General features: G+C 64.7%; 56 protein-coding genes, 1 tRNA gene and 1 pseudogene (1 of these 58 only partly in view). 21 read left to right on the top strand and 37 right to left on the bottom strand.

What is annotated here, in order from left to right; genetic code table 11:
- The 3 genes from J6525_RS25135 to J6525_RS25145 form a co-directional block, all read right to left on the bottom strand.
- On the bottom strand, window positions 1-410 hold the 5' portion of the coding sequence (locus J6525_RS25135) for an ArnT family glycosyltransferase (RefSeq protein WP_376708560.1). 1336 nt of this gene lie to the left of the window's left edge; only the first 410 of its 1746 coding nucleotides appear in the window; the start codon lies at window positions 408-410; the stop codon falls past the left edge of the window.
- Between the two features lie 82 nt (window positions 411-492).
- Window positions 493-2604 (bottom strand): penicillin-binding protein 1C, encoded by a 2112-nt coding sequence (gene pbpC, locus J6525_RS25140; RefSeq protein ID WP_512699760.1) that lies wholly within the window; start codon window positions 2602-2604, stop codon window positions 493-495.
- An 83-nt stretch (window positions 2605-2687) separates the two neighbouring features.
- Window positions 2688-7895 (bottom strand): alpha-2-macroglobulin family protein, encoded by a 5208-nt coding sequence (locus tag J6525_RS25145; protein ID WP_225646708.1) that lies wholly within the window; start codon window positions 7893-7895, stop codon window positions 2688-2690.
- A gap of 288 nt (window positions 7896-8183) precedes the next feature.
- On the opposite strand from J6525_RS25145, the gene J6525_RS25150 reads away from it, so the two are divergent.
- A tRNA-Arg gene (locus tag J6525_RS25150) sits at window positions 8184-8260 on the top strand.
- Between the two features lie 204 nt (window positions 8261-8464).
- Here J6525_RS25150 and acuR read toward each other — a convergent pair.
- Window positions 8465-9097 carry an acrylate utilization transcriptional regulator AcuR gene (acuR, locus tag J6525_RS25155; protein WP_092083915.1) on the bottom strand — a complete coding sequence of 211 codons (633 nt, stop codon included), beginning with the start codon at window positions 9095-9097 and terminating at the stop codon, window positions 8465-8467.
- A gap of 128 nt (window positions 9098-9225) precedes the next feature.
- On the opposite strand from acuR, the pseudogene J6525_RS25160 reads away from it, so the two are divergent.
- Window positions 9226-9386: pseudogene (locus J6525_RS25160) on the top strand (transposase); the annotation flags it as partial.
- On the opposite strand, the gene J6525_RS25165 reads toward J6525_RS25160, so the two are convergent.
- The 3 genes from J6525_RS25165 to J6525_RS25175 all read right to left on the bottom strand — a co-directional run bounded on the left by J6525_RS25165 (window position 9373) and on the right by J6525_RS25175 (window position 12400).
- The gene (locus J6525_RS25165) at window positions 9373-11166 is read right to left on the bottom strand and encodes an alpha/beta hydrolase domain-containing protein (protein ID WP_376708561.1); all 1794 of its coding nucleotides are present in this window, start codon (window positions 11164-11166) and stop codon (window positions 9373-9375) included. The pseudogene J6525_RS25160 and the gene J6525_RS25165 sit on opposite strands and share 14 nt — an antisense overlap.
- Complete coding sequence (locus J6525_RS25170) at window positions 11099-11617, bottom strand: hypothetical protein (RefSeq protein WP_092083911.1); 519 nt, start codon at window positions 11615-11617, stop codon at window positions 11099-11101. Before J6525_RS25170 ends, J6525_RS25165 begins: the two co-directional genes overlap by 68 nt.
- 585 nt (window positions 11618-12202) lie before the next feature.
- Complete coding sequence (locus J6525_RS25175; protein WP_225646710.1) at window positions 12203-12400, bottom strand: hypothetical protein; 198 nt, start codon at window positions 12398-12400, stop codon at window positions 12203-12205.
- A gap of 870 nt (window positions 12401-13270) precedes the next feature.
- On the opposite strand from J6525_RS25175, the gene J6525_RS25180 reads away from it, so the two are divergent.
- Window positions 13271-13741 carry a DUF992 domain-containing protein gene (locus J6525_RS25180; RefSeq protein ID WP_225646711.1) on the top strand — a complete coding sequence of 157 codons (471 nt, stop codon included), beginning with the start codon at window positions 13271-13273 and terminating at the stop codon, window positions 13739-13741.
- 664 nt (window positions 13742-14405) lie between these two features.
- Here the strand turns inward: J6525_RS25180 and J6525_RS25185 are convergent.
- Together J6525_RS25185 and J6525_RS25190 are read right to left on the bottom strand one after the other, a co-directional pair.
- A complete protein-coding gene (locus J6525_RS25185; RefSeq protein ID WP_225646712.1) occupies window positions 14406-14645 on the bottom strand; it encodes a YdeI/OmpD-associated family protein in 240 nt (79 codons plus the stop codon).
- Between the two features lie 20 nt (window positions 14646-14665).
- Window positions 14666-15079 (bottom strand): SRPBCC family protein, encoded by a 414-nt coding sequence (locus J6525_RS25190; protein ID WP_225646713.1) that lies wholly within the window; start codon window positions 15077-15079, stop codon window positions 14666-14668.
- 232 nt (window positions 15080-15311) lie between these two features.
- On the opposite strand from J6525_RS25190, the gene J6525_RS25195 reads away from it, so the two are divergent.
- Window positions 15312-15617 (top strand): hypothetical protein, encoded by a 306-nt coding sequence (locus J6525_RS25195; protein WP_026192799.1) that lies wholly within the window; start codon window positions 15312-15314, stop codon window positions 15615-15617.
- Between the two features lie 16 nt (window positions 15618-15633).
- Here J6525_RS25195 and J6525_RS25200 read toward each other — a convergent pair whose 3' ends face one another.
- The 3 genes from J6525_RS25200 to J6525_RS25210 form a co-directional block, all read right to left on the bottom strand.
- The gene (locus J6525_RS25200; RefSeq protein WP_225646714.1) at window positions 15634-16269 is read right to left on the bottom strand and encodes a 2-dehydro-3-deoxy-6-phosphogalactonate aldolase; all 636 of its coding nucleotides are present in this window, start codon (window positions 16267-16269) and stop codon (window positions 15634-15636) included.
- Between the two features lie 10 nt (window positions 16270-16279).
- On the bottom strand, window positions 16280-17194 hold the full coding sequence (locus J6525_RS25205) for a 2-dehydro-3-deoxygalactonokinase (protein ID WP_225646715.1): 915 nt from the start codon (window positions 17192-17194) through the stop codon (window positions 16280-16282).
- 140 nt (window positions 17195-17334) lie between these two features.
- A complete protein-coding gene (locus J6525_RS25210; protein WP_026192800.1) occupies window positions 17335-17550 on the bottom strand; it encodes a hypothetical protein in 216 nt (71 codons plus the stop codon).
- Between the two features lie 209 nt (window positions 17551-17759).
- On the opposite strand from J6525_RS25210, the gene J6525_RS25215 reads away from it, so the two are divergent.
- Window positions 17760-17936 (top strand): hypothetical protein, encoded by a 177-nt coding sequence (locus tag J6525_RS25215; protein WP_166205288.1) that lies wholly within the window; start codon window positions 17760-17762, stop codon window positions 17934-17936.
- A 15-nt stretch (window positions 17937-17951) separates the two neighbouring features.
- On the opposite strand, the gene J6525_RS25220 is transcribed toward J6525_RS25215, so the two are convergent.
- Window positions 17952-18227 (bottom strand): hypothetical protein, encoded by a 276-nt coding sequence (locus J6525_RS25220; protein WP_141340610.1) that lies wholly within the window; start codon window positions 18225-18227, stop codon window positions 17952-17954.
- Between the two features lie 404 nt (window positions 18228-18631).
- Here J6525_RS25220 and J6525_RS25225 point away from each other — a divergent pair, with 404 nt between their 5' ends.
- Entirely contained in the window at window positions 18632-18856 is a 225-nt protein-coding gene (locus tag J6525_RS25225) for a hypothetical protein (RefSeq protein ID WP_225161950.1), read from the top strand.
- Between the two features lie 208 nt (window positions 18857-19064).
- Window positions 19065-19421 (top strand): DUF6481 family protein, encoded by a 357-nt coding sequence (locus J6525_RS25230; protein ID WP_225161949.1) that lies wholly within the window; start codon window positions 19065-19067, stop codon window positions 19419-19421.
- Window positions 19422-19477: 56 nt separating this feature from the next.
- Here the strand turns inward: J6525_RS25230 and J6525_RS25235 are convergent, their stop codons facing one another.
- Window positions 19478-19711 (bottom strand): pentapeptide MXKDX repeat protein, encoded by a 234-nt coding sequence (locus tag J6525_RS25235; RefSeq protein WP_016842498.1) that lies wholly within the window; start codon window positions 19709-19711, stop codon window positions 19478-19480.
- Between the two features lie 369 nt (window positions 19712-20080).
- Between J6525_RS25235 and dctP the strand changes: the two genes are divergently transcribed.
- From dctP to J6525_RS25250, 3 genes are read left to right on the top strand one after another with little or no spacing between them, the layout of a single operon-like run.
- A complete protein-coding gene (gene dctP, locus J6525_RS25240; RefSeq protein WP_057016540.1) occupies window positions 20081-21103 on the top strand; it encodes a TRAP transporter substrate-binding protein DctP in 1023 nt (340 codons plus the stop codon).
- On the top strand, window positions 21100-21654 hold the full coding sequence (locus J6525_RS25245; protein WP_092083895.1) for a TRAP transporter small permease: 555 nt from the start codon (window positions 21100-21102) through the stop codon (window positions 21652-21654). Before dctP ends, J6525_RS25245 begins: the two co-directional genes overlap by 4 nt.
- Window positions 21651-23009: a TRAP transporter large permease gene (locus J6525_RS25250; protein WP_225646716.1), complete on the top strand. Its 1359-nt coding sequence runs from the start codon at window positions 21651-21653 to the stop codon at window positions 23007-23009. Before J6525_RS25245 ends, J6525_RS25250 begins: the two co-directional genes overlap by 4 nt.
- A 38-nt stretch (window positions 23010-23047) precedes the next feature.
- On the opposite strand, the gene J6525_RS25255 is transcribed toward J6525_RS25250, so the two are convergent.
- Entirely contained in the window at window positions 23048-23185 is a 138-nt protein-coding gene (locus J6525_RS25255; RefSeq protein WP_225646717.1) for a hypothetical protein, read from the bottom strand.
- Window positions 23186-23265: 80 nt separating this feature from the next.
- Between J6525_RS25255 and J6525_RS25260 the strand changes: the two genes are divergently transcribed.
- On the top strand, window positions 23266-23466 hold the full coding sequence (locus J6525_RS25260) for a hypothetical protein (RefSeq protein ID WP_225161947.1): 201 nt from the start codon (window positions 23266-23268) through the stop codon (window positions 23464-23466).
- An 18-nt stretch (window positions 23467-23484) separates the two neighbouring features.
- Here J6525_RS25260 and J6525_RS25265 read toward each other — a convergent pair whose 3' ends face one another.
- Window positions 23485-24336, bottom strand: a complete 852-nt coding sequence (locus J6525_RS25265; RefSeq protein WP_225646718.1) for an SMP-30/gluconolactonase/LRE family protein — start codon at window positions 24334-24336, stop codon at window positions 23485-23487.
- A 297-nt stretch (window positions 24337-24633) separates the two neighbouring features.
- Between J6525_RS25265 and J6525_RS25270 the strand changes: the two genes are divergently transcribed.
- Window positions 24634-26853, top strand: coding sequence for a lytic transglycosylase domain-containing protein (locus J6525_RS25270; protein ID WP_225646719.1), 2220 nt, complete (start codon window positions 24634-24636; stop codon window positions 26851-26853).
- Window positions 26854-26901: 48 nt separating this feature from the next.
- On the opposite strand, the gene J6525_RS25275 is transcribed toward J6525_RS25270, so the two are convergent.
- From J6525_RS25275 to eno, 13 genes are all read right to left on the bottom strand, one after another.
- The gene (locus J6525_RS25275) at window positions 26902-27870 is read right to left on the bottom strand and encodes a tripartite tricarboxylate transporter substrate binding protein BugD (protein ID WP_225646720.1); all 969 of its coding nucleotides are present in this window, start codon (window positions 27868-27870) and stop codon (window positions 26902-26904) included.
- 79 nt (window positions 27871-27949) lie between these two features.
- The gene (locus J6525_RS25280) at window positions 27950-29191 is read right to left on the bottom strand and encodes a threonine synthase (protein ID WP_225646721.1); all 1242 of its coding nucleotides are present in this window, start codon (window positions 29189-29191) and stop codon (window positions 27950-27952) included.
- A gap of 184 nt (window positions 29192-29375) precedes the next feature.
- Complete coding sequence (gene lpdA, locus J6525_RS25285) at window positions 29376-30797, bottom strand: dihydrolipoyl dehydrogenase (protein ID WP_225646722.1); 1422 nt, start codon at window positions 30795-30797, stop codon at window positions 29376-29378.
- A gap of 17 nt (window positions 30798-30814) precedes the next feature.
- On the bottom strand, window positions 30815-31057 hold the full coding sequence (locus J6525_RS25290; RefSeq protein WP_225646723.1) for a hypothetical protein: 243 nt from the start codon (window positions 31055-31057) through the stop codon (window positions 30815-30817).
- Complete coding sequence (locus J6525_RS25295; protein ID WP_168858567.1) at window positions 31058-31234, bottom strand: hypothetical protein; 177 nt, start codon at window positions 31232-31234, stop codon at window positions 31058-31060.
- A 12-nt stretch (window positions 31235-31246) separates the two neighbouring features.
- Window positions 31247-32599 (bottom strand): pyruvate dehydrogenase complex dihydrolipoamide acetyltransferase, encoded by a 1353-nt coding sequence (locus J6525_RS25300; protein WP_225646724.1) that lies wholly within the window; start codon window positions 32597-32599, stop codon window positions 31247-31249.
- Between the two features lie 2 nt (window positions 32600-32601).
- Window positions 32602-32907 carry a DUF5076 domain-containing protein gene (locus J6525_RS25305; RefSeq protein ID WP_018271806.1) on the bottom strand — a complete coding sequence of 102 codons (306 nt, stop codon included), beginning with the start codon at window positions 32905-32907 and terminating at the stop codon, window positions 32602-32604.
- A 5-nt stretch (window positions 32908-32912) separates the two neighbouring features.
- The gene (locus J6525_RS25310) at window positions 32913-34307 is read right to left on the bottom strand and encodes a pyruvate dehydrogenase complex E1 component subunit beta (protein WP_225646725.1); all 1395 of its coding nucleotides are present in this window, start codon (window positions 34305-34307) and stop codon (window positions 32913-32915) included.
- A 45-nt stretch (window positions 34308-34352) separates the two neighbouring features.
- Window positions 34353-35372, bottom strand: a complete 1020-nt coding sequence (pdhA, locus tag J6525_RS25315) for a pyruvate dehydrogenase (acetyl-transferring) E1 component subunit alpha (RefSeq protein ID WP_225646726.1) — start codon at window positions 35370-35372, stop codon at window positions 34353-34355.
- A 166-nt stretch (window positions 35373-35538) separates the two neighbouring features.
- Entirely contained in the window at window positions 35539-35850 is a 312-nt protein-coding gene (locus J6525_RS25320; RefSeq protein WP_028334062.1) for an FtsB family cell division protein, read from the bottom strand.
- A 139-nt stretch (window positions 35851-35989) separates the two neighbouring features.
- Entirely contained in the window at window positions 35990-36541 is a 552-nt protein-coding gene (locus tag J6525_RS25325; protein ID WP_212057694.1) for an NADPH-dependent FMN reductase, read from the bottom strand.
- A 169-nt stretch (window positions 36542-36710) separates the two neighbouring features.
- Complete coding sequence (locus tag J6525_RS25330; RefSeq protein WP_225646727.1) at window positions 36711-37847, bottom strand: zinc-binding dehydrogenase; 1137 nt, start codon at window positions 37845-37847, stop codon at window positions 36711-36713.
- A gap of 47 nt (window positions 37848-37894) precedes the next feature.
- The gene (gene eno / locus J6525_RS25335) at window positions 37895-39178 is read right to left on the bottom strand and encodes a phosphopyruvate hydratase (protein ID WP_225646728.1); all 1284 of its coding nucleotides are present in this window, start codon (window positions 39176-39178) and stop codon (window positions 37895-37897) included.
- Between the two features lie 174 nt (window positions 39179-39352).
- On the opposite strand from eno, the gene J6525_RS25340 reads away from it, so the two are divergent.
- Both J6525_RS25340 and queF read left to right on the top strand, forming a co-directional pair.
- Window positions 39353-40336, top strand: a complete 984-nt coding sequence (locus J6525_RS25340; RefSeq protein ID WP_225646729.1) for a Vgb family protein — start codon at window positions 39353-39355, stop codon at window positions 40334-40336.
- 69 nt (window positions 40337-40405) lie between these two features.
- Window positions 40406-40867, top strand: coding sequence for a preQ(1) synthase (queF, locus tag J6525_RS25345; RefSeq protein ID WP_225646730.1), 462 nt, complete (start codon window positions 40406-40408; stop codon window positions 40865-40867).
- 202 nt (window positions 40868-41069) lie between these two features.
- Here the strand turns inward: queF and J6525_RS25350 are convergent, their stop codons facing one another.
- The 5 genes from J6525_RS25350 to kdsA form a co-directional block, all read right to left on the bottom strand.
- Window positions 41070-41903: a class I SAM-dependent methyltransferase gene (locus J6525_RS25350; protein WP_225646731.1), complete on the bottom strand. Its 834-nt coding sequence runs from the start codon at window positions 41901-41903 to the stop codon at window positions 41070-41072.
- Window positions 41904-42132: 229 nt separating this feature from the next.
- Window positions 42133-43092, bottom strand: coding sequence for a c-type cytochrome (locus J6525_RS25355; protein ID WP_225646732.1), 960 nt, complete (start codon window positions 43090-43092; stop codon window positions 42133-42135).
- Window positions 43093-43467: 375 nt separating this feature from the next.
- Window positions 43468-45318, bottom strand: coding sequence for a glutaminase A (gene glsA / locus J6525_RS25360; RefSeq protein ID WP_225646738.1), 1851 nt, complete (start codon window positions 45316-45318; stop codon window positions 43468-43470).
- 189 nt (window positions 45319-45507) lie between these two features.
- Window positions 45508-46716 (bottom strand): MFS transporter, encoded by a 1209-nt coding sequence (locus tag J6525_RS25365; RefSeq protein WP_092077265.1) that lies wholly within the window; start codon window positions 46714-46716, stop codon window positions 45508-45510.
- A 15-nt stretch (window positions 46717-46731) separates the two neighbouring features.
- Entirely contained in the window at window positions 46732-47589 is an 858-nt protein-coding gene (gene kdsA / locus J6525_RS25370) for a 3-deoxy-8-phosphooctulonate synthase (protein ID WP_092077268.1), read from the bottom strand.
- Window positions 47590-47754: 165 nt separating this feature from the next.
- Between kdsA and J6525_RS25375 the strand changes: the two genes are divergently transcribed.
- Window positions 47755-48087 carry a PAAR domain-containing protein gene (locus J6525_RS25375; protein ID WP_092077271.1) on the top strand — a complete coding sequence of 111 codons (333 nt, stop codon included), beginning with the start codon at window positions 47755-47757 and terminating at the stop codon, window positions 48085-48087.
- A gap of 163 nt (window positions 48088-48250) precedes the next feature.
- Here the strand turns inward: J6525_RS25375 and J6525_RS25380 are convergent, their stop codons facing one another.
- Window positions 48251-48577, bottom strand: coding sequence for an NIPSNAP family protein (locus J6525_RS25380; protein ID WP_018271819.1), 327 nt, complete (start codon window positions 48575-48577; stop codon window positions 48251-48253).
- A 169-nt stretch (window positions 48578-48746) separates the two neighbouring features.
- On the opposite strand from J6525_RS25380, the gene J6525_RS25385 reads away from it, so the two are divergent.
- The 3 genes from J6525_RS25385 (at window position 48747) to J6525_RS25395 (ending at window position 51677) form a co-directional block, all read left to right on the top strand.
- A complete protein-coding gene (locus tag J6525_RS25385) occupies window positions 48747-49421 on the top strand; it encodes a response regulator transcription factor (protein WP_225646733.1) in 675 nt (224 codons plus the stop codon).
- Window positions 49418-50797 (top strand): sensor histidine kinase, encoded by a 1380-nt coding sequence (locus J6525_RS25390; protein ID WP_225646734.1) that lies wholly within the window; start codon window positions 49418-49420, stop codon window positions 50795-50797. The genes J6525_RS25385 and J6525_RS25390 overlap by 4 nt, the downstream gene beginning before the upstream one ends.
- Window positions 50798-51014: 217 nt before the next feature.
- The gene (locus J6525_RS25395; RefSeq protein WP_225646735.1) at window positions 51015-51677 is read left to right on the top strand and encodes a class I SAM-dependent methyltransferase; all 663 of its coding nucleotides are present in this window, start codon (window positions 51015-51017) and stop codon (window positions 51675-51677) included.
- A gap of 23 nt (window positions 51678-51700) precedes the next feature.
- On the opposite strand, the gene pyrG is transcribed toward J6525_RS25395, so the two are convergent.
- Entirely contained in the window at window positions 51701-53332 is a 1632-nt protein-coding gene (gene pyrG, locus J6525_RS25400; protein ID WP_057016524.1) for a CTP synthase, read from the bottom strand.
- A 167-nt stretch (window positions 53333-53499) separates the two neighbouring features.
- The gene (gene secG, locus J6525_RS25405; protein ID WP_028334048.1) at window positions 53500-53889 is read right to left on the bottom strand and encodes a preprotein translocase subunit SecG; all 390 of its coding nucleotides are present in this window, start codon (window positions 53887-53889) and stop codon (window positions 53500-53502) included.
- 203 nt (window positions 53890-54092) lie between these two features.
- On the opposite strand from secG, the gene J6525_RS25410 reads away from it, so the two are divergent.
- The 3 genes from J6525_RS25410 to J6525_RS25420 all read left to right on the top strand — a co-directional run.
- Entirely contained in the window at window positions 54093-54659 is a 567-nt protein-coding gene (locus J6525_RS25410; protein WP_092077285.1) for a helix-turn-helix domain-containing protein, read from the top strand.
- A gap of 3 nt (window positions 54660-54662) precedes the next feature.
- Window positions 54663-55193, top strand: coding sequence for a GNAT family N-acetyltransferase (locus J6525_RS25415; RefSeq protein WP_092077288.1), 531 nt, complete (start codon window positions 54663-54665; stop codon window positions 55191-55193).
- Between the two features lie 264 nt (window positions 55194-55457).
- Window positions 55458-55664 (top strand): transposase (locus J6525_RS25420; RefSeq protein ID WP_225646143.1); only part of this gene is annotated, 207 nt, incomplete at its 3' end.

Genomic DNA, 55664 nt, shown 5'->3' on the forward strand with positions numbered 1-55664 from the left:
ACGGCGCCGATGGCGCCGATCAGGGACGGCAGGCGGTAGACCCAGATGCGGACCTGGGCGCGCGGCACCCCGAGCGCGGAGACGGTCTTCAGCGCCGCCGCCTGCATCCAGTAGATGCCAACCGGTTTCTTGTAACGGACATCGTCCTGGAAGCGGATGTCGACGAAATCGCCGCTCTCGACCATCTGCTTGGTCGCCTGGGCAAAGCGGACCTCGTCACGGTCGACCGGCGGGATGGTGAAGAAGCCCGGCAGGAACAGCACCAGGCAGGTCAGCGTCAGGAACAGGATCGAACGCCATTGGCTGGCCGTTACGAACTCGAACGCCATGAACAGCCTGCGGCTCGAATGCGCAGGTTTTACAGACTGTTGCCCTGCTCCGAAGCGCCGGGGTTGGAGGCCATCCACCATGGGTTTCGCATACGATGAAACCGCAGCGCAAACAACTGTGCTGTTCCGCTTTCCGACCGTGCCGCTCCGCTTTCCCGTGCGATCATTGCACGCGGATCACAACGGTATCCGCGGCCCCCGTGGCATCGATCACGGTGAGCCGGGCGAAGCCCGGCCCCGGCGGGTCGATCAGGCGCTGGCGCCGGCTGTCGATGTCCCCGGCTGAGACACCATTCACGAGCACCGTCAGCGGCAGCACCCCGCCGGCAACCTTGACCGGCATCGGCGCATTGCGGCCGTCCTCGGAATGATCGACATCGATGCGCGAGCCGTTCAGCGGAAACTGGATGTGCGGAGCCTGGTCGTTGCCGCTACGGACCAGTTCGCCGAGCGGCCGGAAGCGGCGCAGCGGCGGCGGCAGTTTCGCGTTGGAGGCGACCAGAACGCCGCGTGGCGGCTTCGGCAATGCCGCCGGGATTTTGCCGGTGCGCGCAAAGGCGTCGAACAGGATGGGTGCCGCGGCCGTACGGCCGACTAAACCCGGCACCGGCGCGCCGTCGGGACGGCCGACCCAGACGCCGATCGTGACGCGGCCGTCGAAGCCGACCGACCAGGCATCGCGATAGCCGTAGCTGGTACCGGTCTTGAACGCGATCCGGTTGTGCACGCCGTTCTCCGGCGGCGGCGTGCCGAGCAGGACGTTGCCGACCTGCCAGGCCGCAGCCTGATCCATCAGCCGCATCGTGTCGCGGCCGTCATTGGCCTGGATGATCTCGCGCAGCGGCTTGGTGGCGCCAAGCCGCGCCAGGCCGGAATAGAGCTGGGCGAGATCCTGCAGCGTGATGCCGACACCGCCGAGACCCATCGCAAGGCCCGGCGCCTCGTCCTTCGGCAGCACGAGACTGGTGCCGGCCTGCTTCAGCCGCGACGACAGCCGGCTGGCACCGACCCGGTCGAGCAGCGCGATCGCCGGCACGTTCAGCGACAATTGCAGCGCCTTGCGGATCGGCACCGTGCCCTGAAACGTCATGTCGAAATTTTCCGGCGCGTAGGTGCCGAAGCGGATCGGCCGGTCCTCGATCAGGCTGTCGGGATGGACAAAGCCATCTTCGAAGGCAAGGCCATAGATGAACGGCTTCAAGGTCGAGCCCGGCGAGCGCACCGCGCGCGTCATGTCGACCTGCCCGGCCCGCCGCTCGTCGAAATAATCCGCCGAGCCGACGCGCGCGAGCACGTCGCCCGTCTCATTGTCGACCACGACGATCGCAACCGAGACATCAGGCCCCTGCGCAATGGCACGGTCGCGCGCCAGCGCCTCCAGGTTCCGCTGCAGCGTGGCGTCGAGCGTCAGCTTGATGACCGGCGCATCCTTCATCGTCGCGATCGCCTGATCGGACGAATGCGGCGCCAGGATGGGAATCTGCTTGCGCATCTTCGGCACCGCCGTCGCCGTGGCTTGCACGGCATCGTCCTTCGACACCACGCCATCCTCGACCATGCGCTCGAGCACGCGGTCGCGCGCGGCGTGGGCGGCGTCCGAGTAACGATCGAGCCGCCGCCGCTCCGGCGATTGCGGCAGCGCCACCAGCAGCGCGGCTTCGGCGAGCGACAGCCGCTTCGGCTCCTTGCCGAAATAGGCGATCGAGGCGGCGCGGACGCCCTCGAGATTGCCGCCGAACGGTGCCAGCGCGAGATAGAGATCGAGGATCTGGTCTTTCGAGAGCTGCCGCTCCAGTTCGACCGCGCGCACCATCTGCCGCAGTTTTGCGTAGACCGAGCGCTGGTGACGCGGCTCGATCAGCCGCGCCAGCTGCATCGTGATCGTCGAACCGCCCGAGACGATATGGCCGCTGGTGAGCAGCTGGAATGCGGCGCGCGACAGCGCCAGCGGATCGATGCCGTGATGCTCATAGAAGCGCTTGTCCTCATAGGCGAACAACAGCTTCAGATAGGTGGGATCGACCGACGCCTTCGCGTCGACCGGCAGCCGCCAGCGCCCGTCCGCCATCGCATAGGCGCGGAGCAGCTTGCCGTTGCGATCGATCACCGTGGTCGAGACCTGCTGCGCCTTGTCGAGCGGCAGCGGCCCGAGCGACACGACCCAGGCGGCGAATGCGCCGGTGATCGCAATAAGCGCGACGGCCATTGCGACCGCGACGCGGAGCGCCAGCCGCCCGCTGCGCTTGTCATGCCCGGGCTTGACCCGGGCATCCACATCCTTCGTTCGCATGGACGCGCCTATGAATGGCCGGGTCAAACCCGGCCATGACGAGAAGAGTTTGCGGCGCGCGTCCTTGTTCATTTCGCTGGCTTCACCTCAACCGCGCCGGTTCCGCTGCGGCCGTAGCGCGAGGGATTGTACATGTCCTCGACATAGGCCTGCGGCAGCACATATTTGCCCGGCGACACCGCGCGCACGACATAGGCGACCGTGAACACCGCTTTGTCGTTGGCGCCCCGGTCGATCGCCGCCGTGAAGCGGTCATCGCGGAACTCGGCGTTCTTCGGCTCGACGCCATCCTCGATCCACGCGAGCGTGCCGGAATCCCCCGATGACACCAGGTTCGGGTTGTCGATCTCGAGCCCGGCCGGCAGATAGTCGGCCACCATGATGTGCCCAAACTCCGGTTTTGCTTCCGTCACCTTCAGGACAACCGCGAAGCGGTCGTTCTGTTTCGCCTTGGAGACATCGGCCGGCTTGCCGTCGAGCGTGAAATAGCTGCGCTCGATCTTGAAGCCGTTGGAGGCCGCCGGCTCCGGCGTGACCGGGGAGCCCGACACCGAGATCACCGCCTGTACCGGTGCATCGCCGGTATTGGTGATCCTGAGCGGCTGGCCGGTCATCTCCTCGGCCTTGTAGCTGCGATAGACCGCGGTCTTGACCGGCTGTCCATTGATGTCGAGCGCCAGCGTTTCCTTGGCGAGCGCCCGAGCCGCCAGCACCATCCACGCATTTTCCTGCGTCGAGGTGTAGGGCGACAGTCCCCGCGCCGCCTCGACCCGCAGCACGGCTTGGGTCAGCGTGGTGCGCGGTGCATTGCCTTCGCCAGCGAGCGAGACCAGCGCAGCAGCATCGCGCAGCGCCGAGCCGTAGTCGACCCGGCCGAACTCGATCACGGGTTTCGGGTTCAGCGCATCGAGCGCGGCACCATAGACCCGCTCGGCCCTCGCCTTGTCGCCGACCAGCGCCAGCGCCGCCGCAAGCTGGGCCTTGGAGATCGGGGTCGCCAGATTGTTCAGCTTGGTGTCGGCGAGATAGCGCAGATCACCGATCGGCGCCGCGCCGTTGCGCGCGAGCACATAGAGGCCGTAGGCCAGATCGCGGCCGCCGTCCTTCTCCGGCTCGTTGGCATTGACCACCGAGTTCCTGACGCGGTCGAGCGCGTTCTTGAACAGCACGTCCGGCACCGCAAAGCCCTTTTCGCGGGCCCGGGTCAGGAAGTCTGTGACGTAGGCATCGAGCCAGGCGTCGTCGCCGCCCGCGGACCAGAGGCCAAACGAGCCGTTGGACCCCTGTCGAGCGAGGAGCCGCTCGATCGCGTCGCGGATGCGCTGGTCGACCGCGGTGTCCATCGCAAGATGGGCACCGGCGGCAAGGTCGTTGACATAGAGCAGCGGCAGCGCGCGGCTGGTGATCTGCTCGGAGCAACCATAGGGGTAGCGGTCGAGCGCCTTCAGAATGCTCGCGGCATCGAGCGCGGTCGACAGGCTCGCCGAGACCGAAACGCTGCCGGTACCCGGCACAAGATCGGAGAACATGTCCGAGGTCAGCGTCAGGCTCTCGCCCTTCGCCAGCGTGCGGATCGAGCGGCGCGCCAGCACTTGCGTCGCCGGCTTGACGTCGAGCGCATAATGCCGCGCCAGCGTCAGCCCATTCGGCCCGGAGATGTCGACGTCGAACTCGGCACGTCCGGCGCCGCCGGCCTCGAGACCCAGCGACAGCGAGGAGCGCTGCTTGGCGGCGAGCTTCACCGTCGTGGTCGAATTACCGGAAGCCTTGATCGGGCCGCTCGCCTTGACGCTGATGGCGTAGTTGCCGGCTGCGCCTTCGACATTGTCGATATCCATGCTGATGGTGCCCTTGTCACCGGTCAGCAGGAAGCGCGGCAATGTCGCGGTCACCACCACGGGATCGCGCACGATCACGTCGACATTGGCGCGGCCAACCTTGGTTGCGCTCCACGCCACCGCCATCACCCGCGCGGTGCCGGCAAATTCCGGGATGTCGAAGCTCACCTCGGCAGTCCCGTCAGGCCCGACCGTGACGATGCCGGAATAGAGCGCCAGCGGCTTCTGCGTCGGCGGCGAGCCCTGGAGCTCGGCGCCGGCGGAGTCGCCGCCGCTGCGGATCTGGCCCCGTGTGCCCTGCATGCCGTCGATCAGCTGGCCGTAAAGGTCGCGGATCTCGGCGGTCAGGCGGCGCTGGCCAAGGTAGTAGTCGTCCGGCGCCGGCGGCTTGTAATTGGTCAAATTGAGAATGCCGACATCGACCGCGGCCAACACCACCTTGGCGTCCTCGCCGGGATTGAGCCCACCGAGCTTCACCGGGATCTTCAGCGTCGAGCCCGGCCGCACCAACGCGGGCGGCGACAGTTCGACTGCAAGCGTGCGCGCCTTCTTGTCGATGCCGAACCATTTCAGCCCGATCGCGCGGCCGGGCATGCGCCCGGCGGCGACATCGAGCGGACGACGCAGCGTCGTCATGACATAGGCGCCGGTGCCCCAATCCTTGCCGACGGGGAGCTTGACCTGCTGGGTCCCCTCCTTGACGTCGACGCTTTGGGTGGTCAGCAGGCGGTCGCCAAGCACGTAGACCGTCAGCTTGCCTGATGTGCGCGCATTGACTGACACCGTCATGGTGTCGCCCGAGGCATATTCCGGCTTGTCGATCGAGGTTTCCAGCAGATCGGGCGTGTCGGCGCTGCCGTCGGAATACCAGCCGACGTCGAACTGCACCGAGGTGACGGGACCGTCGGCGTCGGTCGATTTCACGTCGAGCCGGTAGCGACCGGGCTGCGGCTGGAAGGTCAGGCGCATCGGCTTGTCGGCGGCAAGGTTGACGTCGCCGTCGGCAACGCGGCGGGTCGACTTGACCGGCTCATACTGCCAGGACGAATTCTGCCGGTACCACTGGTAACGCGACTCCAGCTTCAACAGCTCGTAGCGCAGCCCGTTGCGCGGCAGCTGCTTGCCGTCAGGCGCGACGAACACGACGTCGAACTCGGCCTTGTCGCCCTCGGCCACGCTCTTGTCTCCGAACAGCGGCTTGACGCCGATCAGCGAGGCAGCCGGGGCCACCGGCAGCACGATCTTGCGCTCCACCGAGCGTCCGCCGGTCTCGGCCATGCGGATGTAGATCTGGGCCTCCTGCGGCCGGGTCGACGTCGGCACCTTCTCGAGCTTGACCGGGAAGGTGGCCGCGCCATTGGCATCGGCTTCCGGCAGGTCCTCGATCGGGGTCCGCTCGTTGCTCGCGGTCTGCTCGTCATCGACGCCGAACTGGTAGCCGGCATAACCGGGCCGGCCGGACGCCGCGGGCGCGACCAGCATGTCGCCCTCAAGCTGCAGACCCGAGGCCGGCGCGCCGTAGAGGAAGTGGCCGGAGACCTGAAGTTCCACTGGAACTTCAGCTTTGATCACCTTCTCCTTGCTGGTCAGATCGAATTCGACCCGTTCGGGGATGTAATCCTCGACCATGAAGGTGGTCTCACCGACCGACGAGCCCTTCGGGTCGGTAAAGACCCGGGCGCGCCAGGTACCGGTCGGCACCGCCGAATTGAGCGCCACCGCCAGCATCCGGCCGCCGGCGCCCTGGTCGGGCAGCACGGCGCGGCGGAATTCGACGCCGTCGGGGCGCTCGATCACCATGGTCAGCGGCGTCCCGGTCAGGGCGTTGCCCTGCCCGTCGCGCAGCAGCGCGGTCAGATAGACGGTCTCGTTGGAGCGGTAGACGCCACGCTCGGCGTAGACGAAGGCGTCCGCGCCGGCCGGGATCGCCCGGCCCGCGACGCCGCGGTCGGTGAGGTCGAACGCATTGGTCTTCAGGCTCAGGAAGGCGTAGTCGGCCTTCTCGCCCGTGACCGTCAGCAGCGCCGGCGACAACCCGCCCTCGCCCCGGGCCAGGCCTTGCTCGAACAGCACATGGCCGGCGGCATCGGTCTTGCGGGTCGCCAGGATCTCGTTGTTGCGGGCGACCAGCTTCACGTCGGCGTTGGCGACCGGTTCGGTCGAAGCCAGCGAGTTGACGAAGACGTGGATACCGTCATTGCCGGAGAAGGCCGACAGGCCCATGTCCGAGACGATGAACCATTGCGTCGCCAGCGTGCCGTCGTCGTCGGTGCCCGGCCCCTTGGCCGCGGCGGTCATGACATAGACACCGGGTTGCAGGTCGCCGAGCGCCTGGTCGACCGGAAACGCCGTGACGACGTCCTGGTTCAGCGTGGTCGCTGTCGCAAGCTCGCCGGACCACACCTTGACGCCGCGCTGGTCACCGAGATCGGAGAGCTGGTAGCGGCTCAGCGTGCTCTGGAAGTCGCTGTCGATCACCGTGTTGATCAGGTTGCGGTCGCCGATCCGGAAGACGTCGACCTTGACCGCCGGCGTGTTGACGCTGACCACCGGGATACCGCGCTGTCCGGTCCGCGGCAGCACATAGGCCCGTCCGGTGAACCGTACGAACGGCTTGCGGTCGCGGACATAGATGTTGAACTCGGCCGATTTCGGCAGAGTCTCCTTGACGGTCGAAGGCAGGCCGGCGCGCAGATTGATGTTGTAGCGCTCGCCGTGCTTCAGCCCGTCGAGGCAGAGCTGCTGGCCTTCCGCCGACAAGGCCGGCTTGTCGGTGCCGGCGAGCGCCAGATAGGGCGCGAAGTCGACGCGCTTGGCGAGCTCTTCGGAGAACTGGAAGCAGGCCCGCGGCGAGGCCGCGTCGGAATCGACGGTATAATCGAGCAGCCGGAAACCGTGCTCGTCGCGCATCTTCTCGTACTGGCCGCGGACATCGGCGACCTCGCGCATGTCGAGCGACAGCCGCAAGCTGTCCAGCGCCGGGCGCCACAGCTTGCGCTCGGCAAGCGCTTTGCCGAGCACGGCCAGCGCGTCAGCCTCCTCGCCCGCATTGCCGGCGCGCTGATAGGCGATGTAGGCGGCGGTGGAGGCGCGCTCCATCAGGAACGTCTGTTCGCTGGAGCTCGCCGACCGGATCTGGAAGATCGTCCTGGCGAGGCGCAGCCAGTTGGCGCCGTCCTCTGGCGTGGTCGCCGCGATCTGGCCGAGAATCTGCAGCCCGCCGCGGAAATCATTGCGCTTGAAGGCGGCGTCGGCGTCGGTGCGCAGGGTCGCGGCCGATTTGTTGACCGCGCCGGCCTCGCTCTTGATCTGGGCTTCCAGCTTGATCGCGGAATCGGCGAGATCGTCGCGCTTGAACGCCTTGTCCGCGGCCTGGGCGCTCACCAGGGCGAGCAACAGCGTGGCGCATATCGTGGCGGCACGAACCAATCCGATCATGATGGAGCTCCTGAACGCCCCGCGGTCGAACGCCGCGTTGGGGCCAAAAGTGCGCGAAAAGGTGACGGAGTGAAGGCGCGGACATGAACGGACGAAAACGTCGCAGATCGCATTGCCGACATTCCTTTGACCGGCCCCCGGCGGCAGCGTCGTGCGGCTCGGCAGGCTGGACAGGCCAACGCAGGGCGGGCGCCCTGCTCGCCTTTGTCGTTCGACCACAAAAATCGGTTCGGACGGACTTGGCGGAAAAGCGGATTTTTCATATTGGCGGTGCTACAAGGCCGCCACGGTCCCGTAGCTCAACTGGATAGAGTAGCGGATTTCTACTCCGCGGGTTGCAGGTTCGAATCCTGCCGGGATCGCCAGATTTCAGAGGCCAAAATTCCTTAGATTTCAAAGGCCTTTAGCTGGTTTGCGGCGCAAAACTAATTCACGCTTTGTGTAGAACAGATGCCGAGCAATGCAGCTGTTTGACGCCAAATATTGCACCAAATCCCCGAAAAAATCACCGAACCAATTCGCACAGCGAAACGATTGCTTGATATTGAACGACCCAATGACAAAAAGGCTCATTTACTGAGGAGCTTGAAAAAACCTTTCGAGAAGGAGTGAAGCGGTTCGGAACGGCGCTCGAGTTTGGCGCGCAGGACCGCGCCCTCCCAGCCGATCCAGAAGAATTCGGCAAGCCAATCGCAATCGTCGCTGGAAGAGATCGCACCCATGGTTTGAGCAGACCTCAAGCACTTGGCTGTCCGCTGCTGCCAGTCGATGAACACAGCGAATAGTTGCTGACGAAAAGATTGTGGAAGTGCGCCCATCTCCTGGCCAAGATTGCCGACCAAACAGCCGCGCGTATAGCGGAAGCGTTTCATGGCAAACGCAGCATCGTCGGTAAAACCCCTAAGCCTCTCCAGCGGGGGATGTTGCTCGTTCAGGAAGAAGCTGTCGAGCTTCCGCGAAAAATAGGCAGCGTAGCTGTCGATCAGTTCCGCTCCAAATGCTTCCTTGCTCGGAAAGTAGTGGTAGAACGAACCCTTTGGCACGTCGACGCTACGCAAGACTTCCTCGATTCCCGTCGCGGAATAGCCCTTCTCCGTCAGCATGACTACACCTGCACGGACCAGCGCGTCACGGGTCGCGCTAGTGCCGGCAAGTTCTCTCGGTGGTCGCCCGCGACGGCGGAGAGGCAGCGTCTTGCTCATGCAGATTATAATAGACCGATCGTCTAGGCGAAGGAAGCAGCAAGTGACGGCGCCTGCTTGGATTGATCTGCTCCCCTAAAACGCCCCGGTTTTAAGTTACGGTTCTGTTCTCCAGTGAAGAGACGACCATGCGTAAGAGCAGGTTCTCGGAAGAGCAGATCATCAAGGTGCTGAAGGAGCATGCTGCCGGTCGTCGCCAGGTGATCCGTGTCGGAAGCACGGTATCAGTGATGCGACGTTCTACAAGTGGCGATCGCTCGTGACCCGGGCGTCCCTCAGCGTGGCGCGTCATTCGCAGGGGCGGGTGCGAACAGTTTGCTCGACGCGGCTTCCTGAACGATCACCGCGGCATCTTCCGGCAGCATGAGGCCGCGCGTCACGAGGTCCTGCGCGGCGATGCGGATCCGGTTCACGTAATCGTCGCGGGTGCGATAGCGCTCCTCGATCGACGGACGGGTGTCGGGCGTGCGTTCGCGTTCCGCTTTCGTCGCAGCGAAGGGCGATAAGGATCCAACCAGCATGCAGGTGAACGTCTGCGGCTGGTTCTGTCCGCCATTAGTGCCGGTCGGCACCGCGATGTCAGGCAGCCGGACGCCGCCGAGCGCGTTGCCGTCCTGATCGCGCTTCGGCACCTGGATCACGGCAGCGGAAAGCGCGGTCGGTGCGCGCAGCGCGGGCGGATCGCCGCTCGCGGTATCGAGCGGCATCAGTTCGCTGGCGGGCGGCTCGGCGTTGCGGCTCACCCAGTCATCGAGATGCAGCAACAAGGCCCGCGACAAGGGAGCCCAATCGAGACGGCCGGGCGATTGCGTGCACGTGGGCGCCTTTAGAACCACCACATGCGAGCCGCCGGCGACATCGTACATCCGCACATTGGCGGGGAGCGGCTGGTCCGCGGTACCGGACGCGCCGGTGCGGCCGAGCGAAGCGCGCAGCGAGTAGTAATCCGTGGTCGAGTTGACCAGCATCATCTTCGGCGGCACCTCGCCGCGCGCCGCGACCTTGGAGGTGATCTCGCCAATCGTGAGCGGCCCGTCATTCACGCCGGGAAAGTCCGGATTGGCGAAGGTGGGAGCCTCTTCGCCGCTCGATTTCGGCCCAAGGCCGGTCTGCAGGATCGGAAGAAGGCCAGCGGCCGAGACGAACACATGCATGCCGTCGAAGACGCGCCGGTTGCCCACCATGTTGAAGCCGTTCAAGAGAAAGGTCTTCAGGAAGCGTCCGTCCTGGGATTTGCCGCTCGCGAGCACGCGGCTGATAGCGCCCTTGAGCGGGTTCGGCGTTCCTCCGGCGTCAGTGGCTGCGTGCGCGAGGAAATCCGCGGCATCGCGCACGATCGCAAAGCCTACCCCCTCGACGTAGCGCGTCTTGCCGTCGCTGTCGGCGAACGAAGGTAGCTCCGCGCCCTGTCCGAGTTCCCAATGCACCTCGGCGATCGCAAAACCGTGGTCCTGGAGAAAGCCGGTGCCCTGCTCCAGCGTGCCGGAGAGAAACGGCGCGTCGCGCGGCGAGTTGTAGAGCGCCTCGGCGTAGACGCGACCGCGGTTGGGCACATCCACCAGCAATGCGCCGTTGCCGGCGCGCAGAGCCGCCGGCATCATGAGAATGATCTTTGCCGCGTAGTCGATGCGCCCGCGTTCATTGCGCGCCGCCTTGTCGATGCCCGGAATGGCCTCTTGCGGCGCCAGGTCGCCATGGATCATGCCCTGCCAGATCACATAGTCGCCGGTGCGAAACGTACCGTACGGCTGCTTCGAGGTGAATTCGATTTTGGTGACTTCCGCGGACGCAGATCGCGTCACAGCGATGAGGCCGAGCAGGCAGAGCAGAAACGACACGATGGGCCTGTTCAGGTGCAACATTTGGAATCCTCCCGGCTTGATCGCCATGACGTTTTGGTGTCGCCGTTGTCCAGATATCGTCACAGGGGGAGACATCGTGGAAACGGACATAATGGACCGGCAATTTCTCACCGGTCCATCGCCTGTCGCGAAGACCTTCTCACTCCATCCAATAGTCGATGTCGGTCTGATTGGCATTGACGCCGGCCTTCGGCTCGGACGGCCCATGGCTGCTAATGATGCCACGAATCCTGGCGAGGCTACCTGTGCCTCCAGTAATGACGCCCGATGTCATGTTTGTAAGCTTCCCGTCTCCACTGCTTTGGGCGACCAGAGATGTCCTGACAAAAAACTTGTCGCCATTCTCCAGTATCCAGACGTTGTAGATGAGGGCCGGACCATTGTTGTCGATGTAGTCTGACATGCCGCGCGTCCACTGCTCTTTCAACTTCGACCCGTTGATGAGGGGGGCATCGTTCCCATAGATCCGCCGAATTTCGAAGAGCCGAGCTTGATGTCCCGGAATATCGCCAACATCGATGACATGTTGTTGGGTGTATGTCGTCTGAGTTGCCGGGGTATCATAGCTGACATGGTGCTTCTGCTGGGCCATGGCCACCGGAGCGGTCAGAGCCATTGCGAGAGCGATCGTCATTCCAAGCGCGATCTTGCGAACCATACGTGACCTCTCTTGTGGGAAACCAGCCAACCGCGAAGGAGTCGGCGGACGCTGTTTATTGAAGATGTCTCGATCAATCCGTCGGCGCTCGGCAGCGACCGAACTCCGCCAAAGCCGATATCACTGCATTTTACCGAGACCCATTAAATTAGACCGATCGTCTAGTACTTGGCTGCGAGCGATTTCGCGAATCACTCTTTATTGACGACTCGTCGGGACACGTTTCCTGCGGCGAAGGCAGCGTCTCGATGCCCGACGTCAACGACGAAGGCGAGCGCCACGCGCGGATCAGGTACGGCACCTGACCTGCGGACGCGCGAGCTGCAGCGAGAGCAACTTCGACGGACAGATTGAAAGGTCGCTTATTGACCAAAGGGTCGCACAGCGGTCGCTAGTGGCCCAAAGTGTAGCGGCTTCTCTCGTGCGCGATTCAGCGCGATCATAGGCAATGGCCCCGATACATCACCCGATGCCGCTGTCAGGCGGCGATCGCAAGCGCCAACGAAAGAACTGGCGCGCGCCCGGGCGGTGACCATCATCCTCGGGCCGCCCACTAACCCCGGAGCCGCCCTCCAGAGGTTTTGTTCAGATGAGCCTGAAGGTGATTGCGATCAAGAAGAACACGATCAGCCCGATGCCGACCAGCTTGAAGATATACGGGGCCTCAACGTCGTCGCCGAGCCGCTCGAAGGACGGCCCCCATAGGACCGTTGCGACGAACCCCAGAACAAGGAGCGTGATCGACAGGATTGTGGAGGCGGTGTCGCTAATCGAGGATCCCATCTGGACATTCCGCTCCTTGGATGTGGTTGAGAAATTTACAACATCTACGGGTTGAGGAAGAGTTTCCGACGCGCCCAACCCACTTGCCGATAAGCGATTGATTTTGTTCGCTGCGGGATGTCCTGTCGGGATCGCCACCCTCCCTCCTCGATGAAACCATTTTCCTGAAGCCGCGAAGCCGGCCGGAAACAAACCCGGCGTAGTGTCCCGGGCATTGGACCAAGGGGATTAGGTCATGTGGGATTTCATCAACGAATTGTATCGGGATTTCTGCCTGGCTCGCCTGCAGGAGATGCGGAAGCTCGAGCATCATATCTGAGCGGGCAGAGCATCGGTGGCGATCAGCCGTTCTCGCGCCGCGGCTTGGATCACCCCGGACAATCGGACCTTCGCCAGCGCACAAGCAGCCAACACCAATCCCATCGCGGCCCCCCAGTCCCCGTATGATTACGGGGGCGCTCGAACCTTGGCGCCGGTTTTGCAGACACAAACATGACTGGGATTGCGGGCCCAGATTGGAACAGGCGCCGCCGGGACAATGCATTTCGAGCCCGGCGGCGTAATTTTTCGGGGCAGGCTCACCACCGAGATCCGAACGGCCTGACGTCAGTGCCAGGACCGCTGCCTTGCTTCGCCCGCGGCCTCTCCTGCCTGGAAATCGAGCACGCTCGTTCGACGTCGATAGACCCACCATCGAGATGTCAGCCGCGACGACGACGAAAAAGCATCGCCGTTGGTCGATCGTTTTCCTCCTGGTCGGTCGCTCGCGAACGTCGACCGTCGGCAGCAATCAAACCAATCTCTAAGGCTCTCTTAACCACAAACGAAGGCCGCGCGCGGGGGCATGGGCCGATCGCGCGTCGATCCGCGTTGTCCGGCACCATGCTTATCACAAGCCGTGCGATCGCCTCTGCGGTGTGTGGTGCGGCGGTTCTCGCTGCGCCGCTCGCAGCCGCCGATGCGCAGCAGGTGCAGGCCGGAACGCTTGAGTGTCGTGGCGGCCCCGATACCGGGTTCGTCGTGGGTCCGGTGACCAATCTCAATTGCGTGCTGCACGTCGGTAGCACGCCGGACAGTCGTTTTGTCGCGGCCATCCGCAACCTCGGCGTTTTGATCGGAGATCAAGAAGTCGCCATGACCTGGAAGGTGATGGCGCCCGTGCCGTGGCTTGGAAGCGACGACCTCGCCGGCGGCTACGCCCGTGCCGACGGCGCCGGCGTCAACGTTCTCGCCGGCGGCACGAATACGCCGATCACGCTGCATCCGTTGAACGAGCAGAACGTCCCCTCAACGCCGCCTCTGAAAATCGAGAACCTGGAGATTCGGCCGGTGGACCGCTGACCCTGAGCGCAGCCAGGCCATGGCCGGCGCGGCCGCCGGAATGCACAACGCCGTCCGCTTGAAATAGATGCGGACGGCGCTGGCCCTAGCCCCAGGAAGGTGATGCAAAATCCTGACAGCTCCAAGTCTGCACACTTTGTGCCAGCGGCGCATGTCCCAAATTGGCTATCACGCGGCTTGGCCCAAATGGGCCATTTGGAAACACAGAAACAAAGATAGGTTAGGCATCGAGGCGCCGGCGACGGTGCCTCACGACCAAAGTGTCTACTTGGCCTCAGCGTGGCCCACGCGCTGAGGCCTTTCTTTTTCGATGTTCGCCGTGTGCCGTGAGATCACTCGCGTCTTTATCATTCAGCGCACGAAACGATTCCGTAGTTCTCCGTGCGTGAACAAAGTTCCGGCGGCGATTGAGGGACTGATCGCTTTCCGTTCGTGCGATTGCAGGTTCCACTTGCCGTGAGCGCCGGCAGCGCGCTTCGCAATTTCTTAATCCGAGAATGTTTCTCTGGAAGATTGTGAGTGCGCGTGTCCGCCGTCGATTTTTTCAGGACCGCGATGGACGATTCCGAGATCGTCCTTTTTCTTCGATGAGGATTTCGCACGACCAAAACATCACGCGAGCGATGCGGACGCACGGCGTGCGGCGATCACGCCACCGAGAGTCTCACTTTGGTTTGCTCGGCCGATGCGCCATTCCCATATACACCCCACCGGCTTTCAATTCCGCCAGCATCTGGTCGATCCGCTTGCGCCGTGTTGCAGTTCGCACGCTGCGGCCGATCAAGTGCAGATAGTCGTTGCGCTGATACGGCGGGCGCGCCTTGAACGCCTGCATCAGTCCAGTCGCATCGAGCTCGTGGCGAATGCTCGCCGGCATCGCCGCGCGCGGTCGCTTCAACGTCACGCCGCCCTCCGATCGCCGGATCAGGACTGCCGCTTGGCTTCGACGTAACGCTTGAAGTTGTCCAGGATCGCCTGCCAGCCGCCGCGCTGCTGCTCGACCGAATGAGTATCCTCGCTGTCGAAGCTGACCTGCACCTTGACGCCGCCGGTCTCCGGCGTGAATGCGACCTGCGCGCTGCGATCGCCGAACGAATATTCGAGCAGACGGGGCTCCTCGACCCTGGTGTAGGTGCCGGCGAAATCGAACCCCATGCTGCCGTCCTTGGCTTCCATCCGCGACGAGAACGCGCCGCCGGTGCGCAGGTCGACGGTCGCGGCGGTCGTGTGCCAATCGTCGGAAGCCGCGTTCCACTGCTTGATGTCGTCGGGCGTCGTATAGGCGCGCCAGACATCTGCGATCGGCGCGGCAACGGTCGTTTCGACAGCAATCCTCATATCAATTCCCTCGTCGCGATGGGTGAAGCTGACGCGCCTTCCGGGCGGCGCCGGACCGCGGCCATTCTATTAGGGCCATGGACGCCTCCGTCAAATGGCAATGCCCGGGCCACCGGGAACATGAGGAGATCCGAGATGCCATTCAACCAACCAACCGGTGCGTGGTCGCCACAAGAATTTCGTCAGGAATGACCGTGTATGCAAGACGGGTCCAATGCCCGGAGAGCCCGTCATGCGGAACCTGAACACTGTCCTGAGCAAGCTGAACGACCGCCTGCTGCGGCTGGAGGGCGAACTGTTCGTGCTGCGATCGATCGCGCGCGCCGCCCTCACCGCCGGCGACGAGTCCGCCGTCCGCACCCGCAAGCTGCTCGAAGGCGCAAAGCTCGCGCTCTCGGACGAAGCCGAACGGCCGCTGGACGCCGCGACCGGGAAATACGTCGCGGCCGCGATCGCCATGGTCGAAGAGCTGCTTGAGAATCCCCGCGAGGCGGCCCCGCTGTTCAGGGTGATCGACGGCGGCAGGCGCGACGATTAGCGCGCTTGCACCGAGCCTAGCCGGCGTCCCGCACGGCCCTGTCATACGCCTCGATCGTCACCCTTGCCCTGACCGCGATATCCGCGGCCGTCATGCCCGGCTTGTAGAGGCTGCTGCCGAGACCGAAGGCGCGAATGCCCGCCTCCACATACTCGGCGAAATTCTGGTCCGAGACGCCGCCGACCGCGGCGATCATCACATCCGGCGGCAGCACGGCGTGGATCGCGGTGATGCCGGCGGCACCGAGCACGCTGGCCGGAAAGAATTTCAGGCTCGACGCTCCCGCGCGCGCGGCGAGCAGCGCTTCCGTCGGCGAGAATACGCCGGGCATCGTGATCATCGCATGGTCCCGGGCACGCGCCAGCACCTCGACATCGACATTCGGCGACACCATGAGGCGGCCGCCGACGTCGTGCAGGCGATCGACGTCGGCTGCGGTCAGCACCGTGCCGGCGCCGATCAGAACATCGGCCGGCGCGCGCTTCGCCGCGATCTCGATCGAGCGGAACGGCTCTGGCGAGTTCAGCGGAATCTCGATCGCGGTCATGCCGGCGTCGAGCAGCGCGCCGACGATGCCCAGCACCTCGTCCGGCTTGACGCCGCGTAGGATCGCGACCAGCGGGCGCTTCATCGGCGGAAACGGAATACTCATGCGTTGATCCTCACTTCTTCCAGATCGCCGCCGCCGCTCCGGCGAGGCCACGGCGAACCGCCTCCTCCGCATCCATGACATTGAGCGGAATCGAAAGGGCTTCGAGCGCCATCTGATAGAGCCGCTGCAACCGGCCCGAGGCAATCAGCGTAACCGGCGCTCCCTGCTTCCGTTCCGCGAGGCCCGCCGCCAGCTCGACGCCGATCAAAGTGCCCGAGATCGTCTCACGCGCGGCCTGTGCGTTGCCGCCGAACAGCAGCTGGCGCGACCGCACGCGAAACAGCAGATTGGCCGCCAGCGCCGGCGCCGCGAATGCCGCCGCGACCGCCGCGCGGAACGCATCGCCGTCAACCGCTTCCTCGGCGCCGGCGACGGCGTGCGACAGGATGGTGTCGCGCGCGACCGCGCTGAACAGCTCTCCGGTCATGAAGGTCGCAAAGCGTTCGACCGTTCCGCCGCGGACCCTCACCCATTTGGAATGCGTTCCCGGCATGCAGACGAGCGCCTCGCCCGGCGCATTCAAGCCGAGCGCCCCCAGCAGCTGGGTCTCCTCGCCGCGCATGACGTCGGGCGCGGCGGCATCGCGCTGCGCGATCCCGGGCAGGATACGGATCTCGCGCGCCTGCCCGCCGACCACGACGGCGCCGTTGAGGATGTCCATCAGATGCGCCGGCGTATCGATATAGCCGGCCTCGACCCAGCCCTGCCGCGCGCCGGCCATGCCGCAGATCACGACCGGCAGGTCGGCCGCCGCGCCCAGCGCATCGAGATGCGATTGCAGCACGGCCGCAAAGCCGGTCCTGGCTGCCGCGGTCATGCCTTCATCGCTGCGGCGCTCACCGAGCACCTTGCCACCGGCGCCCGTCAGCCAGAGCCGGAAGCTGCTGGTGCCCCAGTCGACCGCGACATAGGAAAGCCCGCTCATCGCGCCCTGTTACACGCTCTCAGTGTCCCGCGCGCCGACGGCGCCGCTGCCAGACGCGATAAAGGCGATCATCGCGCCACGCAAGGCGGCTCGGTGGCGTGACGCCACGAAGCTTCGCTGGCATCAGACGCGCGGATCGATTACCGCGCGCCCTTCAGCGTGCAGGAGGTCGTGCAGGTCGTCACGTTGCCGCGGTCACATTTGATGCAGGCGTTGACGCACTGATCCATGACCTTGGGATTGTACTGACTGTAAAGATTGGCCGCACAGCTGTTGGTCGATCCCGTAACCTCCGGGTCGGACCAGCAACCGGACAGTAAAAATGCTGCGGCACTCAAAATGGCGACCTTGCGCATAAGGCCTCCTGCCACGCCGTATCCGGAGTAATGTTGCAAGTAACCTTGATGGGTTAGGTTAAATTTCGGTTTCAATTGCGGCCTTATTCGGAAGCAGTATTGCTTATCCACCGGACATTTCCCCAAGGTCCGGGCCCACACCGGCAAGGCCGTCAGGCGACCCCGCCTGGCGGCTTTGTTGCCCAGCAATGCACAAGGAAACCAACAAGATGGCCCGAAAGCCGCGGTGGTCGTTCAAGGAGGACCGACGACTGATGGAACTGGCACGCTCGTCGAAGTCGCTGGAGGAGGTCGTCAAGGCGACCGGCCGCTCGCCGGAGCGGATCAAGAAGATGGCGATGCGCCTCGGCCTGTCGATCAAGCCGCGCAGTACCACCAAGAAATGACTTGAAATACGGCCGCTAGAGTTCTGGCGGACAATCGTCCTTCGCCCGCACCGGGATCGCTCTGACCTCGCCCTGCGGCTTGGCCTCAGCCTCAGCCTCCGCCTCGGTCCCCCTGGTGCAGGTGGTCAGCACGAAAGCAACCCGGCTGCATTGCCATTCCGGCCCGAGCGCCGCATTGGACACCGGCTCGGGCGACGCCAGTGTCAGGGATAGATACGCCACCAAAACGGCACCCGCCGCGCCTGCGGCAGCCAGCGCCGCGCCCTTTCCGGACCACAGCTTGGACATCATGGCCTTGGTTCCCGCCGATCTCCAGGAGTCGAGGCAGCCCGCCTGTCCGCGTGTGATCGGAATCACAACCGGGATCAAACAGTTCAGCCCGAGTCTTTGGGGTTGATGTGGGATCGATATTGCACTGCCGCAAGACGGGTCAGCGCGCCGGCTCGATCACATTACAGTTGGTCTCAGCGCGCCCCTTCTGCTGCCTCCGTCGTCGGATTCGCTCATGCCCGCTTCGGTTCCCGATTGCCATGGTCTGCATCATGACCCTTTGCATGGTTGCGTGCGATCAATTCTGCAACAGTCGCACAACGAAATGCACGGCCGCGGCCGTCGGCACCGCAATTCCGTTGCGCGCCAGGGGCGACTCGCGAAAGACTACTCGCTGAAGTGGAGCGCGTGTGCGGGGCGTGCCGATGAGCGAACAAGAAGCGACGACGTACGACTATCAGCGTTACAGGCAGTTGCTCTCAGAGGCTGTCGATGAGAGCAGCAGGCAGCGGCTGATCAGCCTACTGATCGTCGAAAAGGCGCGCGACAGGCTGGAAGCCCAGCGCGCCTCGGACCGGAGCGCAATGACTGCCGAGACGGTCGCCAAAGTCCTGGGTAACGGACGACGCGAGCACCTCCAGCGCGGCTGAACTTTTCAACAGCCCTTGTTCAACAGCCCTTGGTGACCAGCCACTCACCACGCGTCCGCGGGGCGAACGATGGCCGCTTGACGCTGGCTCATATCTCCCTTGCTCCACAGCCCTCCGTTCACCACTGGCAATTTCGTCGCCATTCACTTATTGAAACGCCGAACCAACCCCATCCATCACCCGAACAGAAAGCAGCAAGGCTTCCTCTATGAGTGGCTTCAAGGAACCGGGTTTTGCCGACCGCCAGAAAGCGGCCCTGCAGGCGCGGCAAAACCTCCTCAACAAGTTTCGCGCCCAGCCGGGAGCTGACGATCCCGCTGTGAAGGCACGTGCCGAGGAGCGCGCGGCGATCGCCGAACGCCGCACCAAGGCCAAGGAGGCCCGTGAGGCCGAAAAGGCCGAGCAGAAGCGCCGCGAGGAAGAGGCCGCCGCCGCCGACGCCGCCCGCATTGCGCGCGAGAAGGAAGAGGAAGCCGCCCGCGAGGAGGCGCTGCTCGCCGAGCAGAAGGCCAAGCGCGATGCCCGCTACGCGGCACGCAAGGAGCGCGGCAAGAAGAAGCGCTAAGGCGCAACCAGGCCCGCCAGAGCGGCGGGCCTGCGGACAGCGGGCGATGACGGCAGTCAGTTCTTCTTCATGCCGTCGTCTTTCTTCATCATCGCGCCGCCGTCCTTCTTCATGGCGTCGTCCTTCTTCATCATGCCACCGTCCTTCTTCATGGCGTCCTTGGACATCGTGTCTTCCTTCTTCATCGCGTCATCCTTGCCCATCTTGTCCTGAGCGAAGGCGGCGGGCGCCAGCGCCAAGCTGAACGAGAGCAGCGCGGCGGAAAGGCCGAGGCGGGTCTTGGTGGTCATGGTGATGATCCCTTGTGTGGTCGAATGTGAGCGCGACGACTTGCCGCTCTCTACTCGACGCACTTGCGCCGGCCGTCGTTACCTCCAATAACAAATTCTTGAAGCGGCGCGGCGCGATCACCGATGGATGGTCGCTCGACGGCTGAATAGCCACGGCCCGGCGCGCATCAGTGTGCACCGCAACAACGGCAAGGCTTGAACGTCAGGACTTGAACGTCAGGACTTGAACGTCAGGACTTGCAGCCCCGTATCGGCTCGCACTATCAGGGCGCCTCGAACTATCAGACTAGAGAATATTCACGCGAAGACCGGCTAAGCTAAAGCTCCGCGCCGGCCTAAAGCCACTCAAGAAGCTCTCAGGGGAGAACAATGCTCACACGCCGCCACGTCCTCGCTTCCGCCCTCGCCGCACCCGCCGTCCTGCGGATGGGCATCGGGACCGCGCATGCCGCGACCACGCTGAAGATCTCGCACCAGTTCCCCGGCGGCACCATCGACAAGGGCGACTTCCGCGACCGGCTGTGCAGGATGTTCGCGGCCGAGGTCGCCAAGCGGTCGGGCGGCGAGCTGACCGCCGAGGTCTACCCGAACTCGTCGCTGATCAAGACCAACGCGCAGTTCTCGGCGATGCGCAAGGGCGCGCTCGACCTCAGCCTGTATCCGATGCCCTATGCCGGCGGCGAATTGCCGGAGACCAATATCGGCCTGATGCCGGGCCTCGTCACCACCTACGATCAGGGCCTGCGCTGGAAGAAGGAGCCGGTCGGCAAGGCCTTGAGCGACTTCCTCGCCGACAAGGGCATTCTGCTGATCTCCTGGGTCTGGCAGGCCGGCGGCGTCGCCAGCCGCTCCAGGGCGATCGTGGCGCCTGAAGATGCCAAGGGCCTCAAGGTGCGCGGCGGCTCGCGCGAGATGGACATGGTGCTGCAGACCGCCGGCGCCGCCGTGCTGTCGGTGCCGTCCAACGAGCTTTACGCCGCGATGCAGACCGGCGCCTGCGACGCCGGCATCACCTCCTCCACCAGCCTGATCTCGTTCCGCCTCGAGGAGGTCGCGAAGTCGCTGACCTCGGGCGCCGGCGCCTCCTACTGGTTCATGCTGGAGCCGTTGATGATGTCGAAGGCGATCTTCGACAAGCTGCCGAAAAACCAGCAGGACATCATCCTTGCCGTCGGCACCGAGCTCGAGGCGTTTGGCCGCAAGGGGGCGCAGGACGACGATACCGAAGTCGCCAAGGTCTATGAGAAGGCCGGCGCCAAGGTCAGCGCGCTCGATGCAACCATTGTCGGCAAGTGGCGCGACATCGCGCGCGATACCGCGTGGAAGGACTATGGCGCCAAGACCGCCACCGCTGCCAACCTGCTGAAGCTCGCAAGCGACGTCGCCGCATGATGCATGGTCCGGTCGCGGATCAGGCCGAAACCGCAAGCATCGCCGCGGGCAACACGCCCGTGGCCTGGCTGGGGCGCGCGCTGTCGATCTGCAACAACATCATCGTGGTGTTCGCCTCGCTCGCCCTGGTCGCGGCCTGCGTGATCCTGAGCTACAGCGTGCTCGGCCGCGCCCTGTTCCACAGCCCGAACTACTGGCAGGACGAGGCGGCCGTCTTCCTCCTGGTCGGCGCCACCTTCATGACCTCGGCCTATGTGCAGAGCCAGCGCGGCCATGTCAGCATCGAGGCGTTCGTCGGGCTGCTCTCGGCGCGCGCCAACGCCATCAGACTGTGGCTGGTCGATGTCGCGAGCTTCGCGTTCTGCGCCTTCTTCGCCTGGAAGTCCTGGACCCTGGCACATGAAGCCTATGTCGACGGCCAGGTGTCCAACTCGATGTGGTCGCCGCCGCTCGCCATCCCCTACGTGCTGATGGCGCTGGGCATGACGCTGCTCTGCGTGCAGATCCTCCTGCAAATCATCATTCCGCTGACGGGTGGCGCGCGCCGATGACCGTGTTTGGTATTGGTATCTCCTACGGACTTGCCACCCTGTTTGCGATGTTCTCCGGCATGCCGATCGCGTTCGCGCTCGGTGCGGTCGCGGTCGTGTTCATGGCGATCTTCATGCCGGCGGCCTCGCTCGATACGGTGACGCAGAACGTCTACGAGGAGATCGCCTCGATCACGCTGCTGTCGATCCCGCTGTTCATCCTGAAGGGCGCGGCGATCGGCAAATCGCGCGCCGGCCAGGATCTCTATTCGGCGCTGCACGCCTGGCTGCACCGCGTGCCCGGCGGCCTCGGCGTCGCCAATGTGTTCGCCTGCGCCCTGTTCGCGGCGATGGCCGGCTCCTCGCCCGCGACCTGCTCGGCGATCGGTTCGGCCGGCATTCCGGAGATGCGCAAGCGCGGCTATTCCGGCGGCTTTGCCGCGGGGATCATCGCCGCCGGCGGCACGCTCGGCATCCTGCTGCCGCCCTCGATCACGATGATCCTGTTCGCCGTCGCAGCCGAGAAATCGCTGGGACGGCTGTTTCTCGCCGGCATCGGTCCCGGCCTGCTGCTGGTGACGCTGTTCGGCCTCTACGCCGTGTTCCGCTTCCGCAAGGAATACGCCATGGCCCGCGCCGTCTATGACGCGACCGGCAAGGACGCGGCGATCCTGCAGCATGACGAATTCACCATGGCCGAGCGCTTCAGCGCGCTGCCGCGCGTGATCCCGTTCGTGCTGCTGCTGACCGGCGTGATGATCGCGCTCTATGGCGGCTACGCCACGCCATCGGAAACCGCCGGCCTCGGCGGCCTCCTGGCGCTCGGGCTGATCGCCGTGATCTACAGCGTGTGGACGCCCAGCGACCTGTCGCCGATCCTGAAATCGACCATCCGCGAGTCCACCATGCTGATGCTGATCATCGGCATGTCACTGCTCTATTCCTATGTGATGAGCTATCTGCACATCTCGCAGTCGGCCGCGGAGGCGATCGTCGCAATGCACCTGCCGCGCTGGGAGCTGTTGTTTGCGATCCTCGTGATGGTGATCGTGCTCGGCTTCTTCCTGCCGCCGGTCTCGATCATCCTGATGACCGCGCCGATCATCCTGCCGCCGCTGCGCGCGGCCGAGTTCGACATCATCTGGTTCGGCGTCGTCATGACCATCGTGATGGAGATGGGCCTGATCCATCCGCCGGTCGGCCTCAACATCTTCGTCATCCGCAACGTCGCGCCCGACATCCCGCTGAGCGAGGTGATCTGGGGCACGCTGCCATTCGTGCTGCTGATGATGTTCGCAGTGCTGTTGCTCTGCCTCTTTCCGGAGATCTCGACCTGGCTGCCGAATCTGATCATGGGGCCGGACGGCGGGCGCTAGACCGCTTGCGCGCTGCGAGGACGCGGCAGACCGTAGTTTCAGGCAGCCTCCTGCTCGCGTTCCGCGAGCGCCCTCTCGATCCGGCGGACCAGCACCGCCGTCGAACGCCCCTCGCGCTGCAGCCGGCGGAGCTCGTTCCACAGCCTGATGATTTCGCGGTCTCGCTCGTCGTCCATGGCAGCACTCTCCCGGAGCGCGCCAATGTGAACGAAACAAGAACGAAACTCAAGGCCCCGAGATCAAGACGCAGTCGCTCGTGCAGGAACCAGAGCGACGCGGCGCGATTGGTTCCTTCATGAAAATGGCCAAGGCAATTCGCAGGCAGGCGCAGACCGCGGAGCGGGTTGCATTGACGACGGCCGACGCACTTGTCGCCAACCAGATGCGCTCCCTCGCCCGCGCCTTCAGGAGTCAGGCCGATATCCTGAAGAGGAAAGAGAAGAAAAAGAAGAAGTGAGACGCGCCTGCGGTCGGGTCAGGGATAGCCATCACCCGGCGAGTTGACCTCGACCACATCGATCCGCGACGCGGACCTGCCCTTGCGTAGCTCCTCGTAGGACGTCTCCGCGCTCAGGCAGAACAGCGTCCTGCGGTCCGCGCCTCCGAGCGCGCAGGCAAGCGCGCGGCGGCCGGACACCGTGATACGCTCGCGCTCCACACCGGTGCGATCGATCCGGACAAAAGCATCTTCCGTGAAAGACGCGACCCAGGTCGCCCCGTCGGCATCGAGGCAGATGCCGTCGGGATCGTTGATGCTGCCGAACCGCCCGCGCAGGGTCAGGCCGCCGTCCGGCGCGATGTCGTAATCGGCGAGACCGGCGCCATCCATTTCGGCAACGACGAGCCGGCGATGGTCGGAGGAGACGGCAATGCCGTTGGGAAACCGCAAGCCTTCCGCGACGACGCGGGCACTGCCGTCGGGCATCACGAGGATGATCCGGCCGACCGCTCCGCGGCGCTCCGGCGGCGGCGGCAGGTTGAAGCCGAGATCGCCGACATAGGCGCGTCCCTGCCCGCCGATGATCATGTCGTCGATCGTGCCGGTCGCGACCTCGGAGAGATCGGCATAGAGCGACAGCGCTCCATCGGAAAACCGCAGCAGCCGCTTCCTGAACATCGTCAGCACGACGATGTCGCCATCAGGCAGGACGCCGAGACCACACGGCGTGTCGTCGGTCAGCGCAGCATGCTCCTGCAACTCGCCCGACGAGCTGATGCTCAGAAGCGCCCGCGCCATGCAATCGACGAACCAGAGCCGCCCGCGATGCCAGCGCGGGCCTTCGAAATAGCGGCCGCCGTCGAGGATCGTTCTGAGGCGAGCCGTCATGACGCACCGGCTCGAGAAAAGTGATGTGGCAGTGACATCGGCAGCCCCCACGTGCGCTCGAGACGACGATACAACTCACGCGGAACCGGTCAAAGCACGGTGCGGCCGTCCGTTTCCGCCGTAAAAACCCCGGTTCCCGCGGGTTCCACACGCCATATTCCATATTTCGCCGCGTTTTCCCTGTTGAGTTGCAGCTGCATTAAGACTCGAGAATCGAGGGTAGTGATAATCTGCGGCGGTTGTGCCGCCGTATGACGCGTTCTGTTGTGCCTCATGGTTTCTCAGGGGGACCAGGGAATGAACCGTTGCCTACGTCCGCTGGCGTGCTTCGCCACCGCCGCCGCGCTCGCGCTGCTTCCGGTCCAGGCGACCGCCAAGCCGCATCACCAGCACCAGGCCAAGAGCGGCCACGGGGACAAGAAAGCGCATGGCGGCAAGGCCGCGCGCGAGAGTACCTCCGGCAAGCGGCGGCACGCCAGACATGGCGCCGACAAACGTAAATCCGCGAAGGCCAAATCCGATCCTTCCAAATCCGCTGAGAAGGCGCCCGAGCCGGAGAAGCCCGCAGGGCCGCAATTGTCGGGCGATCTCGCCACGATCAGGGATGCGATCCTCGCCGCGCGCAGAGGCAAGACCAGCGATGCGACCGACATCCAGGCCAGGATCACCGACCCGGTCGGGCGAAAACTCGTCGAGTGGTATCTGCTGCGCCACTCGGAATCGAGCGCGCCGTTCAGCCGCTATGCGGCATTCGTGACGGCCAATCCGGACTGGCCAAGCGTCACGCTGTTGCGCAAGCGCGCCGAAGCGCGGATCTGGCAGGAGCGCAGCGATCCGGCCACGGTGCACGGCTTCACCCTCGATCAGCCGATCAGCGGCAAGGGCAAGTTCGCGCTCGCCCGCACGCTGCTGGCCGAAGGCGACCGCGACGGCGCCACCCGGCTGGTGCGCGAAGCCTGGCGCTCGGAGGATCTGTCCGATCGCACCGAGAGCGACGCCTATGATGCGTTCAAGGACCTGCTGACGCGCGACGACCATCGGGCGCGCATGGACAAGCGGATCGGCGCCAAGGATCTCTCCGGCGCGAGGCGCGCGGCGCAGCGGCTCGGCAGCGACGATCTGGCGATCGTGAAAGCCTGCGGCGCGGTCCGCGGACAATCCAGCAAGGCAGAGGACACGCTCAACGATGTGCCGGCCGATGCCCGCCGCGATCTCGGCTACACGCTGTGCCGAATTCAGTGGCTGCTTGCGAAGAACAAGGTCGACGAAGCCGCGCGCGTGACGATCGCGGCTGAGCCCGAGACGATGGCGCAGCAGGACACCGACCAGTGGTGGCGCGAGCGCCGCATCCTGTCCCGCAAGCTGCTCGACCAGGGCGAGTACCAGGCGGCCTATGACGTGATCCGGCCCGCGGCGGCGCCGGACAATCCTTATTACCGCTCCGACATGCACTTCATGCGCGGCTGGATCGCGCTGCGTTATCTCAATGACGCCAAGACCGCCGCGGCGCACTTCGCGCATATCGACGAGGGCCAGACCAACCCGACCGTGCTGGCGCGCGCCGCCTATTGGCGCGGCCGCGCCGCCGAGGCTCTCGGCAATTCCGCGGCGATGCGGGCCGACTACCAGGCCGCCGCGCGCTACCCGACGGCCTATTACGGTCAGCTCGCGCTGGCCAAGCTCGGCCGTGATGGTGGCGTCGAGCTGCGCGCGCCCTCGCCGGCCGCCAGCGCCGGCAGCATGGCGGCGGATGAGCGCGTCCGCGCCGCCGATATGCTCTATGCGATCGGCGAGCCCGACGTCGTGCTCTATTTCGCCGCCGATCTCGCCGAGGAAAGCACCGATGTCGGGATGCTCGAGGCGCTCGGCGAGCTGACCGGCCGGCGCAACGATGCCCGCGCCATGCTGCAGATCGGCAAGATCGCGCTCGCGCGCGGCTTTGCCTTCGACCATTACGCTTTCCCGGTGATCGGCATTCCCAAGCACACGCCGATCGCCCCCGATATCGGCCGCAGCATGACCTACTCGATCGCGCGTACCGAAAGCGCGTTCGACCAGCGCGACAAGTCGGCGGCCAACGCCGTCGGCCTGATGCAGGTGACGCCGGAAGCCGGCCGCGATACCGCCAAGCGCTTCGGCGTCAGCTATGACTGGAGCCGGATGGTGTCCGATCCCGTTTACAACACCCAGATGGGCGCAGCCGAACTCAGCGCGTTGCTGTCGGAATATCGCAACTGCCATATCATGACCTTTGCCGGCTACAACGCCGGCCGCGGCCGCGTCCGCGACTGGATCAAGGCCTATGGCGACCCGCGCGATCCCAAGGTCGATCCGGTCGACTGGGTGGAGCGGATCCCGATCTCCGAGACGCGCAACTACGTGCAGCGCGTGATGGAGAATTTCGCGGTCTACCAGGCGCGGTTCGAGGACGCCGGCACGGCGGTGGCCAAGAACGACGGGCGCGTCGTGACGCAGGAGAGCAACGCGGCGCCGGCTGAGGCAATGCCGTCGCAATAACTTCGTCCCGGCCTAGCGCGCAATTGCGCGCGGCCGGGATGACAAGTTTCAATCCACCTTCACGTTGGCGGCCTTGATCATCGGCCACCATTTGGCGATTTCCGCCTTCTGCCAGGCACCGAGCGCATCCGGCGTGAGCTGATCCTTCGGCGGCATCTGCAAGCCCAAATTCTCGAGCTGCTTCTGCACGGCCGGATCGGCCATCGCCTCGACCGCGGCGGCGTTGAGCTTGGCCACGATCTCCTTCGGGGTACCCTTCGGCACCCAGAGGCCGGACCACAGCGTCATGTGGAAGCCCGGCAGGCCGGCCTCGTCGACCGTCGGGACGTCGGGCGCATTCGCGACCCGCTTGGAATCGGTGACCGCATAAGCGCGGATATTGCCGGCGCGGACCTGGTTGATCGAGTTCGAGGTCTGGTCGACGATGATGTCGATCTGGCCGGCGACGAGGTCGTTCAGCGCCGGGCCGGTGCCGCGATACGGCACATATTGCAGCTTGATGCCGGAGACGTTCTCGAAATAGAGCCCGGCGATATGGCTGCCGCTGCCGGCGCCGGCGGTGCCCGCGGTCGGCGGCGCCGGCCGCGACTTCAGCCACTCCAGCAACTCCTTCAGCGATTTCGCCGGCACGGCGTTCTTGCTGACGATGATCATCGGGTTGCTCGGCAGCAGCACCACCGGCTCGAGATCGGTGACGAGGTCGTAGCCGAGCTTGTAGATCGCGCCGTTGGCGACATGGGTGCCGAGATGGCCGAACGAGATGGTATAGCCGTCGGGCGCCGAGCGCACCGCGCGGCCAACGCCGATCGAGCCGCCCGCACCGGTCACGTTCTCGATCAGCAGCACCTCACCGAGCGACTGCTTCATTCGTTCGCCGAGGATGCGCGCCATCGCATCCGAGGGGCCGCCGGCAGCAAACGGCACCACGATGGTGATCGGGTGCGCGGGATAGGTTTCCGCGGAAACGGTCCCCGTCAACGCGAACATCGCCAATACGGCCAGAACCAGCTTCCGCATCACGCTCTCCCTCAATTTTCTTGATTCCAATTATTTTTGAAGGGCCACCTTTCGACAAGATGGCCCTTCGGATGAGGCGTCAGAACTGCGAGAAGTCGATCGGCTTGTGCCGGTCGAGCGTGCGGGTGATCGGCGGCAGCGGGTATTTCAGGCCACTGGCGCAGTTGAACAGCATCACGCGGTCGCTCTTGCTGACACGGCCGTCGGCGAGGCTCTCCTTGTAGGCGGCATAGGTCGCGGCGCCCTCGGGGCACAGCAGCAGCCCCTCCTCGCGCGCGACCTCATTGAGGGCGGCGCTGATCTTGTCGTCATCGACGGCGATCGCAAAGCCCTTGCTCTCGCGCACCGCACGCAGGATGAGGAAGTCGCCGATCGCCTGCGGCACGCGGATGCCGGAGGCGATGGTGTGGGCGTCCTCCCAGCGCGCGGCGTGCTCGGTGCCGGCCTCATAGGCCCGTACCATCGGCGCGCAGCCGGAGGCCTGCACCGCGACCATGCGCGGGCGCTTGCTTCCGATGAAGCCGATCTTCTCGAGCTCGTCGAACGCCTTCCACATGCCGATCAGGCCGGTGCCGCCGCCAGTCGGATAGAAGATCACGTCGGGCACGTCCCAGCCGAGTTGCTCGGTGAGCTCGAGGCCCATCGTCTTCTTGCCCTCGATCCGGTACGGCTCCTTCAGGGTCGAGGTGTCGAACCAGCCGACTTTCGCCTTGCCCTCGCCGACGATCTTGCCGCAGTCATCGATATAGCCGTTGACGCGATAGACGGTGGCGCCCTGCAGCTCGATCTCGCTGACATTCACCTCCGGCGTATCGGCCGGGCAGAAGATCGTGGTCTTGATGCCGCAGGAGGTCGCATAGGCCGCCAGTGCCGCGCCGGCATTGCCGTTGGTCGGCATCGCCATGTGCTTGATGCCGAGCGCCTTGCCCATCGACACCGCCATCACGAGGCCGCGCGCCTTGAAGGAGCCGGTCGGCAGCCGGCCTTCATCTTTCACAATGATCTCGCCGCCACCAAGCTTTGCGCCGAGCCGCGGCAGCCGGATCAGCGGCGTCGTGACTTCGCCGAGGCTGACGATGTCCTTGCATTTGCGCACCGGCAGCAGCTCGCGGTAGCGCCACAGATCGGCGGGGCGCTCGGCCAGCGAGTCTTTGGTCAGCGCCTTCTTCACCCCGGCGAGGTCATAGCGCACCAGCAGCGGCTTGCCGGCCTTGGAGAGGTTGTGCACTTGGTCGGCGGGATAGTGATCGCCCTCCATCGCGCATTCGAGATGGGTGACGAAAGTCGGGCGTTCGATGGTGAGGTTGTCGTTGTCTTTCACGAGATGCGCTCTTTCTTTTTTCTTTGCGAATTCGTTTTGTCGGACCCGTCACCCTGAGGAGGCCGCGCAGCGGCCGTCTCGAAGGGCGACGAGCCCCGCTGCTCTGCTCGCTCCGGGCCGTGCATCCTTCGAGACGCGCTCCGCGCTCCTCAGGATGACGGGACCGTGGCCGCCGTCCGCAGCCTCAAATATTCAGCACCCGCCCGTAGGCATCGAGCACCGCTTCCTTCATCATCTCCGACAAGGTCGGATGCGGGAATACGGTGTGCATCAGTTCCTCTTCCGTGGTCTCCAGATTCATCGCCACCACATAGCCTTGGATCAGCTCGGTGACCTCGGCGCCGATCATGTGGGCGCCGAGCAGCTGCCCGGTCTTCTTGTCGAACACCACCTTGACGAGGCCCTGGTCCTCGCCGAGCGCGATCGCCTTGCCGTTGCCGACGAACGGGAAGCGGCCGACCCGTATCTCGCGGCCGTCTTCCTTGGCCTTGGCCTCGGTGAGGCCGACGGAGGCGACCTGCGGGTTGCAGTAGGTGCAGCCCGGGATCATCAGCTTGTCCATCGGATGCGGATGCAAGCCCTTGATCGCCTCGATGCAGATCACGCCCTCATGCTCGGCCTTGTGCGCGAGCATCGGCGGTCCCGCGACGTCGCCGATCGCATAGATGCCGGGAACGTTGGTCTTGCCGAGGCCGTCGATCACGATGCAGCCGCGATCGGTTTTGACGCCGAGCTTCTCCAGCCCGAGATTCTCGATATTGCCGACCACGCCGACCGCCGAGATCACGCGCTCGAACTCCACCGCTTGCGGCTTCTCCTTGCCGTCGTCGATGGTCGCAACCACGCTGTCGGCCTTCTTCTCGAGCTTTGTCACCTTGGTCGAGGTGAGTATCTTGATCCCCATCTTCTCAAACCGCTTGCGGGCGAGCCCTGCGATTTCCGCATCCTCGACCGGGAGAATCTGCGGCAGCACCTCGACCACGGTGACGTCGGCGCCCATGGTGTGGAAGAACGAGGCGAACTCGATGCCGATCGCGCCGGAGCCGACCACCAGCAGCGACTTCGGCATCCGCTCCGGCACCATCGCCTCGAAATAGGTCCAGATCAGCTTCTTGTCGGGCTCGAGCCCGGGCAGCACGCGCGGCCGCGCGCCGGTCGCCACGATGATGTGCTTGGCCTGATAGCTGCCCTCCCCGCTGGCGCCCTTCGGCGCCTCGACCGCCGACTTCTTCACCGTGATCTTGCCGGGCGCGTCGATCGTAGCCTCGCCCCAGATCACCGTGACCTTGTTCTTCTTCATCAGGAAGCCGACGCCGTCATTGAGGCGCTTCGAGACGCCGCGCGAGCGCTGCACCACCGCCTTCGGATCGAACGAGACGTTGTCGGCCGACAGCCCGTAATCCTTGGCGTGCTGCATGTAGTGATAGATCTCGGCGGAGCGCAGCAGCGCCTTGGTCGGGATGCAGCCCCAGTTCAGGCAGATGCCGCCGAGATAGGATTTCTCGACGATCGCGGTCTTGAAACCGAGCTGCGCGGCGCGGATCGCGGTCACGTAGCCGCCGGGGCCGGAGCCGATGATGATGACGTCAAAGGATGTGTCGGCCATGGCGGCTCCCGTTCAACTCAACGTGTGACGCCGCGGGCGCGGCTTCTTGCGATCAATGACCTGACCAGCCATTCGAGTCCGATCACCAGGGCCATGATGGCCAGGGCCGTCAGCACGATCGGCTGGGCGATGTTCCGCGCCAGCTGCTCGCCGGCGAAGAACGCGGAGTGTAGAAGATCCATTCCGACCGGATTGAGCACCAGTGCGGCCGACAGCAACAGCGAAATCCAGGGCCAGCGCGTGCGAGCCATGCCGGCCATTCATCCGTACTCCCGCCATACCGCACCGAGGAACACGGACCAGGCCAGCGCCAGCACCGCGGCGCCGATCATCATGATCCTGAACTGGATCGTCGATATCAGGTCGCGGTTGACCGCGACGAGCAACGCGACGGCGATAGCGGCGAGCAGGACGTACGGACCGACGATCGCGTACATGGCGGATGCCCGTCACACCATCATCATCACAGGGTTTTCGATCAGCTGCTTGAAGGCACCGATCAGCTCGGCGCCGAGCGCGCCGTCGATCGCACGGTGATCGCACGACAACGTCACGCTCATCATGTGCGCGATCTCGATCTTGCCGCCGCGCACCACCGGACGCTCCTCCGAAGTGCCGACCGCGAGGATCGAGGCATGCGGCGGGTTGATCACGGCGGTGAAGTGGTTGATGCCGTACATGCCGAGGTTGGAGACCGCGGTGGTGCCGCCCTGATATTCCTCCGGCTTCAGCTTGCGGGCGCGGGCGCGCGCGGCGAAATCCTTCATCTCGTTGGAGATGGTCGAGAGCGTCTTGGTCTCGGCCTTGCGGATGATCGGCGTGATCAGGCCGCCCGGCATCGCCACCGCGACGCCGACGTCGGAATGCTTATGCTTGAGCATGCCGCCTTCGGTCCAGCTGACGTTGCAGTTCGGAATCTTCTGCAACGCGACCGCCATCGCCTTGATGACGAAGTCGTTGACCGAGATCTTGTAGAGCGGCTTCTTTTCCTTGTCCTTCGGCGCTGCGGCGTTGATCTCCTCGCGCGCGGCGAGCAGCTTGCCGATGTCGCAGTCGATGGTGAGGTAGAAGTGCGGGACGTTCTGCACCGAGGCGGTGAGACGCTGCGCGATGGTGCGGCGCATGCCGTCATGCGGCACCACCTCGTAGGAGCCCGGCTCGAACAGCGCGAGGATCTGCTTGTCCGACATTGACGGCGCGATGCTCGGTCCCGCGGCGGGCGCTGCCGCCGGCGCCTTCAGGCCCTTGCCGGACTTGGCCTCGTCGACGTCGCGCGCGATGACCCGGCCATGCGGGCCGGTGCCGGTGATGCGGACAAGATCAATGCCGGCTTCTTTTGCCAACCGACGCGCCAGGGGCGATGAGAACACCCGGGCGTGGCCGTTAGCCTGCGCGGCCGGTGCAGCAGCCTGAGGCGCCGCTGCCGGCTTTGGCGCAGGCGCCGCCGCCGGTGCGGGAGCCGCCGCAGGCGCGGCTTGGGCGGCGGGCTTCGGCGCCTCGGCGGGTTTCGCGGCCGGTGCAGCGCCCGCTCCGGCGCTGGCCGCCGCCTTCACATCCTCGCCGTCGCCGGCCATGACCGCGATGACGTCGTTGACCGGCACGTCCTGGGTGCCCTCGGGCACCAGGATCTTGGCGATCGTGCCTTCATCGACCGCCTCGACTTCCATCGTCGCCTTGTCGGTCTCGATCTCCGCGATCACGTCGCCGGACTTGACCTTGTCGCCCTCTTTCTTGAGCCACTTGGCGAGGTTACCCTTTTCCATCGTCGGCGACAGCGCGGGCATGAGAATATTGATCGGCATTGTCAGTGACCTTGTTGCGACCGCGGTTTGGTTTGGCCCATGTCGGTCGGCCGGGCGATTTCGGCTTCGAACATCTCGACGATGCGCGCGAGCGCCTCGTCCTCGGTGTATTCGCTCTCGCGCGCATAGGCGCGTGCGGCATGGCGGGCGATGTCGACCAGCATGAGCCCCCACATGTCCGGCTCCTCGAAAGCGCGCTGGAATGCGATCGACAGGCCGCCATCGACGACGAAGGCGCGCAGCACCTCGATGGCGTCGTCGCGGCCCATCACGTCAGGCGGCAGCGGCTGCTCCTTGGGACCGGCCATCGGCGTTACCGGTAGGATACGGCCTTGGCGGCGGCGACCACCTCGGCGACGGAGGGCAGAGCGAGCTTTTCGAGGTTGGCGGCATAGGGCATCGGCACGTCCTTGCCGGAGACGCGCGCCACCGGCGCGTCGAGATAGTCGAAGGCGTGCTCCATGATGCGCGCGGCGACCTCGGAGCCGACGCCGCTCTGCTGCCAGCCCTCCTCGACCGTCACCGCGCGGCCGGTCTTCTTCACCGAGTTGATGATGGTCTCGGTATCCATCGGACGGATGGTGCGGAGATCGACGACCTCGGCCTCGATACCTTCCTTGGCGAGTTCGTCGGCAGCCTTCAGCGCATAGGACATGCCCATCGCCCAGGAGACGATGGTGACGTCCTTGCCGGCGCGGGCAATCCGCGCCTTGCCGATCGGCACCACGAAATCAGCCAGCTTCGGCACCTCGCCGGTGTGGCCGTACAGCACCTCGTTCTCGAGGAAGATCACCGGATTGGGATCGCGGATCGCGGCCTTGAGCAGGCCCTTGTAATCGGCGGCCGAATACGGCGCGATCACCTTGAGGCCCGGGATCTGCGAGTACCACGCCGCGTAGTCCTGGCTGTGCTGCGCGGCGACGCGCGCGGCGGCGCCGTTCGGGCCGCGGAACACGATCGAGCATCCCATCTGGCCGCCGGACATATAGAGCGTCTTGGCGGCGGAGTTGATGATCTGGTCGATCGCCTGCATGGCGAAGTTGAAGGTCATGAACTCGACGATCGGCTTCAAGCCCGCCATCGCCGCGCCGACGCCGACGCCGGCAAAGCCGTGCTCGGTGATCGGCGTGTCGATCACGCGGCGGGCGCCGAATTCCTGCAGAAGGCCCTGCGTCACCTTGTAGGCGCCCTGATATTCCGCGACCTCCTCGCCCATGATGAAGACGTCGCCGTCGCTGCGCATCTCCTCGGCCATCGCATCGCGCAGCGCCTCACGGATGGTCTGCGTGACCATCTCGGTCCCCGCGGGGATTTCCGGATCAGGCAGTGGCTCGGTCGCGGGCGTGGCCGGCGCCTTCGCCGCGGGCTGCGGCGCTTCCGCCTTGGCTTCGGCAGGCGCGGCTTCGGCGGCCTTCGGCTGCGGCGCCGGTGCCGCCGGCGCCTTGGCGAGGTCGGCGGCGCTCTCGCCGTCGACGAGAATGGTGGCGATCGGCGTGTTCACCGCAACGTCCGCGGTGCCTTCCGGAATCAGGATCTTGCCGAGCGTGCCCTCGTCGGTTGCCTCGACCTCCATCGTCGCCTTGTCGGTCTCGATCTCGGCGATGACGTCACCGGACTTGATGGTCTCGCCTTCCTTTTTCAGCCATTTGGCGAGGTTGCCCTTCTCCATGGTGGGCGACAGCGCAGGCATCAGCACTTGAATGGGCATATCGGCTCCCGAAATCGGTCTTGAGATTCGTCTGCGCGGGTGGGGTCAGCGGTAGATGTCGGTGTAGAGTTCGGCCGGAACCGGCTCCGGATCGTGCTGCGCGAAGTCTGCGGCCTCGTTGACGATCTCGCGCACCTGGGCGTCGATCGCCTTCAGGTCCTGCTCGCTGGCGCCCGAGGCCAGCAAGCGGTTGCGCACCTGCTCGATCGGGTCCTGGTCGTGACGCACCTTCTCGACCTCCTCGCGCGTGCGGTACTTCGCCGGATCGGACATCGAGTGGCCGCGGTAGCGGTAGGTCTGCATCTCCAGAATCATCGGACCGTTGCCGCCGCGGCACCAGGCCACGGCCTCATCGGCGGCGGCCTTGACGGCGCGCACGTCCATGCCGTCGACCTGCTTGCCCGGAATGTTGAAGGAGGCGCCGCGCTTGGAGAAATCCTGCTGGGCCGATGCGCGCGACACCGAGGTGCCCATCGCATAGCGGTTGTTCTCGATCACATAGATCACCGGCAGCTTCCACAGCTCCGCCATGTTGAAGCTCTCGTAGACCTGGCCCTGGTTGGCCGCGCCGTCGCCGAAATAGGTCACGCTGACGTTATCGTTGCCGCGATAGCGGTTGGCGAACGCAAGGCCGGTGCCGAGCGAGACCTGCGCGCCCACGATCCCGTGACCGCCGTAGAAATGCTTCTCCTTGCTGAACATGTGCATGGAGCCGCCCTTGCCGCGGGAATAGCCGCCGCGGCGTCCGGTCAATTCGGCCATCACGCCCCTGGCTTCCATGTCGCAGGCCAGCATGTGGCCGTGGTCCCGGTAGCCGGTTATGACCTCGTCGCCCGGCTTCAGCGCCATCTGCATGCCGACCACGACCGCTTCCTGGCCGATATAGAGATGGCAGAAACCGCCGATCGCACCCATGCCGTAGAGTTGACCGGCCTTCTCCTCGAAGCGCCGGATCAGGAGCATGTCCCGCAGTGCCTTGAGCTCCTGCTCCTTGGTGAATTCGGGGGGAGAGCCGGCCTTCTCCTGCCCTGATTCTTTTGCGACGCTTTTCTTGGGTGCGGCCATGGCAATTCCGGGTGAGAGAAGTCGGAGAACCCTCTCTAACCCAACTCAAATCGCCTTGGAAGGATTGCGTTCGCCCGATGGAATTTTGCTATGCCGCACTGCAGCGCAGCGCGACATTTTTGTGATAGCGCGCGAATGATTTTGAAATTTGAGAACGCGTCGTCAATTACTTGTTGATCCGAACGAGATCGCGCGGATTGGCGTAGTCGAGCTGGAAGCGCGCACGCTCGTCCAGCATGTCGGGATCGACCCGGTCCGACCGCAGCAGCGACACCCGCTGCTCGCCCTCGGCCCGCTCCTTCTTCAGCCGCGCCAGCTCGGAGGTCAGCGCGATGATCTCCTGATCGAGCTCCTGCCGCGCGTTCAAGCCGTATTTGCCGGTGTAGGCGTTGACGCCGAAATAGCCGACCATCAGCGCCGCCAGCGTATAGAGGGCGAGCCCGGTCAGAATCGATTTGAGGCGTGTGCGGGAAACCATGGCCGCGAGCATGCGGCCATGGGGTTAACGAACGCTGAACCAGAGCGTTTTCGAGCGAAGTGGATACCGGTTCGCGTGAGGAAAACGCGTCAAGACGAGTTCAGAGCCCCTTCCGATTCAATCGGAACGGGGCTCTTGCTCAGCGGTTCTGCTTTTCGATAAAGGCCGCGAAGGCGTCGAGATACTGTTGCAGCACGCCCTTGAGCGACTCCTTGGTCAGTTCGCCGTTGTCGTCGAAGGCATCGCCGACGCCGTTGAGATAGGCTTCCGGCTGACCGAGGATCGGGCCGGAAATGCCCGGCAGGATGTTCTGCAGGTGCTTCACCGCGTTGACGCCGCCGAGCGGTCCGGGCGAATTGCCGATGATGCCGATCGGCTTGCCGATGAACGAGCTCTTGCCGTAGGGCCGCGAGGCGACGTCGATGGCGTTCTTCAGCACGCCCGGGATCGAGCGGTTGTATTCGGGGGTCACGAACAGCACGCCGTTCGACTTCTGCAGCTTCTCGCGGAAGGCAAGCCAGTCCGCCGGCGGCGCGGCCTCGAGGTCCTGGTTGAAGAAGGAAATTTCCTGAAGCGTCGTCACATCGAGCTTCAGCGACGCCGGTGCAAGCTTGGCCAGCGCATTGGCGATCTTGAGCGAGAAGCTCTGTTTGCGAATGCTGCCGACGATGGTGACGATGTTATAGGCCATAGCAAATTCCCCTCGGATTGCGGTGAAACTGGTGGCCATCACCTACCGGCGCACCAAGAAAGATGCAAGCGCATGGATCGTCCAATTCCGGAAACGCAGCGTTTCGCGGAATTGGTCTATGCAAAGCAAAAAGGCCGCCCCCATCGGGACGGCCCTTGCGTTTCGATCCTCACCCCTTGTTCGGGTTGATCAGGAATTTCTCGCCGGTCGAGCGCTTGTTGTAGACGGCGATGTTGTCGAGCTGCAGAGTCTCCTGCAACGACACCACCTTGGTGTAGTGACTGGCGAAAGTCGTCTTCAACTCGGCCACCACGCGCTGGCGCAGCTTGTTGCCGGCCTCCGGACCGATCTTCATCAGGAACGGGAACAGCAGCCAGCCGCCGACGCCCCAGGCCATGCCGAAGCCGCGCGGCAATTCGATCGAGCGGGTGTCGAGGCTGCCATAGACATAGACCTGCTTGTGCACATTCGAGCCGTAGCGGCTATAGGCCTTGGCGGTCTTGTTGATCGCGGTCTCCATCGCCACCAGGATCTGGCCCGCGAGCTTGCCGCCGCCGATCGCATCGAAGGCGATGGTGGCGCCGGTTTCCACCAGCGCGCCGGTGAGCTTGTCCATGAAATCGGGCGTGGAGGAATCGACGACATGCTTGGCGCCGATCTTGTGCAGGATGTCGGCCTGCTCCTTGTTGCGCACGATGTTGACGAGGCCGATGCCGTCCTTGAGACAGATCTTGTTGAGCATCTGGCCGAGATTGGACGCTGCCGCGGTGTGCACCAGCGCCTTGTGCCCCTCGCGCCGCATCGTCTCGGTCATGCCGAGCGCGGTCAGCGGATTGACGAAGCAGGATGCGCCTTCCGCCGGCGTGGTGCCGTCAGGCAGCGGCAGGCATTCGTTGACGCGCAGCGTGCGGTATTGCGCATACATCGCGCCACCGATCATCGCGACCGTGCGGCCCATCAGCGCTTTCGCCGCATCCGATGAACCGGTCCTGATCACGACGCCGGCACCTTCATTGCCGACCGGCATGGACTCATCGAGCCGTGCGGCAAGACCCGGCAACGCCGCTTCCGGCACGCGCGCGGTCACCACGGGCAATTCCTTGCTGCCGGAGACCTTGGCGGCCGACATGTCGGCCGGGCCGATCAAAAGACCGAGGTCGGACGGGTTGATCGGGGTCGCCTCGACCCGGACCACGACCTCGTCGGGCCCGGGCTCGGGGGTCGGGACATTGACCAGCGATATCTCGAGCTCGCCATTCTTCTTGAGCAGCGAACGCAGCTGCAGACCGCTCTTGCCATCGCTCATCCCGACCTCCCTTTTGCGTTTTGTTGGATCCCGTTCAAGCTGGGGCGCTACGCCAGCGCCTTCAAGGCCGCCCTGCCCGCGTATTTCGCCTGGGTGCCGAGCTGCTGCTCGATGCGCAGCAGCTGGTTGTACTTGGCGGTACGGTCGGAGCGCGCCAGCGAGCCGGTCTTGATCTGCCCGCAATTGGTGGCGACCGCAAGATCGGCGATCGTGGAATCCTCGGTCTCGCCGGAGCGGTGCGACATCACGGCGGTGTAGCCGGCCTTGTAGGCCATCTCGATCGCCGCAAGCGTCTCGGTCAGCGTGCCGATCTGGTTGACCTTGACCAGGATCGAATTGGCGCGGCCGTTCTTGATGCCGTCGGCAAGCCGGGTGACGTTGGTGACGAACAGATCGTCGCCGACCAGCTGGCACTTCTTGCCGATCGCATCCGTCAGCTCCTTCCAGCCGTCCATGTCGTCCTCCGACATGCCGTCCTCGATGGTGACGATCGGATAGCGGCCGACGAGATCGGCGAGATACTTCACCTGCTCGGAGCGCGAACGGGTCTTGTTCTCGCCGCCATAGACGTAGGAGCCTTCCTTGAAGAATTCGGTCGAGGCGCAGTCGAGGCCGAGCACGACGTCATCGCCCGCCTTGTAGCCGGCCTTGCCGATCGCGTTCATGACGAACTCGAGCGCGGCGTCGGCCGACGGCAGGTTCGGCGCGAAGCCGCCCTCGTCGCCGACATTGGTGTTGTGGCCGGCCTTCTTCAGTTCGCCGCGCAGCGTGTGGAAAATTTCCGAACCGCAACGTAGCGCCTCGGCGAACGACGTGACGCCGACCGGCAGGATCATGAATTCCTGGAAGTCGATCGGGTTGTCGGCATGCACGCCGCCATTGATGATGTTCATCATCGGCACCGGCAGCGTCCGCGCCGAGGTGCCGCCGACATAACGATACAGCGGCATGTCGAAGGATTCGGCGGCGGCCTTGGCGCAGGCCAGCGAGACGCCGAGGATGGCGTTGGCCCCGAGCCGGCTCTTGTTCGGCGTGCCGTCGAGCTCGATCATGATCTGGTCGATCGCGACCTGCTCCTCGACCGCCTGGTCGCTGAGCGCCTCGAAGATCTCACCGTTGATGGCGGCGACCGCCTTCTCGACGCCCTTGCCGAGATAGCGCGCCTTGTTGCCGTCGCGCAGTTCCACCGCCTCATGCGCGCCGGTGGAGGCGCCCGACGGCACGGCCGCGCGACCGATTGACCCATCCTCCAGCACCACATCGACCTCGACCGTGGGGTTGCCGCGGCTATCAAGGATTTCGCGGCCGATGATGTCGACGATGTCAGTCATGACGTGCTCTTTCTCGATATGGGGTTGGCTGATGCGCCGCGTCATACACGGCGCGCAAGCAAATGTGAACGGCCCGCCCGCCCGGCCCGTCTGACGGTGCAATGTGGTGGGTTTATGCTGTCGGGGATTACCTTCGCGTGCTGGCCCATTGTTTCACGAAGCCGGGATAACGCAATGAACCGTCGCCAGTTTCTCGCCTCCACCACTGCCGCGATTTTGACCACGAGAGCGCAGGCGCAGGATGCCCAGACGCCGTTCCTGGTGAAATATTTCAACGTCGACGCCGGGACCGGCCTGCACGATGTCACGCCGGCGCCCGATGGCACCGTCTGGTTCACGGGCCAGCGCAGCGGTGCGCTGGGCCGGCTCAATCCGCGCGACAGTGCGTTCAAGCTGGTCAGCCTCGGCAAGGGTGCGGCCCCGCACGGCGTCACGATCGGCCCCGACGGCGCGCCATGGGTAACCGAGGGTGGGCAGAATGCGATCGCCCGCGTCGACCCCGGCGACCACAAGGTGACGCTGTTCCGCCTGCCTGAGAAAGCCGCTGACGCCAATCTCAACACCGGCGTGTTCGACAAGCGCGGCGTCTACTGGTTCACCGGCCAGTCCGGCTTCTACGGCCGGCTCGATCCGAAATCCGGTGAGATGAAGGTGTTCGAGGCACCGCGCGGCGTCGGCCCCTACGGCATCACCGTGACCCCAAACGGCGACATCTGGTACGCCTCGCTTGCCGGCAGCTATATCGCGCGGATTGACCTTGCGACCGGCAACGCCAGCGTGGTCCAGCCGCCGACGCCGAAACAGGGCGCGCGACGGGTGTGGTCGGATTCGCGGGGGCGGATCTGGGTCAGCGAATGGAACAGCGGCAACGTGTCGGTGCACGATCCCGCCGACGGGACGTGGAGGGCCTGGAAGCTGCCCGGCAGCAATCCACGGACCTATGCCGTCTATGTCGACGACAAGGACAAGGTCTGGCTGACCGATTTCTCGGCCAACGCGATCATGCGCTTCGATCCGGTGGGCGCGACCTTCAATGCATTTCCGAGCGACCGCGCCGGCGCGAATGTCAGGCAACTCGATGGCCGGCCCGGCGAGGTCTGGGGCTGTGAATCCGGCCAAGACCGCTTGGTCCTGATCCAGACTGCCGCGCCTGCGTAGCACCCTGCCCCCGCACGCGGACGGTTGACGAACCGCCCGCTTCCGTTCATTTCGGCCGCTCCCACAAGGATGAGGCCTATGGCGAAGAAAACCCTGCAACTCGGCCGTGCCGTCGCGTGGCCGGATAGCCCGGACAAGGCGGTGCTCGACCGCGTCCCCAATCCGCAGGCCGGCACGGATTATCTGGTGCGCTTCGCTATCCCGGAATTCACCTCGGTCTGCCCGATCACCGGCCAGCCGGACTTCGCCCATCTGGTGCTCGACTATGTGCCGGGCCGATGGCTCCTGGAATCCAAGTCGCTGAAACTCTATGCGGCGAGCTTCCGCAATCACGGCGCCTTCCACGAGGATTGCACCGTCATGATCGGCAAGCGCATCTCGGACGAGATCAAGCCGAAATGGCTGCGCATCGGCGGCTATTGGTATCCGCGTGGCGGTATCCCGATCGATGTCTTCTTCCAGACCGGCAGGCTGCCGAAGGGCCTCTGGGTTCCCGATCAGGGCGTCGCGCCCTATCGCGGGCGGGGCTAGGTCGGACACCCATAAGTTCGCCACGTCTGCTTACCCTCGGAAGGCGACGTAGAAGCCGATATGAACGCGTGTCGGCAACGCGTGTCTGCCTTGGGCCAATCGCGTCATTTTACACCGCAGCAAAACAGGCAGCTACTCGATCACCTCGTCGGCGCGGGCGAGCAGCGTCGGTACCGCGCGGCGTTCCTCAATCACGTGCCTGCTACTTCGTAGCCACCATCCTGACGCCGCCCATCTTGCGCTCTTGAATGAGGTCAACAAATCGGATGTAGGACTCGTGGAATGCATCGTGCCCCATCGGGGTGCCAGCCGTTCGGGCTTCTTCACGCAGCAGTTGATACATTGCCAGTCGTTCCTTCAGAATTGGTCCCCATTCTTCCGTCAAATCCTTGGTCGAAACCACTCTAAGGCCAACGCTTTCGACCAGATTGCAATATTCGGGGATCGGCCGAAGGGGCTGAATAGCCATTCCTTCCCACATCAATTGCGCATCAGCAGCGGTAAGCGGCTGATGAGCTATCCAATCTGTGAATGCCAACCGGCCATCTGTCCTCAGAATACGAAAAGCTTCCGCAATTGCTCTCTTCACATCAGGAACGTGGCAAAATGCTTCTTGGCTGACGACTGCGTCGATGCTCGCGTCAGGAAGCGGCACATCCATCACGTTGCCCTCGACAATCCGTGCAGTACCGTGAAGGCCAACGCGTCTGGTTAACTCCTGTGCGCCCGAGACGCGTGCTGGCGTCAATTCGATACCAGTGACGTCGGCTCCATATTTGTGAGCCAGATAACGCACCGTGCCGCCAAGTCCCGCACAGAAATCGGCTACGCGCGTTCCATCGCTAACCTGCGCTCCTCGCGCCAATTCATCTGTAGCAGCGAGGCCGCCATAATGATCTTGGTCATGGGAAAATAGCTCTTCAGGACGTAAGCTGTCGAGATGGCCACGGCTTGCGCGTAGTTTCGTAAGGATGATTTCGCATGAGATGGGATGACGATTATAGAAATAGACGGTCTGTGAAGTTGCGTCGCTCATGAAACTTGCCTCCATGGCTCGGGGCCACGCCAATCTTCGCAATCAGACTGGGCAATCAAACCAGCAAATGGCGACGAACTGAATAGGGAGCGGCGCTCATTTTGCGCTGCGAAAACTCTGAACGGCGCATGTCTCACATGGGTCCAGGATCGGACATGCTGATGATATCGAGCCCAGGGCGCACGGCGACAGGCTGGCCCATCATCCTGGAGCATTCAAGAATAGAATGTTAGGGCACGAGCGACGCTGAGTAGGCGACCAGCGCGATCATGTCGTCGATGCTGAGATTCTCAACAACCGGTTTCATGAGTTCGCTATGGGTACCCTTCCGCGCACCTGATTTGAAGTCGTAGAGCTGCCGGAACATGTACGTGGGCGAACGGGCCGCAATCCCCGGCGCGACGGCAGTCCCTTTGAGATCAGCACCGTGACAGGCCGCACACTGCACGCGGAGATTGCTGTTCGCTGCGAGCGCCCGCCCTTTCTGAACGCTGCCAACTGGGACGTAGGCGATGAAACGAGCGCGCGAGTCTCGGCTGACAAAGTGTTCAACGTTGTCCGGAATCTCGACGATGCGCGGACCGATGGGCTCTTTCCCGGCGCCGTCTAGCGGAGCCAAGAACAAGTCTCTCACACGTGTTTTCGGCACCGTGTCGGTCTCTACGACCGCAATGTTCGATCTCGGCTTGATTGATGCAAAGTAGGTCGCAGCCTCTCTGAGCTCCTGATCGGTCACCGCTTTTGACAACTTGATCATCAGGTCGGTGGCGACGCGAGGTACCGAGTTGGTGCGAATGCCGGTCTTGAACTCCGCCGTTTGCTGCATGATGTATTCCGCCGAGAGACCAAACAGACTGGCATTCTCGGGACCGCCCGGTCCGTCCGCCCGGTGACAGACGCCGCACGCGAACACGTCAGGCTTTCTCCCCGTTGCCACGATTTCTGGCATTGGCGGATGATCGTCCGGATGCCAGTCGGGCGCGGCGAACAGATCGCGCACTTGCGTGAGTGTAAAGCCGGCGGCGCTATCAGGGACGCGCCTGATCGTGCCATCATCAGGTGTGCGTTGAAAATTTGGCGGATTGACCGGATAGGCCCATGCTGGCGGCCCGTCTTGGCTTTGCGCAAACGCTCCCGCCGCAGCAAGCGATGCCATCGAACAGGCCAGAAACGCAGTCGGAAATCTCATCGTCTCGACCCTCCGTGCGCGTCGGTGAAGCCAGACTGTTCTTTCCGAAGGCGAGGATCAGAAGCGGTAACCACGCCCGCGAGGCGACGGACGCCGCAACTCCTCCAGCCGGGTTCCATTCAACTCCTGGCACTCGCTGGCGTCAATGAGCGATTTAGGACTGCCCTGGTCCGCTAAGGGTCAAAACGCCGTCGATAATGGTGAGCTTGCGATTTCCGCTTTGTCCCAGAGACTGACGTTTGTAGTGACCTAAGGGATCGCCAGCTAGGGTTCGACGTCCGGCCGCCCGGCATCGGCCGACCGGCTACCGAAGGGTATCTGGGTCCCCAGGCGAGGGCGTGGCGCCCTATCGCGGGCGCGGGTGATCCGCCGGCCTCAATAGGCGCTCAACAGATCGACCTTGGCGTTGGCGAGGATCAGACGGCGCGCCAGCAGCGCGGACAGATTGCGCATGATCTTCATCGAAATCTGCGGGTGAAGCTGACGATAGTCGGCAAAGCTGTCGAGCGGCAGCTCGAGGCATTTGACCGGCGTATCCGCCCAGACGTCGGCGCTGCGGTGGCTCTCGATGATCGCCATCTCGCCGAACTCCATCCCGGGCCCGAGCGAGGCAAGCCGCACGCCACTCGGCAGCTTCACACTCACCATCCCGCTTTGCAGGAAGAACAACGAATTGGCCGGTTCGCCGGCCACGACGATGCGCTGGCCCGCGCCATAGCGGCGCGGCGTCGAGAGCTCGGCAAGCGCGGCGATTTCCTCGGGCGCGAGATCGGCCAGCAGCGCCTGCTCGCCGAGATGAGATGTCTCCTTGATCTCGGTGAAGCCGCCATAGCGATAGATCAGCTGATCTTCCGCCCACTCGACGGCGTCGTCGAGCAGCGGAAAATGCCGCAACCGCTTCGGTTCTTCGATCTGCGCGCGGATCGTGGCCCAGACCGGCGACGTCGTCTCGACACCGGAGATGATCGTGGTGACACCAAAATTTCCGAGCGTGGCAATTTTCTCAGCCAGCAGCTGAGCGCCGGCCGCCGTAATGTCGGGCACGCGGCGGAAATCAAGGATCAGCAGCGGCGCGCCAGGCGGCTCGCTGGACAATCGGCGCGTGACGTAGTCGATCGCCGCGAAGTTGAGCGCACCAACCAGCTCAATAACGCGGGTATCGCTGTGGCGGTCATCGAGGATCTGCTGTTCGTGCGGCCGGCGGCTTCGGCGGGAAGTGATGCCGAAGATGTCGTAGTCGGCGATGATGCAGGTGCGGACATCGCCGCTGCGGTTGAGCATGTGCAGATCGAACCGCGCCGACAGCGCCTCGCAAACTCTCAGGCCGCGCACGCTGTTGAAGTGGCCATCGAGCAGCGGCGAAAAGGTGCCGAGCCCCAGTTGCGACGGAAGCGCTGCGACAATGCCGCCGCCGACCCCGCTCTTGGCGGGCATCCCGACGCGATAGATCCATTCGCCGGCATAGTCGTACATGCCCGAGCTCGTCATCACCGACAGCGTTCGCGCGACCACATGCGGTGTGACCACCTGAACGCCCGTCACAGGGTTGACGCCGCGATTGGCAAGCGTCGCGGCCATCACTGCGAGGTCGCGCGCGGTGACGAGAATGGCGCATTGCCTAAAATAGATATCGAGCACCGCATCGACGTCGTCCTGCAGCACGAGATAGTTGCGCAACAGCCAGGCGATCGCACGATTGCGGTTGCCGGTCGCCGTCTCCGAGGCGTGGACTGCATCGTCGACGCCAAGTTCACGGCCGGCAAACTGGCTGAGCTTGTCCCGGATGCGCTCGAATGCGGCGCCGCCATCCACTTCGTGGATCAGGCCGGAGCACGCGATCGCGCCGGCGTTGACCATTGGATTGAACGGCTTGTTGTCGTTGGTCAGCCGGATCGAGTTGAACGCCTCGCCGCTCGGCTCGACGCCGATGGCCGCCGCGACACGCGCTTCACCGACGAGGTCGAGGGCCAGCGCAAACACGAACGCCTTCGAAACGGACTGAATGGTGAAGGGAACGGCGCTGTCGCCGACCTCATAGACATGGCCGTCGATGGTAACCAGGCTGATGCCGAAATGCGCCGGGTTGGCCCGCTTCAGCTCCGGAATGTAATCGGCGAGCGCGCCGGAATTGTCCGATTTGAATTCGTGGTGGCAGGAGGCCAGAAAGCGCTGAAGCGGAGGCTCGGTGCCATACCCCGTTGTCCTGATGTCCGCACTCCCACGAATAGGCCAGCCGGTCGGGACGTCCACGCTCTCACCTCAAATGGCGAGAGATAAGCAATCATCATGCCATCGCGCGTCCGCAGGCTGCGGCGATGTGCGTCATCCTGACGCTACACTCTTCTTCCCCTACGGTTCGCGTCGCCCCAGCGGTTAGAACCCGTGAAGTTATGTGTGTACATGACCTAAGGGTCGCTAAGGCTCCACGTCCGGCCGCGCCGCGGCATCCGCCGGCCGCGTCTGCTTCAGGAACCTCGCGCAGATGAAGCCGAGCACGACCATCACGGCGGCGGCCGAGACCAGCGTCGCGGTCTTGCCGGCATGTTGCAGGCCAAAACCATAGGCGATCGGGCCGACGGTCTGGCCCATGAAAAAGAAGAACGAGTGCAGCGACAGCGCGGTGGCGCGCGCCTCGACCGACAGCTCGCTGGCGAACACCTGCAGGCAGCCGTGGATCATGTAGAAGCCGAGGCCCATCACCAGGAGGCCCGCCATCTGCAGCTTCCAGTGCGGCCCGAAGGCGACCCCGACCAATTGAATCGCGACCAGCGTCGCGCCGACGACCATCATGCCCCTCACCCCGATCCACGGCAGCAGGCGCGACACCGTCAGCGTGTAGAGCAATCCGCCGATCGCAAAGCCCGCGATCACGATGCCGGCGATCGACAGCGAGGTCTCGCCGAGCTCGAACAGGAACGAGGCGATGAAGGGAAACAGCCCGAGCACGCAGCAGCCTTCGATGAAGACCGCCGAGTAACAGATGCGGGCGTTAGGATTGGTGAAGATGGTGCGGTAGCCGTGGCGAAGGGCCTTCAGGCTGGTGCGCGGCGGACGGTTGAGCGCGGCGCCGCGGAAGCCGGCCGCGACCGCCAATGCTACGATGATCACGAGGCCGCCGAGCACCGCGAGCACGCCGCGCCAGCCGAGGAAGTCGCCGATCAGGCCGGAGGCCGTGGCACCGAGCAGATTGCCGGTCATCGAGCCCGCGAGGGTTCGCCCGATCGCGAGCTGCCGCTTGTCCGGGCCGACCAGATCGCTGGTCAGCGACAGCGCCACCGGAAACACGCCGCCCGAGCCGATGCCGGCGAGGATGCGGGTCACGAACAGCATCGGGAACGAGGTCGAGAGCGCGCCGAGGATGTTGGCGACGCCGAGCAGCCCGAGGCAGATCGTCATCAGCCGCGCCTTGCCGAACAAATCGGCGGCGGCGCCGATCGCCGGCTGCACCGCGGCAAAGGTGAAGGCGAACACCGCGGCGAAGCTCGCAGCGGTCGCGATGCTGACGCCGAAATCATCGGCGACATGCGGCAGCACCGGATCGAGCGCGCGCACCGACAGGCTCGCCGCGAAGGTCGCCAGCGTGATCACGTTGAGGGCCGGCGGCATGCCGCTGGTTGCGGTCATGTCGTTGTCCGCCGGTCAGGCCGCCGTCTTCGCCAGCGCGTCGAACTGCATCAGCCGCTTGACGAGGCACTCGAAGTCACGGAGCGGCACCATGTTGGGGCCGTCCGACGGCGCGTGATCCGGATCGGGATGGGTCTCGATGAACACGCCGGCGACGCCGACTGCGACCGCGGCGCGCGCCAGCACCGGCACGAATTCACGCTCACCGCCCGACGAGGTGCCCTTGCCGCCCGGCTGCTGCACCGAATGGGTGGCGTCGAAGATGACAGGCGCGCCGGTGGTGCGCGACAAGATCGGCAGCGCGCGCATGTCCGAGACCAGCGTGTTGTAGCCGAACGACGCGCCGCGCTCGGTGACCAGCACATTGGCGTTGCCGGCGCCGGTGATCTTGCTGACCACATTGGCCATGTCCCACGGCGCCAGGAACTGGCCCTTCTTGACGTTGACGACCTTGCCGGTCGCGGCCGCGGCCAGCAAGAGATCGGTCTGCCGGCACAGGAAGGCCGGAATCTGCAGCACGTCGACTGCCTGCGCCACTTCGGCGCACTGGGTCGCCTCATGTACATCGGTGAGCACGGGCAGTCCGAGCGAAGCCCGGATCTCGGCGAAGATCGGCAGCGCCTGCGCCAATCCGATGCCGCGCGCCGCGGTCGCGCTGGTGCGGTTCGCCTTGTCGAACGAGGTCTTGTACACCAGACCGATCTTGAGCCGGGCCGCGATCTCCTTCAGCGCGGACGCCACTTCCAGCGCGTGCGCGCGGCTCTCGAGCTGGCAGGGACCGGCGATGATCGAAATCGGCAAGGCATTGCCGAACTTGGCCGGTCCGACGGCAACGATCGGCGCGGCGGCTTGCGCGGAAACCTGATTGGTCAAAATGCTGCATCCTTTTGCCGGCGACCATGCAGTCCCGCGCGGGACGGATCAAGCCATCCCGCACGATGAGGGGGTTGCGCTGACGCCGTGGGTGCGCCGTGCTAACACAATCCCGCCCAAACAGCGCCTATAAACTGGCGCGGAACAGATTCCCATGAGGAAGCCATGCGCATCCCGCTGATGATCGGAGCCGCCGCCCTGTCGGCGATGTCGGGCCTGGCCTATGGGCAGACCAACGGCCAGCCCGGGGTCGTCACCAGCGGCGCCACCGGCGTCACCGTCAATGGCAAACCGGCGGCCCGCAGCGGCGACACCACCAGCAATGGCGGCCCGCTCGTCGAGGGCGTGCCCAACGTCCTGATCAACGGCAAGCCGGCCGTGGTCATGGGCGATCGCACGCATTGCGGCGGCAAGACGACCTCCGGCAGCCACGGCGTCTTCATCAACGGCAAGCCGATGGTGGCCCAGGGCGATCAGACCTCCAGCTGCCCGCAATAGCGTCGCTGCAACTTTCCCTCCCCAAGGGACCGAGAAAAGATGCCTCCCCGTCATTGCGAGGAGCTCGCGACAAAATTGCGAAGCAATCCATCGCTCCGCATATGCAGTACCAATGGATTGCTTCGCTTCGCTTGCAATGACGGGAACATGGCCGCAGCGGGCGTCACTTGACCGACGAAAACGCCGTCGGCACCAGAAGCTGGTTGACGATGTTGAGGACGATCTGGCCGTCCTCCTCGGTCTTGGCGCGCGCGGTGATCCACTCCGGATCGGTCTGGAACGCGGTCCACTTCTTCTCGCGCTCGGCGAGCGATTCCCAGGCCAGCAGATAGGTCAGCTCCTGGTTGGATTCCCCGACCAGCGTCGTGAAGAAGCCGGCCTGCCTGATGCCGTGCTTGTCCCAGAGCTTCAGCGTGATGGTCTCGAAGCGCTTGAGCAGCGCCGGCAGCCGTCCCGGCAGGCAGCGATAGACGCGGGTCTCGTAGATCATTGGCGGTCCTCCCAGATTTGTGTGCGGGCGGTTATAGCCAGCGCCTTCCGGACTGTCTTGTGGGGGTGACAACATGGCACCCCTGCTCGCGACAGACGGCCATTTCCGCAATGTTGTTGCAATGTTACTTGCCCTAAAACCTGCCTTCAGGAGCTGGACCCACAAGGACATGCGGATACTGCTGGTTGAGGATGAGGCCGAAATGGCGGCGGCGCTGTCGCAGGCGCTGAAGAGCTACGACATGGTGGTCGACCACGTGCCGAACCTTGCCGAGGCCGAGGAAGCGATCTGCGCCGACGTGCATGGCGCGGTCCTGCTCGACCGCCAGCTTCCGGACGGCGACGGGCTCACGCTGATCCCGAAGCTGCGCGCCAAGGCCGACGGTGTCCCGATCATCGTGCTGACCGCGCGCGGCGACCTCACCGACCGCATCACCGGCCTCGACAGTGGCGCCGACGACTATCTGGCCAAGCCGTTCGCCGTCGAGGAGCTGCTGGCGCGGCTGCGCGCCGTGCTGCGCCGCCCTGCCGGGCTGCAGCTCGAGATCATCAGGGCCGGCCGGGTGGCGTTCGATTGCAGCCATCGGGAGGCCAGCGTCGACGGCCGTCCGCTCGACCTGCCGCGGCGCGAGCTGCTGGTGCTGGAGACGCTGTTGCGCCGCATGGGCCGCACCGTGCTGCGCGCGACGCTGGAGGAAGCGGTCTACAATTTCGAGGACGAGATCCAGTCCAACGCGCTCGACGCGCACGTCTCGCGGTTGCGCCGCAAACTCGCGGACGCCAACGCCGGCGTCGAGATCCACAGCATCCGCGGCGTCGGCTATCTCTTGAAGCAAACGTCATGAGCGAACAGGCTGAGCACTATTGCCTGCGCTCGCAACTGAGCTGGCGGCTGGTGACGCTCCAGGCGCTGCTGCTTGCCATGCTGATCGTTTGCCTGATCAGCGCGTTGTGTGCCACCGGCTTCCTGATCGTTCCGCGTGATGAGGATCATGTGATTTCCATCGTGCAAGGCGCGGTCGCGCGCGACGGCAAGGGCGAATTGATTTTGCGCCCGACGGCCGAACTGCAAAAGCTTCGTGAGGACACGCCCGACCTCTGGTTCCTGGTGCGCGACCGGCAAGGCCGTTCGCTGACGGAAGGCGCGGTGCCGCCGGAATTCGCCAGGATCGGCGGCGCGCTCGACCAGATCAGCCAGGCGCGGCTCGGCTGGCAGATGTTCGAGGATGATCCACGCAAGCCGCCGGCGCGGCTGAAGCGCGTCAATTCCGACGCCGGCCCCGTGCAGGTGCTCACAGCGACGCAAGGGCCAATGTCGAGCGTCAAGACCGCGCTCGCCACGACGCTGGCATTCCTCGCCATCGCCCTGCCCGGCCTTTTCCTGATGGCATGCGCCACCTTCATCGCGACGCCGATGGTGGTGAAGCGCGCCTTCGCCGGTCTCGATACCACCGCCGACGAAGCGCGCCGGATCGATTTCCGCCAGCGCGGCAGCCGGCTGTCGGCGGACCATCTGCCGCTCGAAGTGGCGCCGCTGGTCACCGCCATCAACGATGCACTGAAACGGCTCGACGACGGCTATTCCCGGCATCAGCGCTTCGTCGCCGACGCGGCCCATGAATTGCGCACGCCGATCGCGATCCTCAACACGCGGCTGGAGTCGCTGCCACCGGGCCCTGAGAAAACCCGTCTGCTCGAGGATTCGGCGCGGCTTGCGACATTGGCCGAGCAGCTGCTCGACATCCAGCGCTTCGACCAGTGCCGCAATCCGTTCGTCCGCGTCGATCTCGTCGCCGTCGCACGCAATGTCGCGGCCGACCTTGCGCCGCTTGCGATCGCGGCCGGCTATGAGCTGTCGCTCGATACCGCAACCGATCGGGTCGAGACCTTGGGCGACCGCGCCGCGCTGGAGCGCGCGCTCACCAATCTGGTGCAGAACGCCATCCAGCATGGCGGCCGCCGCGGCACCATCACCATCCATGTCGGCAGCGCCGCGACGATCGACGTATCGGATGAAGGCGACGGCATTCCACAGGACCAGCGCACTCGGATCTTCGATCCGTTCTATCGGCTCGCGCCGCTCGACCGCGGCGCCGGGCTCGGCCTCAACATGGTGCGCGAGATCGCAAGGCTGCACGGCGGTCATGTCTCCGTGCTCGACGGTCCGAAGGGCGGCGCGTGCTTCCGCCTCACCTTACCGCCGGCGCCCTTCGCGTCGTGATGCCAAAGCGTTTTCGAGCGAAGCCTGTCCCGCACTCGATGCGGGATGGGCACCGGTACGCGTGAGGGAAACGCGTCAAAGCCAGAGTCGAGAGCCCCGTTCCGATTCAATCGGAACGGGGCTCTCGCGCAATGTTGTCGCAATGCAGCTCCCGCAAACAAGGCATCACGCTCCGCATCTTGAGTCGAAGCGCCGCGACACTTTGCTGGGAATCCCAATGTCACATGATCTGCTGTCTTTCTTCACGGCGTGGATGGCGGCCCCGGGCCGCGTCGGCGCCATTGCGCCGTCGGGCGCTGCGCTCGCCGAACTGATCACGCGCGACATCAGCGCCGACACCGGCCCGGTGCTCGAGCTTGGACCGGGCACGGGCGCGTTCACCTATCAGCTGTTGAAGCGCGGCGTGCGCCAGCAGGATCTGACGCTGATCGAGTACGGCTCGGATTTCATGCGGCTGTTGCAGCTGCGCTTTCCCGGTGCGCGCGTGCTGTGGATGGACGCGGCGCGCCTCGCCTCGGAGCGACTCTATGAGGGCGCGCCGGTCGGCGCCGTCGTCAGCGGACTGCCGCTGCTCAACATGTCGCCGCGCAAGGTCATCTCGATCGTCGGCGGCGCGTTCAGCTATCTGCGTCCCGGCGGCGCGTTCTATCAATTCACCTACGGCATGCGCTGCCCGGTGCCGCGGCCAATCCTCGACCGGCTCGGCCTGCGCGCCACGCTGGTCGACCGCGCCATCCTCAACGTGCCGCCGGCCGCGGTCTACCGGCTGACGCGACGCCCGCAATACAAGCTGATGACGCGCGACGGCACGCCGGCGGCTGGTGCAAACGTTTCACCGATCAAGAAGGAACGCCGGGCCAGCGAGGACTGCGCCGTGTAACGGCGCAGCTGACGGCGGCTTGTTTAGACCAGCCGGCTCTGCTTCGCTGCGGCCTCGATGAACGACGCGAAGAGAGGATGCGGTTCAAAGGGCCGCGACTTCAGCTCGGGATGGAACTGGACGCCGATGAACCAGGGATGGTCCTCGTACTCCACGATCTCCGGCAGCACGCCGTCGGGCGACATGCCGGAGAAGCGCAGGCCGTGCTGCTCGAGGCGGTCCTTGTAGGCGGTGTTGACCTCGTAGCGATGGCGGTGCCGCTCGGAGATCTCGGTCGCGCCGCCATAGACCTGCGAGACGCGGCTGCCGCGGTTCAGCGCCGCCGGATAGGCCCCGAGCCGCATCGTGCCGCCGAGATCGCCGCTCTGCGAGCGCTTCTCGAGCTCGTTGCCGCGCAGCCATTCCGTCATCAGGCCGACCAGCGGCTCCTTGGTCGGGCCGAACTCGGTCGAGTTGGCGTCCTCGATGCCGACCAGATTGCGCGCCGCCTCGATCACCGCCATCTGCATGCCGAAGCAGATGCCGAAATACGGCACGTCACGCTCGCGCGCGAACTGCGCCGCGCGGATCTTGCCCTCGGCGCCGCGCTGGCCGAAGCCGCCGGGCACCAGGATGCCGTTGACGTGCTCGAGGAACGGCGCCGGATCCTCGTTCTCGAACACCTCGCTCTCGATCCAGTCGAGATTGACCTTCACCTTGTTGGCGATGCCGCCGTGCGACAGCGCCTCGATCAGCGATTTGTAGGCGTCCTTCATGCCGGTGTATTTGCCGACGATGGCGATCGTCACCGCGCCTTCCGGATTGCGGACGCGCTCGTTGATGACGTGCCAGCTCTGCAGCGCCGGCGGAATCTTCGCGGTGATGCCGAACGCGGCCAGCACCTCGTCGTCGAGGCCGGCGGCGTGATAGGCCTCCGGCACAGCGTAGATGTTGTCGACGTCGCGCGCCTCGATCACGGCGCTCTCGCGCACGTTGCAGAACAGGCCGAGCTTGCGCCGCTCCTCCTTGGGGATTTCGCGGTCGGTGCGGCACAGCAGGATGTCCGGCTGGATGCCGATCGAGCGCAGCTCCTTTACCGAGTGCTGCGTCGGTTTTGTCTTGAGTTCGCCGGCACTTGGAATGTACGGCAGAAGCGTCAGGTGAATGTAGACGGCATGATCGCGCGGCAGTTCGTTCTTGAGCTGACGGATCGCCTCGAAGAATGGCAGGCCCTCGATGTCGCCGACGGTGCCGCCGATCTCGACCAGCACGAAATCGAACTCGTCGTTACCCGACAGCACGAATTCCTTGATCGCATTGGTGACGTGCGGAACCACCTGGATAGTGGCGCCGAGATAATCGCCGCGGCGCTCCTTGGTGATGATGTCCTGGTAGATTCGCCCGGTCGTGATGTTGTCGGCCTTGGTGGCCGGACGACCGGTGAAACGCTCGTAATGGCCGAGATCGAGATCGGTCTCGGCGCCGTCGTCGGTCACGAACACTTCGCCGTGCTGATACGGCGACATCGTTCCAGGATCGAGGTTGAGATAGGGATCGAGCTTGCGAAGGCGGACTTTGTAGCCTCTGGCCTGCAGCAGAGCGCCGAGCGCCGCTGAAGCCAGACCCTTGCCGAGCGAGGAGACCACGCCGCCGGTGATGAATATGTACCGCGCCATGGGACTTTACCTTTAATCCGTCTCCGGCGATTCGCAAAACGAATCGGCTGTTCCCGGCAAACAATTCGCCGGGCTGTGGGTTGCATCAAACTGGAAGCGATTTCAGAGCATTGATGGGGGTTTCTGATGCAGGATGCCAGCGGGGCATCCTGCATGGCCACCCTGCTTTATTGCGACCGTGGCGCCTGCGGGCCGCTCGGGGCCTGCTGCCCCTGCTGCTCGTCGGCCTTCTTCAGCGAATCGAGGATGCCGCCCGAGGTCGGCGCGTTCATCGGCGTGCCGCCGGCCGGCTGCGTCTGCGCCGGCGCGCCGGTGCCGACGATCGAGCTCGGCTTGCGGTCGTAGCCTGCGTACCAGGACAGGAACAGGCTGGTGATGAAGAAGCCCACCGCGAGGATCGCCGTAGTCCGCGTCAGCAAATTGGCGGTGCCGCGGCTCGACATGAAGCCGGCGCCGCCGCCCATGCCAAGGCCACCGCCTTCGGATTTCTGCAACAGCACGGCGCCGATCATGACGGCGACAATCATGAGGTGGACAATGATAACGACAGTCTGCATCGCAAGCCTTCGTCACAAGCCGCCAAGCGGCCAGACAAACGGCGCTATCGGCTTTACGGTTTTCGTGAAGTCGCGCCCTGTTACACGATTGCACCGGGCATTGTCACCCCCGAGATAGTCGCACTGTCGACGATCACAAGCAGCGCCGATCGCGGCAAGGCCGGGCCTTGCCGGGAACCGGCGATTTCTACTATAATGGACATATGGATACTTTGGTAGACGATCTGAGCCAACGCCTGGCGCAGCGGATCAGGCTCGAGCGCGATGGCCGGGGCTGGTCGCTGGCCGATCTCGCCGAACGCGCCGGCGTCTCGAAGGCCACGATCAGCAAGATCGAGCGCGCCGAGGTCAGCCCCACCGCGGTCGTGCTGGTGCGCCTCGCCTCGGCTTTCGATCTCACCCTGGCCGGCCTGATGTTGCGCGCCGAAGGCCAGGGCGAACGGCTGTCGCGCGCCGCCGCGCAGCCGGTCTGGCGCGATCCGGAAACCGGCTATCTGCGCCGCCAGGTGTTCAGCCGTCCCGACCATCCGGTCGAACTGGTGCGGGTCGAGCTGCCGCCAAAGCAGACCGTGACCCTGCCCGCCTCCTCCTACGCGCATATCCGCCAACTGGTCTGGGTGCTCAGCGGCAGCCTCGTCATCACCGAAGGCGACGCACGCCATTTGCTCGCCGCCGGCGATTGCCTCGGATTCGGACCGCCGGCGGAGACGACCTTCGCCAACGAGACCAACGCCTCCTGCACCTATGTGGTCACCCTGGCCCGGAGCTGATGCATGCCGCAGTTTGCCATCAAGCCGCTCGAGGATGCGCCCGGGATTCGCAGCGCGCTCAGCGAGCTGCTGGTCGAGACCGTCGCCAGCGGCGGCTCGGTGAGCTTCATGCATCCGCTGTCGCCGGATGATGCCGATGCATTCTGGCAGGACTCGCTCGGCGCCGCCGCGCGTGGCGAGCGCATCGTGCTCGGCGCGTTCGATGGCGACAACTTGGTCGGCACCGTGACGCTACAATTGAAGCTCCCGCCCAACCAGCCGCATCGGGCGGAAATTGCAAAGATGATGACGCGCGTCGCCCACCGCCATCGCGGCGTCGCGACGGAATTGATGCGCGCCGCCGAGCAGCTTGCGATCACGCACGGCCGCACACTGCTGGTGCTCGACACTGCCGAAGAGGATGGCGCCGCGCCACTCTATGAAAGACTGGGATTTCAGCTCACCGGCATCATCCCCGACTACGCGCTGAAGCCGCATGGCGGCCTCACCGGGACGATGATCTACTGGAAGCGGATCGGCGCGGCGGCGGCCTGAATCCGTAGCCAAGCAGAGATGCCGATGGCAACTGTCTGCGCAACACTGCCAATCCCGTCACCCTGAGGAGCGCCAACGGGTCCGCGCAAAGCGCGGCCCGATGACAGGCTCCGCGCGTCTCGAAGGGTCGACGGCCACCAGCCGGGCCGTCGATCCTTCGAGACGGCCGCGTTGCGGCCTCCTCAGAGCCTGACTGAAAAATGGGTGAGTGATCTCAGTGGGGTGTGATTCCATCGGATTTGCAAAGATTCGAGGGAGAGCACGATGCCCTGGACCAAGATCACTCGGGAGCAATATCGGCGGGACGATCTGCGTTATGCAAGCGATATGACCGATGCGGAGTGGGCGCTGATCAGACGCCTGTTGCCGCGAGCGAACCGGCGCGGCCGGCCGCGTAAGACGGAGCTGCGTCGTGTGATCGAAGCGATCCTCTATATCGTTTCGACCGGCTGCCAGTGGCGGGCGTTGCCG

Origin of the sequence: Bradyrhizobium australafricanum, from assembly GCF_020329495.1 — a bacterium.
Taxonomy (GTDB): domain Bacteria; phylum Pseudomonadota; class Alphaproteobacteria; order Rhizobiales; family Xanthobacteraceae; genus Bradyrhizobium; species Bradyrhizobium australafricanum.

Excerpts from the sequence above, each read along its gene's own strand:
- J6525_RS25330 (WP_225646727.1), bottom strand. The coding sequence starts at position 37,847 with ATGAGCGATGGCAAGAGCGGTCTGCAGCTGCGTTCGCTGCTCAAGAAG.
- J6525_RS25235 (WP_016842498.1), bottom strand. The coding sequence starts at position 19,711 with ATGACCACCAAGACCCGCCTCGGCCTTTCCGCCGCGCTGCTCTCGTTC.
- J6525_RS25275 (WP_225646720.1), bottom strand. The coding sequence starts at position 27,870 with ATGCGGAAGCTGGTTCTGGCCGTATTGGCGATGTTCGCGTTGACGGGG.
- pdhA (WP_225646726.1), bottom strand. The coding sequence starts at position 35,372 with ATGGCCGCACCCAAGAAAAGCGTCGCAAAAGAATCAGGGCAGGAGAAG.
- J6525_RS25385 (WP_225646733.1), top strand. The coding sequence starts at position 48,747 with ATGCGGATACTGCTGGTTGAGGATGAGGCCGAAATGGCGGCGGCGCTG.
- J6525_RS25215 (WP_166205288.1), top strand. The coding sequence starts at position 17,760 with ATGGCCCGAAAGCCGCGGTGGTCGTTCAAGGAGGACCGACGACTGATG.
- J6525_RS25320 (WP_028334062.1), bottom strand. The coding sequence starts at position 35,850 with ATGGTTTCCCGCACACGCCTCAAATCGATTCTGACCGGGCTCGCCCTC.
- J6525_RS25165 (WP_376708561.1), bottom strand. The coding sequence starts at position 11,166 with ATGGGCCGTCCGAGCCGAAGGCCGGCGTCAATGCCAATCAGACCGACA.
- J6525_RS25265 (WP_225646718.1), bottom strand. The coding sequence starts at position 24,336 with ATGACGGCTCGCCTCAGAACGATCCTCGACGGCGGCCGCTATTTCGAA.
- dctP (WP_057016540.1), top strand. The coding sequence starts at position 20,081 with ATGCTCACACGCCGCCACGTCCTCGCTTCCGCCCTCGCCGCACCCGCC.
- J6525_RS25220 (WP_141340610.1), bottom strand. The coding sequence starts at position 18,227 with ATGATGTCCAAGCTGTGGTCCGGAAAGGGCGCGGCGCTGGCTGCCGCA.
- eno (WP_225646728.1), bottom strand. The coding sequence starts at position 39,178 with ATGACTGACATCGTCGACATCATCGGCCGCGAAATCCTTGATAGCCGC.
- J6525_RS25325 (WP_212057694.1), bottom strand. The coding sequence starts at position 36,541 with ATGGCCTATAACATCGTCACCATCGTCGGCAGCATTCGCAAACAGAGC.
- J6525_RS25255 (WP_225646717.1), bottom strand. The coding sequence starts at position 23,185 with ATGGACGACGAGCGAGACCGCGAAATCATCAGGCTGTGGAACGAGCTC.
- J6525_RS25245 (WP_092083895.1), top strand. The coding sequence starts at position 21,100 with ATGATGCATGGTCCGGTCGCGGATCAGGCCGAAACCGCAAGCATCGCC.
- J6525_RS25250 (WP_225646716.1), top strand. The coding sequence starts at position 21,651 with ATGACCGTGTTTGGTATTGGTATCTCCTACGGACTTGCCACCCTGTTT.
- J6525_RS25410 (WP_092077285.1), top strand. The coding sequence starts at position 54,093 with ATGGATACTTTGGTAGACGATCTGAGCCAACGCCTGGCGCAGCGGATC.
- J6525_RS25290 (WP_225646723.1), bottom strand. The coding sequence starts at position 31,057 with ATGGCCGGCATGGCTCGCACGCGCTGGCCCTGGATTTCGCTGTTGCTG.
- J6525_RS25200 (WP_225646714.1), bottom strand. The coding sequence starts at position 16,269 with ATGAGTATTCCGTTTCCGCCGATGAAGCGCCCGCTGGTCGCGATCCTA.
- J6525_RS25395 (WP_225646735.1), top strand. The coding sequence starts at position 51,015 with ATGTCACATGATCTGCTGTCTTTCTTCACGGCGTGGATGGCGGCCCCG.
- J6525_RS25375 (WP_092077271.1), top strand. The coding sequence starts at position 47,755 with ATGCGCATCCCGCTGATGATCGGAGCCGCCGCCCTGTCGGCGATGTCG.
- J6525_RS25270 (WP_225646719.1), top strand. The coding sequence starts at position 24,634 with ATGAACCGTTGCCTACGTCCGCTGGCGTGCTTCGCCACCGCCGCCGCG.
- J6525_RS25415 (WP_092077288.1), top strand. The coding sequence starts at position 54,663 with ATGCCGCAGTTTGCCATCAAGCCGCTCGAGGATGCGCCCGGGATTCGC.
- J6525_RS25380 (WP_018271819.1), bottom strand. The coding sequence starts at position 48,577 with ATGATCTACGAGACCCGCGTCTATCGCTGCCTGCCGGGACGGCTGCCG.
- J6525_RS25205 (WP_225646715.1), bottom strand. The coding sequence starts at position 17,194 with ATGAGCGGGCTTTCCTATGTCGCGGTCGACTGGGGCACCAGCAGCTTC.
- J6525_RS25145 (WP_225646708.1), bottom strand. The coding sequence starts at position 7,895 with ATGATCGGATTGGTTCGTGCCGCCACGATATGCGCCACGCTGTTGCTC.
- queF (WP_225646730.1), top strand. The coding sequence starts at position 40,406 with ATGAGGCCTATGGCGAAGAAAACCCTGCAACTCGGCCGTGCCGTCGCG.
- pyrG (WP_057016524.1), bottom strand. The coding sequence starts at position 53,332 with ATGGCGCGGTACATATTCATCACCGGCGGCGTGGTCTCCTCGCTCGGC.
- J6525_RS25300 (WP_225646724.1), bottom strand. The coding sequence starts at position 32,599 with ATGCCGATCAATATTCTCATGCCCGCGCTGTCGCCGACGATGGAAAAG.
- secG (WP_028334048.1), bottom strand. The coding sequence starts at position 53,889 with ATGCAGACTGTCGTTATCATTGTCCACCTCATGATTGTCGCCGTCATG.
- J6525_RS25305 (WP_018271806.1), bottom strand. The coding sequence starts at position 32,907 with ATGGCCGGTCCCAAGGAGCAGCCGCTGCCGCCTGACGTGATGGGCCGC.
- J6525_RS25350 (WP_225646731.1), bottom strand. The coding sequence starts at position 41,903 with ATGAGCGACGCAACTTCACAGACCGTCTATTTCTATAATCGTCATCCC.
- J6525_RS25195 (WP_026192799.1), top strand. The coding sequence starts at position 15,312 with ATGCGGAACCTGAACACTGTCCTGAGCAAGCTGAACGACCGCCTGCTG.
- lpdA (WP_225646722.1), bottom strand. The coding sequence starts at position 30,797 with ATGGCCGACACATCCTTTGACGTCATCATCATCGGCTCCGGCCCCGGC.
- J6525_RS25355 (WP_225646732.1), bottom strand. The coding sequence starts at position 43,092 with ATGAGATTTCCGACTGCGTTTCTGGCCTGTTCGATGGCATCGCTTGCT.
- J6525_RS25175 (WP_225646710.1), bottom strand. The coding sequence starts at position 12,400 with ATGGGATCCTCGATTAGCGACACCGCCTCCACAATCCTGTCGATCACG.
- J6525_RS25390 (WP_225646734.1), top strand. The coding sequence starts at position 49,418 with ATGAGCGAACAGGCTGAGCACTATTGCCTGCGCTCGCAACTGAGCTGG.
- J6525_RS25190 (WP_225646713.1), bottom strand. The coding sequence starts at position 15,079 with ATGAGGATTGCTGTCGAAACGACCGTTGCCGCGCCGATCGCAGATGTC.
- J6525_RS25210 (WP_026192800.1), bottom strand. The coding sequence starts at position 17,550 with ATGCGCAAGGTCGCCATTTTGAGTGCCGCAGCATTTTTACTGTCCGGT.
- J6525_RS25365 (WP_092077265.1), bottom strand. The coding sequence starts at position 46,716 with ATGACCGCAACCAGCGGCATGCCGCCGGCCCTCAACGTGATCACGCTG.
- acuR (WP_092083915.1), bottom strand. The coding sequence starts at position 9,097 with ATGAGCAAGACGCTGCCTCTCCGCCGTCGCGGGCGACCACCGAGAGAA.
- J6525_RS25225 (WP_225161950.1), top strand. The coding sequence starts at position 18,632 with ATGAGCGAACAAGAAGCGACGACGTACGACTATCAGCGTTACAGGCAG.
- J6525_RS25230 (WP_225161949.1), top strand. The coding sequence starts at position 19,065 with ATGAGTGGCTTCAAGGAACCGGGTTTTGCCGACCGCCAGAAAGCGGCC.
- J6525_RS25340 (WP_225646729.1), top strand. The coding sequence starts at position 39,353 with ATGAACCGTCGCCAGTTTCTCGCCTCCACCACTGCCGCGATTTTGACC.
- J6525_RS25295 (WP_168858567.1), bottom strand. The coding sequence starts at position 31,234 with ATGTACGCGATCGTCGGTCCGTACGTCCTGCTCGCCGCTATCGCCGTC.
- J6525_RS25170 (WP_092083911.1), bottom strand. The coding sequence starts at position 11,617 with ATGGTTCGCAAGATCGCGCTTGGAATGACGATCGCTCTCGCAATGGCT.
- J6525_RS25310 (WP_225646725.1), bottom strand. The coding sequence starts at position 34,307 with ATGCCCATTCAAGTGCTGATGCCTGCGCTGTCGCCCACCATGGAGAAG.